General features: G+C 69.0%; 49 protein-coding genes and 1 pseudogene (2 of these 50 running past the window's edge). 25 read left to right on the top strand and 25 right to left on the bottom strand.

Annotated elements, in window-relative coordinates:
* The 8 genes from DID98_RS01965 to DID98_RS01930 all read right to left on the bottom strand — a co-directional run.
* Positions 1–1,482, bottom strand: the 5' portion of a protein-coding gene (locus DID98_RS01965) for an EAL domain-containing protein (protein ID WP_124519683.1). 1,032 nt of this gene lie to the left of the window's left edge; the window shows 1,482 of its 2,514 coding nt (coding positions 1–1,482); its start codon is at positions 1,480–1,482; its stop codon lies off the left edge, out of view.
* Between the two features lie 427 nt (positions 1,483–1,909).
* Positions 1,910–2,974 carry a 2-aminoethylphosphonate aminotransferase gene (locus DID98_RS01960; protein WP_124519682.1) on the bottom strand — a complete coding sequence of 355 codons (1,065 nt, stop codon included), beginning with the start codon at positions 2,972–2,974 and terminating at the stop codon, positions 1,910–1,912.
* Complete coding sequence (gene aepY, locus DID98_RS01955; protein ID WP_124519681.1) at positions 2,974–4,155, bottom strand: phosphonopyruvate decarboxylase; 1,182 nt, start codon at positions 4,153–4,155, stop codon at positions 2,974–2,976. Before aepY ends, DID98_RS01960 begins: the two co-directional genes overlap by 1 nt.
* Positions 4,152–5,837: a phosphoenolpyruvate mutase gene (aepX, locus tag DID98_RS01950; protein ID WP_124519680.1), complete on the bottom strand. Its 1,686-nt coding sequence runs from the start codon at positions 5,835–5,837 to the stop codon at positions 4,152–4,154. The genes aepY and aepX overlap by 4 nt, the downstream gene beginning before the upstream one ends.
* On the bottom strand, positions 5,834–6,601 hold the full coding sequence (locus DID98_RS01945; protein ID WP_044843985.1) for an NTP transferase domain-containing protein: 768 nt from the start codon (positions 6,599–6,601) through the stop codon (positions 5,834–5,836). The genes aepX and DID98_RS01945 overlap by 4 nt, the downstream gene beginning before the upstream one ends.
* Before the next feature lie 36 nt (positions 6,602–6,637).
* Positions 6,638–7,639, bottom strand: a complete 1,002-nt coding sequence (locus DID98_RS01940) for an HpnL family protein (RefSeq protein WP_044843986.1) — start codon at positions 7,637–7,639, stop codon at positions 6,638–6,640.
* Positions 7,636–8,445: a 2OG-Fe(II) oxygenase gene (locus tag DID98_RS01935; RefSeq protein WP_124485033.1), complete on the bottom strand. Its 810-nt coding sequence runs from the start codon at positions 8,443–8,445 to the stop codon at positions 7,636–7,638. Before DID98_RS01935 ends, DID98_RS01940 begins: the two co-directional genes overlap by 4 nt.
* On the bottom strand, positions 8,442–9,122 hold the full coding sequence (locus DID98_RS01930; RefSeq protein ID WP_124485032.1) for a CDP-alcohol phosphatidyltransferase family protein: 681 nt from the start codon (positions 9,120–9,122) through the stop codon (positions 8,442–8,444). The genes DID98_RS01935 and DID98_RS01930 overlap by 4 nt, the downstream gene beginning before the upstream one ends.
* Positions 9,123–9,764: 642 nt before the next feature.
* On the opposite strand from DID98_RS01930, the gene DID98_RS01925 reads away from it, so the two are divergent.
* Positions 9,765–11,279, top strand: coding sequence for an acetyl-CoA hydrolase/transferase family protein (locus tag DID98_RS01925; protein ID WP_044843989.1), 1,515 nt, complete (start codon positions 9,765–9,767; stop codon positions 11,277–11,279).
* A gap of 39 nt (positions 11,280–11,318) precedes the next feature.
* On the opposite strand, the gene DID98_RS01920 is transcribed toward DID98_RS01925, so the two are convergent.
* Positions 11,319–12,851, bottom strand: a complete 1,533-nt coding sequence (locus tag DID98_RS01920) for a DHA2 family efflux MFS transporter permease subunit (RefSeq protein ID WP_124485030.1) — start codon at positions 12,849–12,851, stop codon at positions 11,319–11,321.
* 134 nt (positions 12,852–12,985) lie between these two features.
* On the opposite strand from DID98_RS01920, the gene DID98_RS01915 reads away from it, so the two are divergent.
* Together DID98_RS01915 and DID98_RS01910 are read left to right on the top strand one after the other, a co-directional pair.
* A complete protein-coding gene (locus DID98_RS01915) occupies positions 12,986–13,426 on the top strand; it encodes a MarR family winged helix-turn-helix transcriptional regulator (RefSeq protein ID WP_124485029.1) in 441 nt (146 codons plus the stop codon).
* A 133-nt stretch (positions 13,427–13,559) separates the two neighbouring features.
* Complete coding sequence (locus DID98_RS01910; protein ID WP_044843992.1) at positions 13,560–13,985, top strand: helix-turn-helix domain-containing protein; 426 nt, start codon at positions 13,560–13,562, stop codon at positions 13,983–13,985.
* An 87-nt stretch (positions 13,986–14,072) separates the two neighbouring features.
* Here DID98_RS01910 and DID98_RS01905 read toward each other — a convergent pair whose 3' ends face one another.
* Both DID98_RS01905 and DID98_RS01900 read right to left on the bottom strand, forming a co-directional pair.
* Positions 14,073–14,951, bottom strand: coding sequence for a helix-hairpin-helix domain-containing protein (locus tag DID98_RS01905; protein WP_124519678.1), 879 nt, complete (start codon positions 14,949–14,951; stop codon positions 14,073–14,075).
* Between the two features lie 187 nt (positions 14,952–15,138).
* The gene (locus DID98_RS01900) at positions 15,139–16,701 is read right to left on the bottom strand and encodes a sigma-70 family RNA polymerase sigma factor (protein ID WP_124519677.1); all 1,563 of its coding nucleotides are present in this window, start codon (positions 16,699–16,701) and stop codon (positions 15,139–15,141) included.
* Between the two features lie 308 nt (positions 16,702–17,009).
* Here DID98_RS01900 and DID98_RS01895 point away from each other — a divergent pair, with 308 nt between their 5' ends.
* Positions 17,010–17,444, top strand: coding sequence for a hypothetical protein (locus DID98_RS01895; protein WP_124519889.1), 435 nt, complete (start codon positions 17,010–17,012; stop codon positions 17,442–17,444).
* Positions 17,445–17,477: 33 nt separating this feature from the next.
* Positions 17,478–18,272 carry an SH3 domain-containing protein gene (locus DID98_RS01890; protein ID WP_124519675.1) on the top strand — a complete coding sequence of 265 codons (795 nt, stop codon included), beginning with the start codon at positions 17,478–17,480 and terminating at the stop codon, positions 18,270–18,272.
* A gap of 211 nt (positions 18,273–18,483) precedes the next feature.
* Here the strand turns inward: DID98_RS01890 and ilvD are convergent, their stop codons facing one another.
* The 4 genes from ilvD to DID98_RS01870 form a co-directional block, all read right to left on the bottom strand.
* Complete coding sequence (ilvD, locus tag DID98_RS01885) at positions 18,484–20,343, bottom strand: dihydroxy-acid dehydratase (protein WP_044842880.1); 1,860 nt, start codon at positions 20,341–20,343, stop codon at positions 18,484–18,486.
* Positions 20,344–20,662: 319 nt separating this feature from the next.
* Positions 20,663–21,685, bottom strand: coding sequence for an Ldh family oxidoreductase (locus tag DID98_RS01880; protein ID WP_124519674.1), 1,023 nt, complete (start codon positions 21,683–21,685; stop codon positions 20,663–20,665).
* Positions 21,678–23,270, bottom strand: coding sequence for an aldehyde dehydrogenase (NADP(+)) (locus DID98_RS01875; RefSeq protein WP_124519673.1), 1,593 nt, complete (start codon positions 23,268–23,270; stop codon positions 21,678–21,680). The genes DID98_RS01880 and DID98_RS01875 overlap by 8 nt, the downstream gene beginning before the upstream one ends.
* A 71-nt stretch (positions 23,271–23,341) precedes the next feature.
* On the bottom strand, positions 23,342–24,967 hold the full coding sequence (locus DID98_RS01870) for an APC family permease (protein ID WP_044842883.1): 1,626 nt from the start codon (positions 24,965–24,967) through the stop codon (positions 23,342–23,344).
* A 613-nt stretch (positions 24,968–25,580) separates the two neighbouring features.
* Between DID98_RS01870 and DID98_RS01865 the strand changes: the two genes are divergently transcribed.
* The 4 genes from DID98_RS01865 (at position 25,581) to DID98_RS01850 (ending at position 29,266) form a co-directional block, all read left to right on the top strand.
* Entirely contained in the window at positions 25,581–26,513 is a 933-nt protein-coding gene (locus DID98_RS01865; RefSeq protein WP_124485087.1) for a 4-hydroxyproline epimerase, read from the top strand.
* Positions 26,510–27,637 carry an FAD-binding oxidoreductase gene (locus DID98_RS01860; protein WP_124519672.1) on the top strand — a complete coding sequence of 376 codons (1,128 nt, stop codon included), beginning with the start codon at positions 26,510–26,512 and terminating at the stop codon, positions 27,635–27,637. The genes DID98_RS01865 and DID98_RS01860 overlap by 4 nt, the downstream gene beginning before the upstream one ends.
* Positions 27,638–27,746: 109 nt before the next feature.
* Complete coding sequence (locus DID98_RS01855) at positions 27,747–27,980, top strand: 2Fe-2S iron-sulfur cluster-binding protein (RefSeq protein WP_011658575.1); 234 nt, start codon at positions 27,747–27,749, stop codon at positions 27,978–27,980.
* Entirely contained in the window at positions 27,977–29,266 is a 1,290-nt protein-coding gene (locus DID98_RS01850) for an FAD/NAD(P)-binding oxidoreductase (RefSeq protein ID WP_124519671.1), read from the top strand. Before DID98_RS01855 ends, DID98_RS01850 begins: the two co-directional genes overlap by 4 nt.
* Positions 29,267–29,311: 45 nt before the next feature.
* Here DID98_RS01850 and DID98_RS01845 read toward each other — a convergent pair whose 3' ends face one another.
* Positions 29,312–30,256 (bottom strand): LysR family transcriptional regulator, encoded by a 945-nt coding sequence (locus DID98_RS01845; protein WP_124485020.1) that lies wholly within the window; start codon positions 30,254–30,256, stop codon positions 29,312–29,314.
* A 164-nt stretch (positions 30,257–30,420) separates the two neighbouring features.
* Here DID98_RS01845 and gtdA point away from each other — a divergent pair, with 164 nt between their 5' ends.
* From gtdA to DID98_RS01805, 8 genes are all read left to right on the top strand, one after another.
* A complete protein-coding gene (gtdA, locus tag DID98_RS01840) occupies positions 30,421–31,467 on the top strand; it encodes a gentisate 1,2-dioxygenase (RefSeq protein ID WP_124519670.1) in 1,047 nt (348 codons plus the stop codon).
* A gap of 79 nt (positions 31,468–31,546) precedes the next feature.
* Positions 31,547–32,245, top strand: coding sequence for a fumarylacetoacetate hydrolase family protein (locus DID98_RS01835; protein WP_124485018.1), 699 nt, complete (start codon positions 31,547–31,549; stop codon positions 32,243–32,245).
* Between the two features lie 32 nt (positions 32,246–32,277).
* A complete protein-coding gene (maiA, locus tag DID98_RS01830; protein WP_124519669.1) occupies positions 32,278–32,919 on the top strand; it encodes a maleylacetoacetate isomerase in 642 nt (213 codons plus the stop codon).
* Positions 32,920–32,938: 19 nt separating this feature from the next.
* Positions 32,939–34,147, top strand: coding sequence for a 3-hydroxybenzoate 6-monooxygenase (locus DID98_RS01825; protein WP_124519668.1), 1,209 nt, complete (start codon positions 32,939–32,941; stop codon positions 34,145–34,147).
* Positions 34,148–34,223: 76 nt separating this feature from the next.
* On the top strand, positions 34,224–35,585 hold the full coding sequence (locus tag DID98_RS01820) for an aromatic acid/H+ symport family MFS transporter (RefSeq protein ID WP_124519667.1): 1,362 nt from the start codon (positions 34,224–34,226) through the stop codon (positions 35,583–35,585).
* Between the two features lie 126 nt (positions 35,586–35,711).
* Positions 35,712–36,062 (top strand): helix-turn-helix transcriptional regulator, encoded by a 351-nt coding sequence (locus DID98_RS01815; RefSeq protein WP_124519666.1) that lies wholly within the window; start codon positions 35,712–35,714, stop codon positions 36,060–36,062.
* Positions 36,052–36,486, top strand: a complete 435-nt coding sequence (locus DID98_RS01810; protein ID WP_044842894.1) for a YeeE/YedE family protein — start codon at positions 36,052–36,054, stop codon at positions 36,484–36,486. The genes DID98_RS01815 and DID98_RS01810 overlap by 11 nt, the downstream gene beginning before the upstream one ends.
* Before the next feature lies 1 nt (position 36,487).
* Entirely contained in the window at positions 36,488–36,910 is a 423-nt protein-coding gene (locus tag DID98_RS01805) for a DUF6691 family protein (RefSeq protein WP_124485013.1), read from the top strand.
* A 225-nt stretch (positions 36,911–37,135) separates the two neighbouring features.
* Here the strand turns inward: DID98_RS01805 and DID98_RS01800 are convergent, their stop codons facing one another.
* Positions 37,136–37,486, bottom strand: coding sequence for a hypothetical protein (locus DID98_RS01800; RefSeq protein ID WP_124485012.1), 351 nt, complete (start codon positions 37,484–37,486; stop codon positions 37,136–37,138).
* 194 nt (positions 37,487–37,680) lie between these two features.
* On the opposite strand from DID98_RS01800, the gene DID98_RS01795 reads away from it, so the two are divergent.
* Positions 37,681–39,174 (top strand): PLP-dependent aminotransferase family protein, encoded by a 1,494-nt coding sequence (locus DID98_RS01795; protein ID WP_124519665.1) that lies wholly within the window; start codon positions 37,681–37,683, stop codon positions 39,172–39,174.
* Positions 39,175–39,318: 144 nt separating this feature from the next.
* Here the strand turns inward: DID98_RS01795 and DID98_RS01790 are convergent, their stop codons facing one another.
* From DID98_RS01790 to DID98_RS01780, 3 genes are all read right to left on the bottom strand, one after another.
* Positions 39,319–39,594 (bottom strand): hypothetical protein, encoded by a 276-nt coding sequence (locus DID98_RS01790; protein WP_044842898.1) that lies wholly within the window; start codon positions 39,592–39,594, stop codon positions 39,319–39,321.
* A 97-nt stretch (positions 39,595–39,691) separates the two neighbouring features.
* Positions 39,692–40,996 (bottom strand): cytochrome-c peroxidase, encoded by a 1,305-nt coding sequence (locus tag DID98_RS01785; protein WP_124519664.1) that lies wholly within the window; start codon positions 40,994–40,996, stop codon positions 39,692–39,694.
* A gap of 239 nt (positions 40,997–41,235) precedes the next feature.
* Complete coding sequence (locus DID98_RS01780; protein WP_124519663.1) at positions 41,236–42,699, bottom strand: metallophosphoesterase; 1,464 nt, start codon at positions 42,697–42,699, stop codon at positions 41,236–41,238.
* A gap of 182 nt (positions 42,700–42,881) precedes the next feature.
* Between DID98_RS01780 and DID98_RS01775 the strand changes: the two genes are divergently transcribed.
* The gene (locus DID98_RS01775) at positions 42,882–43,730 is read left to right on the top strand and encodes a class I SAM-dependent methyltransferase (protein WP_124519662.1); all 849 of its coding nucleotides are present in this window, start codon (positions 42,882–42,884) and stop codon (positions 43,728–43,730) included.
* Between the two features lie 93 nt (positions 43,731–43,823).
* On the opposite strand, the gene DID98_RS01770 is transcribed toward DID98_RS01775, so the two are convergent.
* The 5 genes and pseudogenes from DID98_RS01770 to DID98_RS01750 form a co-directional block, all read right to left on the bottom strand.
* A complete protein-coding gene (locus DID98_RS01770) occupies positions 43,824–44,135 on the bottom strand; it encodes a hypothetical protein (protein WP_044843140.1) in 312 nt (103 codons plus the stop codon).
* A 5-nt stretch (positions 44,136–44,140) separates the two neighbouring features.
* Positions 44,141–44,404, bottom strand: a pseudogene (locus DID98_RS01765) (BCCT family transporter); the annotation flags it as partial.
* Between the two features lie 326 nt (positions 44,405–44,730).
* Positions 44,731–45,918 carry a porin gene (locus tag DID98_RS01760; protein WP_124519661.1) on the bottom strand — a complete coding sequence of 396 codons (1,188 nt, stop codon included), beginning with the start codon at positions 45,916–45,918 and terminating at the stop codon, positions 44,731–44,733.
* A 119-nt stretch (positions 45,919–46,037) separates the two neighbouring features.
* Positions 46,038–48,458 carry a glycoside hydrolase family 31 protein gene (locus tag DID98_RS01755; protein ID WP_124519660.1) on the bottom strand — a complete coding sequence of 807 codons (2,421 nt, stop codon included), beginning with the start codon at positions 48,456–48,458 and terminating at the stop codon, positions 46,038–46,040.
* A 27-nt stretch (positions 48,459–48,485) separates the two neighbouring features.
* On the bottom strand, positions 48,486–49,757 hold the full coding sequence (locus DID98_RS01750) for an MFS transporter (protein ID WP_124519659.1): 1,272 nt from the start codon (positions 49,755–49,757) through the stop codon (positions 48,486–48,488).
* A 449-nt stretch (positions 49,758–50,206) separates the two neighbouring features.
* Here DID98_RS01750 and DID98_RS01745 point away from each other — a divergent pair, with 449 nt between their 5' ends.
* From DID98_RS01745 to gsiD, 6 genes are all read left to right on the top strand, one after another.
* Positions 50,207–51,157, top strand: coding sequence for a MurR/RpiR family transcriptional regulator (locus tag DID98_RS01745; RefSeq protein ID WP_124485005.1), 951 nt, complete (start codon positions 50,207–50,209; stop codon positions 51,155–51,157).
* Positions 51,154–52,140, top strand: coding sequence for an isoaspartyl peptidase/L-asparaginase family protein (locus DID98_RS01740; protein WP_124485004.1), 987 nt, complete (start codon positions 51,154–51,156; stop codon positions 52,138–52,140). The genes DID98_RS01745 and DID98_RS01740 overlap by 4 nt, the downstream gene beginning before the upstream one ends.
* Positions 52,141–52,167: 27 nt before the next feature.
* Entirely contained in the window at positions 52,168–54,117 is a 1,950-nt protein-coding gene (locus DID98_RS01735; RefSeq protein ID WP_124519657.1) for a dipeptide ABC transporter ATP-binding protein, read from the top strand.
* 129 nt (positions 54,118–54,246) lie between these two features.
* Positions 54,247–55,809 carry a glutathione ABC transporter substrate-binding protein GsiB gene (gene gsiB, locus DID98_RS01730; RefSeq protein ID WP_044842908.1) on the top strand — a complete coding sequence of 521 codons (1,563 nt, stop codon included), beginning with the start codon at positions 54,247–54,249 and terminating at the stop codon, positions 55,807–55,809.
* Between the two features lie 67 nt (positions 55,810–55,876).
* Positions 55,877–56,797, top strand: a complete 921-nt coding sequence (gene gsiC, locus DID98_RS01725; protein WP_044842909.1) for a glutathione ABC transporter permease GsiC — start codon at positions 55,877–55,879, stop codon at positions 56,795–56,797.
* Between the two features lie 13 nt (positions 56,798–56,810).
* Positions 56,811–57,671 carry the 5' portion of a glutathione ABC transporter permease GsiD gene (gene gsiD, locus DID98_RS01720; RefSeq protein WP_044842910.1) on the top strand. Its footprint extends 33 nt past the window's final position, so the window shows 861 of its 894 coding nt (coding positions 1–861); the start codon lies at positions 56,811–56,813; its stop codon lies beyond the right edge, outside the window.

The raw sequence follows: 57,671 nt of genomic DNA, 5'->3' as shown, positions 1-57,671 counted from the left end.
CTCCTCCAGCACGAGCGCGAATTCGTCACCGCCCATGCGTGCCACAGTGTCGTTCGCGAGCACTTCGGCGACGATGCGTCCCGCGACGATCTTCAACACCTCGTCGCCGGCGTTGTGGCCGAGCGTATCGTTGACCAGCTTGAAGCGGTCGAGATCGAGGTACATCACCGCGACCTTGCGACCGAGCCGCTTCGCCTGGACGATCGCGTGCGCGAGCCGCTCCTCGAACAGCGCCCGGTTCGCGAGATTGGTTAGCACGTCGTGCGTGGCGAGATAGCCCAGCCGCTCTTCCGCCTGGCGCCGCTGCGTGATGTCGGAAAAGATCGCCGCGTAGTGGGAGATCCCGCCTGCGTTGTCGCGAATGCTGGTGATCGTCAGATATTCGAGAAACAGCTCGCCGGTCTTGCGGCGATTCCAGATTTCGCCTTGCCAGTGGCCATCGGTCGTTAGCGAATGCCACAGCTGCTTGTAGAACTCGGGCGTCTGGCGCCCTGAACTCAGCATGCTTGGGTTGCGCCCGATCACTTCGTCCTCGGTGTACCCGGTCAGGCGCGTGAAGGCCCGGTTGACGCGCTCGATCTTCGCGTGCCGGTCGGTCACCATGATGCCTTCGAGCGCCGATTCGAACACCCGATCCGCCATGCGCAGGTTGAAGCGGGCGAGACCCAGTGCTTCGTCGCGCTCGCGCAGGGCGCTGCGCAGCTCGTTCGCGTATTCGTGCTCTATGCTCTGCAGCACGTCCGCGAAACAGAGCAGCCCGGTGAGCCTGCCGTCCTCGTCCTGGATGCCGACGTGTCGCATATTGTGCTCGGTCATGAAGCGCTGCGCGGCATACAGACTCTGCCGGGCGGACAGCATCTGCAGCGGCTTGCTGGCGAAGGCGCCGACCGCGCCTTGGGTTCCGCCGTCCGCCAGGAGCCGGACGACGTCCCGTTCGGTCAGGATGCCGCGCTCGCCGTCGTCGTAGCCGACGAGGATCGCATCGAGCCGTTGCGCGCGCATCTGCGCGATGACTGCGTGCAGCGCGGCATGCTCGGGCACTACGACGGGCGGATGGACGGAGATCGATTCGATCGGCTTCAGGTGGAGGAAAAATTCCGGCCCCTGGTTCACGACGACGTCGGTCTGCGTCAGCACACCGATCGCGACGCCATCCCGGACCACCACGAAGTGCCGCACGCCCGACTGCGTGAACTTCATCGCAGCTTCACCCAGCGGCGTATCGGCCTCGAGCGTCAGCACCGGATGGCTCATCACCTCGCTGACCGGCCGATCGAGCCCGCGCGGATTGTCGCTGGCCGACAGTGCATCATGCTCGGTCCAGATCCCGACGACCTGGTCATCCTGCATCACGACGATCGAGCTGCAGTGCTCGGCGAACATGCGTCGCGCGACCTCCCGCACCGGTGTGGCGGGTGCGCAAGATAGAATCTGACGCGCGATCAGGCGCGCGATCGGAACATCGTAGCTGTTCGGATACATTTTCTAACCAACACGAAAAAACCTTGCCGGCGCATGGTGATCCGGCAACCTGCGGGCTCGTCTGCGGCGGCCGGCAAGACCTGATTCCGCTCGCCTCGAATGGTTGCGTACTCATCGAATTCGCAAGCGGGGTATTGCCCCGTCGCTCGAGGCATCGTGGCGGCGAGCGCGGTGCCGTGACCCCCGGCACCCCATTCGACGATCCGATGTCCAGCGCACCCAAACGCCGGAGCATCGCCTTCTCAAGAGCGGCCATCCTGCGTTAACGACAGGTTCGGAAAAGAGTTGAGTGCCATGACGGCATCGGGGCTGCGTGGCGGCAAGTCGAACGGCTGCGGGCAGGGGTGACACGTCGATGCTCACGCTACTTCCCGAACAACAAAAAAGGCCCTTGCGGGCCTCTTACGGATGAAGGGGTGAGCAACGTTCATTGCGTCAACGCGGCAAACCCCTCCAGCAACCGCTCGACATCAGCCGATTGAATCGCGCCCATCGTCGAGATCCGGAACAGTTCCTTCGACAACCCGCCTTGCCCCGCATAAATCACGAAGCCGCGCGCCTTCAGCCCGTCGTGCAGCGTCTCGTACGTGACGCCTTGCGGCAGCCGGTACGCACGCAGCACGACCGACGACGCGCCTTCCGGCAGCACGAGCGACATCCCGCGCGCCGCGAGCCCGGCCTGCGCCTGATCGGCGAGCGCCTTGTAGTGCGCATGCCGCGCACGCCAGCCGCCGGCCTCATCGAACTCGCGCAGCGCCTCGACGAGCGCGTAGTACGCGTGCACGGACGGCGTGAACGGCGTATTGCGCTGATCCTGCAGCTTCGCGAGCCGGCCGAGATCAAGGTAATACGTGCGGCTCGCCGCCTTCGCGAGCGCGCTGCGGCGCACGATCACGAACGCGGCGCCCGGCACGCCGTGCAGGCACTTGTTCGCGGTCGCGGCGACCGCGTCGATCACGCCGCCGGCGAAGTCGATCGCTTCGGCGCCGAAGCTGCTGACGCCGTCGACGAGCATCTTCACGCCGCGCGCACGGCACACGTCGGCGATCGCGCCGAGGTCGTTCAGCCGGCCCGTCGTCGTTTCGTGATGAATCACCGCGACGTGCGAATAACCGCCCGCGTCGAGACGCGCGGCGATCTGCGCGAGATCGGGCGCCTGCATCCATTCGTGCTTCACCACCTCGTGCGCGATTCCGTACTGCGTCGCGATCTGCGTGATGCGCTCGCCGTACACGCCGTTCTCGATCACGAGCAGCTTGCCGTCCTGCGGCACGAGCGCCGCGATCATGCTCTCGACGGCGGCGGTGCCCGAGCCGGTCATCAGCACGGCGGCCCACTCGGCCGGATCGAGCTCGTACGCGGCGACGAGGCGCGCACGCGCTTCATCCTGCAGATCGAAGAATTCGCTTTCGCGATGGCACAGGTCGGGTTGCAGCAGGCTGCGGCGCACGCGTTCGGTGAGCGTGACCGGGCCGGGATTCAGCAGCAGCATCAATGAGCTCCTTCGGCGTGGGCTTCAGCCTGTGCGGCGCCGATATGCCGCATCAGGCGGGTCTTGACCTCGACCGGCGTGACGGTCGGGCGGGGCAGGCCGTCGGGCACGCCCGTGCGGATCGCCACGCGCACGAACTGCGCACCGTCGGCCCGCGCGGCGAGCGTTGCATCGAGCACGTCGAGCGTGTCGCCTTCGACGGCCGACGCATAGCCGCATGCGGCCGCGACACCCGCGAACGACACATGCTGCGACACGGTCGCCTGGCCGCCCGTCGATTCGTGTGCGCCGTTGTCGAGCAGCACGTGCGTGAGGTTGGCCGGGCCGTAGGTGCCGAGCGTCGCGAACACGCCCATGCGCATCAGCGCGGCGCCGTCGCCGTCGACGGCCACCACGCGCAGGTCGGGGCGCGCGAGCGCGAGACCCAGCGCGAGCGGCGTCACGCAGCCCATCGAGCCGACCATGTACAGCTGGTTCGGGCGGTCGTCGATCGCATAGAGCTCGCGGCCGCAGAAGCCGGTCGACGCGAGCACGACGGTCGAATCGACCGGCGTGTGCGCGATCACGCGCTGCAGCGCGTCGTGGCGGGTCGGCCACGCGTCGGCCGACGCGGCACGCGACGACGCTTGCGCGGCGACATGCGCGCGCGGCGCTGCCGCCGGGTTCGCCTTCAGCTCATAAGGCGCGACGCTGCCTTTCTGCATCACGAGCGCGTACGGGCGGCCCGTCGCGTCCATGTGCGCGATCGCGCGGTCGAGCGCCGGGCCGACCTGTTCGGGGTCGGTCGGGAACGTCTCCCACGGGATCTCCATCGTGTCGAGCATCGCCGGCGTGATCGGCCCCATCAGCGCGTGCTGCGGCTCGTCGGCGACACCCGGCTGGCCGCGCCACGTGACGATCAGCAGCTGCGGCAGCCGGAACGTCCAGGTCAGCGACGTGAGCGGGCTCACCGCGTTGCCGAGCCCTGAGTTCTGCATCATCGCGATCCCGCGCTTGCCGCCGAGCGTGGCGCCCGCGATCAGCGCGACCGCGTCGCCTTCGTTCGCGGCCGACACGTAGTGCAGCGTCGGGTCCTGCAGCACGTAGTTGATGAACGGCGTCAGGTACGAGCAGGGCACGCCCGCGTACCAGTCGAAACCGCGTTCGCGCGCGACCTCGACGAACTGGGCCGCTTCGATCATTGCGCGCTCCCGTTGCCGGCGCCCGGCTCGGACAGCGGCGTCTGGCCGTGCGCGAAGTCGCCCGCGCGGCGGAAGTCTTCCAGATCGTTGACGCCGCGCCAGTGGCCGTGCACGTACTGCACCTCGATCTTCTCGCCGGCGGCGATCAGCTCGTTGAGCAGCGACGGGATGTCGAGCGTGTCGAAATCGGGGCGTGCCTGCAGCGTCGCGAGCATCGCCTTCAGGCGGTCGACGCCCGCGCCGCGCACGTTCAGGAGACCGATCCAGCGGCCGTGCGGCGTGCCGGCGGCGACGTCGCTCGACACACGTTGCAGATACGTCTTCTGGCCGAACAGGCCGCGGTCGTCCGCCGCCGAGCACAGCGCGAAGTCGCGCACGCTCTGGTTGGTTTCCGTGAGCGACGAATCGACGACGACGCTGAACTCGGCCTCGCTCTCCGCGAGGTCGCGCACGATGTAGCTGCGGAACAGCAGGTCGCCGTACGAGATCACGGTGTCGCCGGTCAGGCGTTCGGCCGCACATGCGAGCGACACGAGTTCGCCCGTCTGCGCATGGCGTTCGTTGACCACGAGCTTGATGCCCGACGTGTCGATCGCGTCGGCGCGATAGCCGCCGACCACGGTGATGTCGTTCACGCCGTGCGTCTTGAAGCCGTCGACGAGCCAGCGCAGCAACGGCTTGCCGGCGACCGGCAGCATGACCTTCGGCTTGTCTTCGGTGACGGCTTCGAGGCCCTTGCCGCGGCTCGCGGCGAGCACGATCGCGGCGTTCGACGCGCGCGACGACGACGACAGGTAGATGCGCTCGGCGGCCGAGTACTCGTCGGCGTCCTGCAGGCGGAAGATCTCGTTGACCGATGCAACGCGGTCCTCGACGTTGATCAGCGTTTCGCTCTCGTGGATCTCGCGCGCGGTCGCCTGCATCGCGGATGCCGACGCGCGGATCAGGTGGTTCGCCCAGATCACGGTGCTGATGCCGGCCTGGCGGAACACGTCGGTCGGCGTGCTGTAGTACTTGGTCGGTACGATCACGAGCGGCGCCTTGCCGCTCCATTCGCGCGCGAACTGCAGGATCTCGTCCGGGCGCGACAGCTTGCTGTGGATCAGGATTGCGTCGGCGCCGGCTTCCGCGTACGCGTTCGCGCGACGCAGCGCCTCGTCCATCCCCCAGCCTGCGATCAGCGCTTCGACACGCGCGACGATCGAGAAGTCGGGATCGGTCTGCGAATCCTTGCCGGCCTTGATCTTGCCGCAGAACTCGTCGATTTCCGCGAGCGGCTGGCGCTCGCCGCCGATGAAGCTGTTGGTCTTCGGGAACTGCTTGTCCTCGATACAGACGCCGGCGATGCCGCGCTGCTCGAGCTTCTTCACGAGGCGGCGCACGTTGTTGAAGTTGCCGTAGCCGGTGTCGCCGTCGAGCAGGATCGGCAGGTCGCTCGCGTCGGCCATGAACTCGAGCACGTCGACGACCTGCGTCCAGCTTGCCTCGTTGTTGTCGCGCACGCCGAACTGCGCGGAGATCGCGAGGCCCGATGCCCAGATCCCCTTGAAGCCCGCTTCGCGGACGATGCGCGCGGACAGGCCGTTGTGCGCTTCCATCAGGAATTCGAGTTCGCTGCTGACGAGCATGCGGCGCAGGCGTGCGCTGCGCGATTCGGAGAAGTTGGGTTCGCGTGCGTTCATCGTGCGGCTCCGGCGGTCGTGCGTTGAATCAGGGGGAGAATTTCTTGTGTCGCGCGTGCGACGTCGTTCGGGAAGTCGATCTCGATCCACGGCGAACCCGTGACGTCGGCGACGTCGAACGCGTGGCCGCCTTCGAGCAGCAGGTCGCGCACGGCTTCCTCGTGCGGCATGTTCGCGCGGCCGCTGTCGACGTAGCCCGCGACGATTTTCGCGAGGCGGCGCGCGGTGCCTTCGGTGAAGCGGAAGAAGCCGACCGACTCGCCGATCGTGTCGTAGTCGAGGTCGACCGCGAGCTGCTTGCGCAGCTCGACCGGCACGCCGTTCTTCAGGCACAGCTTGACGGGCTCGTCGCCGGCCTCGAAGTCGCGATCGATCAGCAGGCGGTCGACCGACTTGTCGGCATCGGCGACCAGCGCGTGCAGGATGTTCTCGTCGTACAGCACGTCGGCGTCCATCAGCAGCACGTCGCCGCCGCGCGTCATCGCGTCGGCGACGGTGTGCACGGTCAGCACGCTGCCGAGGTCATAGCGCTCGTTGATCACGATCTCGGCGGTGCGGCCGAGGCGCTTCAGTTCCTGCTCGACCTTCTCGTGCTGAAAGCCGAGCCCGAGCACGATTTCATCGACGCCCGCGGCGTCGAGCACACGCAGATGGCGCTCGAGCAGCGACACGTCGTCGAAGCGCAGCAGGCACTTCGGGAATTGCGCCTCGGGCGGTTGTTGCAGGCGCAAGCCGAGGCCTGCCGCAAGAATGATGGCTCGCATGGGTTCTCCAACCAAAAAGCCGGCGGATCTGAACGATCAGTCGGCGATGGGCTGCGGCGCACGGCGCCGCTGCCAGTTTCTTTCACTGAAATGCAGATAGAGCAGGCCGGGCAGGCCGAGCGCGAGTTCGCGCGCGCGCTTCGCGAGCGACAGCGCGAGCGCCGCGTCGGGCGGCAGGCCGACCAGCGGGGCGAGCAGCAGGTAACCGCCTTCCTGTGCACCGAGCGAGCCCGGGATCGCGAACGCCGCACCGCGAATCGCCTGGCCGACGCTCTCGAGCAGCAGCGCGTCGAGCCAGCTGACCGGGTGCCCGAGGAAGTGCAGCGCGAGCCACACTTCGGCGGTGCCGACGATCCAGCCGGCGAGGCTCAATGCGAAGGTCTTCGCGACCTTCGCGCGATCGCGGTACAGCGCGCCGACCGCGTCGTCGATCGCGTCCGCGCGGGTCGCGAGCGACGACCAGTCGCGCGGGCCGAGCAGCTTCGACGCGAGACGCAACCCGCGGCCGAACAGCCCGCGCCGCTGCGCCGCGTAGAACGCGACGGCCAGCGCGCCGAGCACGCCGGTGGCGATCAGCGCCGGCGTGCGCAGGTGAGCGACCGACTCGTGCGTCGCATACACGCTGAACGTGGCGATGCCGATCAGCGCGAACGCCATCTGCGCGAGCGCCTGCATCGTCGTGCTGACGGTGACCGCGGCGGCCGCATCGGCCATCCGCGTGCCGCGCTGCGCGAGGTGGCGCACCATCAGCACCGGGCCGCCGATCTGCCCGGCGGGCAGCAGGCTGTTCACCGATTCGCCGACCCAGCGCGCGCGCAGCGCGTTGCCGAGCTCGGCGCCCGGCTGGCCGCGGCGGAACATCACCGAGATCGCCAGCGCGTCGATCACGAGCGGGACGACGTGGAATGCCGCGACGAGCGCGAGGCCCCAGCCGGCCGCGAGGAACGTCGACGCGACCGCGCCGACGCCCTGCCACGCGAGCAGGGCGACGAACAGTGCCGTTCCGAGGGACAGCAGGATCAGGCCGGCGCGTGTCATGACCCGCTCGACCGGCGCGTAGCCAGCTGCTTGAACACCTGGCGGAAACCGAAATATGCGATCGCGTCCTTCATGTTCGAGATGAAGCGCTTCCACGGCCGCATGCCGGGGTTGGTCACGTATTCGAACGTGAGCGACACGCGCGTCTCGTTCTGGCCGAGCGGCGTGACGCGATGGCGCAGCTTGTCGCCGTCGAACAGCACGATGCCGCCGTCGGCGATCTGCACGGAACCCGGTTCGTCGGGCACGTCGGGATTGCGCGTATGCAGCTCGTAGTCGAGCCGGCACGACGACTCGTCGATCACGCCGATCAGCAGCGTGTAGCGGCGGCCGTCGTAATACGACGTGTCGTAGTGCCAGCCGATGTGGTCGCCCGGCTTCGTGTAGTAATACAGCGCATACGCATGCGGATCGTCGTCCGGCGACAGCATCAGCTTGTCGCCGGTGACCTTCTCGAGGAAGCCGATCAGCGCCTTCGAGCGGTACAGCTCCGCGATGTACGGCGCCTGCTCGTCGATCGTGTGCCGGCTCACGCTGCCGCCCTGCTTGTGGCCGGGCAGGTAATTGCGGTTCAGGCCGGCCTGCATCGCGCGGGCGGCGGCCGCGAGCTTCGCGTGTGCGTCGGCCGGCAGGAATGCGTCGAGGTACAGGAACGAGCCCTGGCGCGTGTAGTCGCCGCGCAGGCGGTCGAGGTCGAGACGGCCGACGCAGTCGGCCACGGTGCGATCGGGATCGGCCGCTGCCGCGCGCGCAGGCGCGGGGCGTGCCGGGCTCAGCACGGAGTCGTCGCGCGTGCTAGGAGTCATTTGGAAACCTGGATTTCGGTAGGGTTCTGCGGGAGATTGCCGCGGCGGACGATGCGCCACCAGTCGATCACGACCCACGCGGCGAACAGCGGGGCGCCGATCGATGCCGCGAGCAGGAACGGCTGCACGCCGTCGACGAGCGTCACGATCGGCAGCAGGTAGAGCACGTCTTCCGTCTCGAAGCCGCCGGCGAACGCCTGCTTGGTGCCGGCCTTGCCGGCGATCGATTCGATCCGCATGCGCAGGAAGAAGATCAGCGCGACGGCCGCGCCGGCCACCGCGCCGAGCAGCACCGGCGACGCGGCCATCTGGCCGCCCTGGGCGACGATGCCGAGGCCCATGCTGACGAACAGCGCGACCGTCACGAGCGCGTCGGCCGCGAGGTCGTAAAAGTGACCGATCTTGCTGGACTTGCCGCTGATGCGCGCGAGTTCGCCGTCGGTGTGGTCGACGAAGTTCGACAGCACGATCAGGAATGCCCCCGCGTTGATCCAGCCGAAGCCGCCTTGCGCGAGGCACCAGGCACCGGCGAGGCCGATCAGCAGACGAAGGGTAGTGAGGTGATTCGGGGTGACGGGCGTGTCGATCAGCGGGCGTACGAGCGAGCGCGCGAGCCGCGCATCCCAGGTGCGTGGCAGGGGCGGTTCGGAACGTGTGGCGGTTTTTCTTTGGTCCATCGGCGAAATATATACGGAATTGTAATTTGTTGCTTTTTATTCGATCAATGTCCTGACATACGGGAGTGTTACCGCGTATTCCGGACATCGCCCGGTTGCGAACCGGATGCGCGAAACGGCGTTCGCACAGGCGGGCCTTACCAGCTTCAGTGTGGTTCGCGTCGCGCGGCTGTCAAGGGCGGACGGGCCTTGCGCGCGGGCGCGGCGGCGCTCCGCGCGCGTCGTCGCGTTGATGTGCATCAGGCCCGCGAAAGCCGCGTCGGGCGACAATCGGCCGCGGCGGTCGCCGATCGGCCGTCGCGTGCGGATTCCCCGCGTTTACGCGATCAATCCGGGAAGATATCGATCGATTGCCGTTCAGCAGCTTGCAATCCGGGCGCGGCAAACTGGCGGTCCGCTTTCGCGTACCTTTCGAGCGGATTCGATGCGCGGCCGCGCCCTGTCACAGAACGGCCGTTCGATACCCGGCGCATTCGGCAAGTATCTTTTGCATTCAACGGACATTTCGCGGCGATGGCCTCTGCGATACTCCGACCGTGCCCGTGGTGCCGGGCCGCCCCTCGCGGCCCCAAGGGCTTCGCGTCGCCCAGGAGACACCCCCCGCGACGTCAACGACAGACCAAAAGCGTCAGATATACAGCCATGTCTTCTTCACGCATCCTCGCTCCCGCCCTGCGTTCGCTCGTCCGCACCGCCGACGAAGCCGCCGCGCTGATCCGCCCCGGCATGACCGTCGCCATGAGCGGCTTCACCGGTTCCGGCTATCCGAAGGCCGTGCCCGCCGCGCTCGCCGCCCACATCGACGCGGCCCACGCGCGCGGCGAGGACTTCCGGATCAACGTGCTGACCGGCGCATCGACCGCGCCGGAACTCGACGGCGCGCTCGCCCGCACCAACGGCATCTCGATGCGCCTGCCGTACCAGTCCGACCCGACGCTGCGCGACAAGATCAACAACGGCGAAGTCGACTACCAGGACGTCCACCTGAGCCACGTCGCGCAATACGCATGGTTCGGGCTGTACGGCGACCTCGACGTCGCGATCGTCGAAGTCGCGGGTATCCGCGAGGACGGGCTGCTGATTCCGTCCGCGTCGATCGGCAACAACAAGACGTGGCTCGAGCAGGCGAAGCACGTGATCCTCGAAGTCAACGCGCGTCAGCCGCTCGGCCTCGACGGGATGCACGACGTCTATTACGGCACCGCGCTGCCGCCGCACCGCAAGCCGATTCCGCTGACGAAAAGCGACGACCGGATCGGCGAGCCGTACCTGCGCTGCCCGGCCGAGAAGATCGTCGCGATCGTCGAGACCGACGCGCCGGACCGCAGCAACGCATTCTCTGCGCCGGACGCCACGTCGAAGCAGATCGCGCTGCAACTGATCGACTTCCTGCGCCACGAGGTGAAGCGCGGCCGCCTGCCTGAAAACCTGCTGCCGCTGCAGTCGGGCGTCGGCAACATCACGAACGCGGTGCTCGCGGAACTCAGCTCCGCCGGCTTCTCGAACCTGACCGCGTACACCGAAGTGATCCAGGACGGCATGCTCGACCTGCTCGACGACGGCACGTTGAGCTTCGCGTCGGCCACGGCGTTGTCGCTGAGCCCGGCCGCGGTGCAGCGCTTCGCGGACGAGATCGCGACGTTCCGCGAAAAGATCCTGCTGCGCCCGCAGGAGATCAGCAACCATCCGGAACTCGTGCGCCGCCTCGGCTGCATCGCGATGAACGGGATGATCGAGGCCGACATCTACGGCAACGTGAACTCGACGCACGTGATGGGCACGAAGATCCAGAACGGCATCGGCGGCTCGGGCGACTTCGCGCGCAACGGCTACCTGTCGTGCTTCATGTCGGCGAGTACCGCGAAGGGCGGCGCGATCTCGCGGATCGTGCCGATGGCGAGCCACGTGGACCATACGGAGCACGACGTCGCGGTGGTCGTCACCGAGCAGGGGCTCGCCGACCTGCGCGGCCTGTCGCCGAAGCAGCGCGCGCGCAAGATCATCGCGACCTGCGCGCATCCCGACTACCGGCCGATGCTCGAGGACTACTTCGAGCGCGCGTCGCGCGAGAGCTTCGGCAAGCACACGCCGCATCTGCTCGCCGAGGCGCTGTCGTGGCACGAGCGCTATGTGCGCACCGGGACGATGAAGGCCTGACGTCGCGGCCCGCGGCGGGCAGGTGCCCGCCGCACTGAGTCAATCCATCGCCGCGTGCGCGACGTCGACGCTCGCCGTTTTCTGCGGCGGCCGGATCAGCAGCAACAGCGGGATCATCAGCAGCGTCGCGACGAACATCAGCTTGAAGTCGTTCAGGTAGGCGATCATCGCGGCCTGCTGGTTGATCGTGCGGTCGAGCAGCGCGATGTCGACGTGGCTGCCGGCCATCGCCTGCACGGCCGGGTCGAACGGCGTGATGTGGGTCGCGAGGTCGGCATGCGCGACCTGCGTGTTGCGCGTCATCAGCGTCTGGACGATCGAGATGCCGATACTGCTGCCGATGTTGCGCATCAGGCTGTAGGTGGCCGTGCCGTCCGCGCGCAGCTCGGGCTGCAGCGTCGAGAACGACAGCGCGCTCAGCGGCACGAACACGAGCCCCAGGCCGAAGCCCTGGACCACCCCGGGCCACACGATGTCCGCCTCGGACAGCACGATCGTGTACTGCATCATCTGCCACAGCGCGAGCGCGGAAATCGCCAGCCCGGCGAGCAGCAGCGCCCGCGCGTCCACGTATTTCAGCAATCGTCCGACGAACAGCATCGCGATCATCGTGCCCGCGCCGCTCGGCGCGGTGACGAGCCCCGTCGTCGCGACCGGATAGCCCATCAGGTTCTGCAGCATCGGCGGCAGCAGCGCGCGCGTTGCGTACAGCACCGCGCCGACGACGAAGATGAACAGCGTGCCGGTCGCGAAGTTCGGGTCGCGCAGCAATTCCGACTTGAAGAACGAGGCCTTGCCGACGGTCGCCGTATGCACGAGGAAGAACGCGAAGCTCAGCGCCGCGACGAGCGCCTCGATGCGGATCTCGTACGAACCGAACCAGTCGAGCTGTTCGCCGCGGTCGAGCATCGCCTGGAACGCACCGATCGCGAGCGCGAGCGTCGCGAAGCCGAACGCGTCGAATTTCACGTGCGGGCGCGGCGCGCGCGCGGGCAGGAAGGTCAGCACGCCCGCCAGTGCGAACGCGCCGATCGGCACGTTGATGAAGAACACCCAGCGCCAGTTGTAGCTGTCGGTGAGCCAGCCGCCGAGCGTCGGACCGAGGATCGGGCCGACCATCACGCCCATCCCCCAGATCGCCATCGCCTGGCCCTGTTTCTCGCGCGGGTTGATGTCGAGCAGGATCGACTGCGACAGCGGCACCAGCGCAGCGCCGAACACGCCTTGCAGCAGCCGCGCGCCGACGATCTGCACGAGCGACTCGGACAGCCCGCACAGCGCGGACGCGATCGTGAAGCCCGCGATCGAGATCGTCAGCAGCCGTTTCATGCTGAGCCGGTCGGACAGCCAGCCGGTCAGCGGCGTCGCGATCGCCGCGGCGACGATGTAGGAAGTCAGTACCCAGGTGATTTCGTCCTGCGACGCGGACAGCGTGCCCTGCATGTGCGGCAGCGCGACGTTCGCGATCGTGCTGTCGAGCGTCTGGATCAGCGTCGCGAGCATGATCGACAGGGTCAGCATCGGCCGATTGAGGGCGGGCGGCGAGGCGGGGGCGTCGGCGGCGGGATTCAAGCGGGTGTCTCCGTGGGGCGGTCGCCGTGGGCGGCGATCCGGTATGGCTCGAATTATAAGCATGCTTATTATGTTTGTGCTCATCGCTTGATCCGAGCCGGGGGTCATTCGCGGCCTGCCCCTATAATCGCCGCATGGACAAGACCTACGAGAACCGGATCGGTTACCTGATTTCCGACGTGGCCCGCCTGCAAGGACGCCTGTTCGACCGGCGCGCGAAGCGCATCGGGCTGACGCGCGCGCAAAGCCGCGTGCTCGCGTACCTGACATGGAAGGGCGAGATGAATCAGGCGCGGCTCGCGGAATGGCTCGAGATCACGCCGATCTCGTTGACGCGGCTGCTCGACCGGATGGAAAGCTGCGGGTGGATCGAACGCATCGCGAACGACGACGATCGCCGCGCGTTCGTGATCCGGCTGACCGACAAGTCGCGCGAGATCTTTCCGCAGATGCTGGAAGTGGGCGACACCGTCACCGACGACGGGCTGCGCGGTTTCACGCGCGACGAGCGCGACACGCTCGTGCGCCTGCTCGGGCGCGTGCGTCACAACCTGATCGACAGCGGCGGCGAATGACGCGGGCGCGGGCGCGGCGCCGCCGAATCGGCCGGCAACGGCGGGGCGGCTGCGACAACGGCGGGGCGGTCCGGGCTTGTGTCGGAGGGGGCGGGCCGCTATCTTGCAACCTCAAGTTCACTTGAGATCAAGCATGAGCCGTCTGGACATCGCCGATGTCGCGCGCCGCTCGGGATTGCCCGCGTCGACGCTGCGCTACTACGAGGAAAAGGGATTGATCGTGCCGACCGGCCGTCACGGGCTGCGGCGCCAGTATGACGAATCGGTGCTGGAGCGCCTGGCGTTGATCGCGCTCGGCCGCGAGGCCGGCTTTTCGCTGGACGACATCGTCGCGATGTTCGGCGCGGACGGCCGGCTCGCGCTCGATCGCGCGAAACTCGACGACAAGGCCGACGAGCTCGACCGCACGATCCGCCGTCTCGGCGCGGTGCGCGATGCGTTGCGACATGCGGCCGTGTGCCCGGCGCCGAGTCATCTCGAGTGTCCGTCGTTCCGCAAGCTGCTGCGCATCGCCGCGCATCGTCATCCGGTGCGCCGCACGAAGACGGACGGCACGTAAGCGGTCAAGCGGTCCGGTTTGCCGGAACGGCGCGCGCGGGCGGGCGGCGGGGCGGCCGTACCGCGGCGGCCGGCGCCCCCGAGCGGATCATCCCGCGTAATACACACGACACTCCATCTCGCGTCCGCGCACGATGCGCTTGCCGACGAGCGAGCCGAGCGTTTCGGTGACGACCGTCCTCTGGTACTCGCATTGCAGCGCATCGTAGAAGTAGAGCGCGACCCAGTCGGCGGTGCGGGTGGACTCCTGCGGGCGAACGGGATACGGGCACAGCGCGGTGAAATGCCAGCCGCCTTTCGTCATGTGCATCACGGGCGGCTGAACGCTCAGGTCCGCGTTCAGCCGACGCGACACGAGCGTGGGCAGGATGCCGGCGGCGGCCTTGTTGCGGTACAGGCGGTCGATATACAGCAGCAGCTCGACCGGCGGCTCCGTGCCGAGATCGGCGTTGCGCGCGTGGCCTTGCCAGCGCCGGCGCCGGGTCAGCACGTCGTCGAGCGCCGCGCGGATGCCGGCCGCGCGACGCGGGCCGACGCCCGCGATCGCTTCGAGCTGGCCGCTGCGGGCCGCGCGTTCGAGATCCTCGAGCGTATCGATGTGCAACTGGTCGTGAATCCGCAGCGCGAGCGCGTGGCCGATGCCCGGCACGGCTTCGAATGCGGACGCGCGCTCCGCGTCGCCGCGCAGCCGGTCGAGCAGGCGCCAGCGTCCGGTCACCAGCAGTTCGGCGATCGCCTGGGCGACGCCCGTGCCGATCTCCGGCAGTGCGGCGAGCGAATCGACGCCGCCCGCGTCGAAGCGGGTGCGGATGCCGTCTTCGAGCGAGGCGATCGTGTCGGCCGACGCGCGGTAGGCGGCAACCCGATAAGGATTCGCCCCCTGTTCGGCAAGCAACTGCGCGGCTTCGCGCAGGCAGGCCGCGATTTGCCGGTTTTCCTCGTGTGTCTGGCCGATGGTCGTTTGCATGTGCGGAGCCCGGGGATGTGCAAACGGAATGGACACGGCGGATAACGCGCCGGTCGCATTTTTTTATTTCAACACATTGTCAGGGCCGGCGACGAACAAAACTTGATGTGCATCAATAGCAAACGTTGCACAGGCGGAAGCGGGCCGCGCACGTTCGTGCCGGGTCGCGGCACGAACGTGCGATGCGTCACGCTTCGAGGAACGTCTGCGCGCCTTCCGCCTCCGCGGCCGTGCGCAGCGCGGCGAGCGCGCGCTTCTCGATCTGCCGCACGCGTTCGCGCGACATGCCCGCGTCCTGCGCGATCGCGTCGTAGGTGTCGGGCTCGGCGCCGCCGAGGCCGAACCGGCGGCGCAGCACGTCGGCCTCGGCCGGCGTGACCGAGCGCAGCAGCGACGTCACGCATTCGCGCATCCGCGTGTCGGCCAGCTGCTCGAACGGGCTCGCCGATGCCTGGTCCTCTATCAGGTCGACGAGGCCGGCGTCCGCGTCGGGCAGCGGCGTGTCGAGCGACACCGGCTCGGCAGGGAGCGTGAGCACCGCGCGCAGCTTGTCCTCGGCGAGCCCGGTTTCGGCCGCGAGTTCGGCCGGCGTCGCGCGCCGGCCGGTGCGCTGGCGGAAGCGCAGTGCGTGCCGATGCACGCGCTGGTACTGGTCGCCGACGTGCACCGGTACGCGGATCGTGCGCGCGCGATCGGCCACCGCGCGCGCGACCGCCTGCCGGATCCACCAGGTCGCGTAGGTCGAGAACTTGAAGCCGCGCCGGTATTCGAACTTCTCGATCGCGCGCATCAGGCCGAGGCAGCCGTCCTGCACGAGGTCGGGCAGGTCGACGCCGCGGTTCATGTACTTGCGCGCGATCGACAGCACGAGCCGCAGGTTCGCCTCGAGCATCGCGCGCGTACCGTCGCGCACCTTCTGCTGGCCGTCGCTCAGCGCGGCGCCGAGCGCACGCCGCGCGACCGTGTCGAAGCACGCGGCGTCGGTGCCCGCGGCGGCGTCCGTCGCGGCGTCGACCGGCGCGGCGGCCAGTGCGCGCACGACGCGGCTTGCGTCGTCGACGGCCGGTGCCACCCACGCGAGCGAACCGAGCAGCGCGGCCAGGCGGTTGCGCGCGTCGCGGTATTCGGCCGAGCGGCAGCCCTGCGCGTGCAATGCGCGGCGCACGGCCGTCACCGCGTCCTGCAGCGTGTCGTAGCGTGCAGGCACCGGTGCGTTGCCTTCGCCGTCGCCGATGTCATCGCCTTCGTTGGCGGCCGCGCCGGTTGCGCCCGTCGCGCCGTGGCGCGCGAGCAGCGCCTCGACGGCCGCCGGACAGCCGGCGAGCGCGTGCAGGATCTGATGGCGGCCCGTTTCGATCTCGCGGGCCAGCACGATTTCGTCCTCGCGCTTGAGCAGGGGCACCGCATGGATGCGCCGCATGTAGAGCGCGAGCGGATCGGTCGATGCGCTCGTGCCGCGGGCCAGATCGCCGAGCAGCGCACGGCCCTCGTCGAGCGCGTCGCGATCGACGTCGACCGGCGCCGCGCCCGCGAACGGCACCGGCGCGGCCGGCTCGTCGAGCACGGCGATGCCGATGTCTGCGAGCGCGGCGCGCACGACGTCCAGCGCGTCGGGGCTGTCGCTTTCCGGCGGCAGCGCGTCGACGAGGTCGGCGTGCGTCAGATAACCCTGTTCGCCGGCGAGCGCCAGCAGCTGGATGATCGGATCGAGGGGCGTGTCCGCCCGAAGCGTGGGGCGTGGCGTAGTCATGTCGATGACGGCGTGAGCCGCGTTCCTGTCTGGGCGGGCCGAAGTCCGCGGGTTTCAGGCTCCCGGAGGCCGCGAACGCCCGTCCGCGCCGGCCAGCCTGACTCGATATTCAAGTTGAGGGCATTTGCGTCAACTTCAACGTCGGCGCGGCTGACGCGCGAGCATGCGGCATGCCCGCCCGGTTGCGACCCGGATTCGACCCGTGGAAACAAAAAGTAACGGATCAAACCCGCAGAAATATGCGGGGGACGTAAGCTAGAGTCAGGCGCGCGCCACGCAGCGACGCGCGGATTCCTTCGGAGCATGAAATGAACCCGATTTCCGCCGCGAGGCCTGCCGTCATGGCACTGGCCATGCTCGCGCTGAGCGGTTGTTATTACACGAGCCCGTACGGCTATGCGCCGTATTACGCACCCGCGCCTGCCACGGTTTCGCAGCGCGAACTCCCGGCAGCGCCGGCAAATGCCGGGCCGGTTGCCCCGTCGACACCCGCGGTGCCGGCCGTGCCGCCGCCGGCGGACGATTACGCCGACGCGCCGGCTCCGGTATATGCCGCGCCGGTCTATGTGCCTTACCCGGCCTACTATCCCGCGTATTACCCGGGCTGGTACGGGCCGCCCGTCACGATCGGCCTCGGCTTCTGGGGGCATTGGGGCGGCGGCTACCGCGGCGGGTACTGGCGCCGTCCCTGGGGCGGCGGCCACTGGGGAGGCGGGCATTGGGGCGGGGGCCATCGACATTGACCGACGCGCGGCGGCACCGCGCGGGAGAGCAACATGAGCAACACGATCATCCGAAGACTGTGCGTCGTCCTGTTCGGTCTCGCCGCGATACCGGGCCTCGCCGACGCGCAAAGCAGCGCCTATACGAATTCCGGGGCCGAAATCTATGCGGGGCCGGCGCCCGATTATCCGGTCGTCGCGGAGGTCCCGCCCGGCACCGCGCTGGACGTGTTCGGCTGCCTGAGCGATTACTCATGGTGCGACGTCGCGCTGCCGGGCGTGCGCGGCTGGATCGACGCGGAGCAGCTCGACTATCCGTATCAGGGCAATTACGTGCCGTTGCTCGAATACGGCGCGATCATCGGCGTGCCGGTGACCGGGTTCGCGATCGGCGCGTACTGGGATCGCTACTACCGCCACCGGCCGTGGTTTCACGATCGCGACCGCTGGGAGCATCGTGCCGAGCCGCGCATCGGCCCCGGCGGGATGCCGCCGGCCTACGGGCGCCCGCAGCCGGGCGGGCCGGTTCAGCGCGCGCCGGGCGGCGAGCCGCCCGAGCGGCATGATGCACGGCCGTCGGCCACGCGCGGCGGCTGGAACGGCCCGAACCGCGCGCCGGCGCCGCAGGCCGCGCCCGCGCAGATGCCTGGCGCGGCTGCCCGTCAGCCGGCGCCACCGCCGCCATCGTCACCGCCCGCACCGGGCGGTGGCGCGGCCCGGATGATGGTGCCGCCGACGCATCAGGGTGGTGGGGGTTACGGCGGCGCACGGCCGCAGGGCGGCGGAAACGGCGGCGGGAACCACGGCGGTGGCGGCGGTGGGGGGAGCAGCGACGAGTTTCGCCGTTGACCGGCCGACGGCAGCGGTGCCGCGGCCCTTGGCCTGCGCCGGACGAAAAACGGATCGGCCGGCCCGCTCACCACGCCCCTGCAAGCCTGTTCCTGGAAAAACGAAACCCCACGCTCCGAAAAACGTGGGGTTCGTCAGCAGTCCGATGCCGCTCCGGAGAGCGGCTCCCGATCGAGGCGGGCGGGCCCGTCGTGCGGCCCGCCGCCGCGCGTCAGTCGTCGAGCAGCGACAGGTCGCGCACGGCGCCCTTGTCGGCCGACATCACCAGCTTCGCATAGGCCTTCAGCGCGGCGGACACCTTGCGCGGGCGCGGTTGCGCCGGTTTCCAGCCCTTCGCGTTCTGCTCCTCGCGGCGCCGTGCGAGCTCCTCGTCCGAAACGAGCACGTCGATCGTGCGGTTCGGGATGTCGATGCGGATCTTGTCGCCGTCGCGCACGAGGCCGATCGCGCCGCCCGCCGCCGCTTCCGGCGAGCAGTGACCGATCGACAGGCCCGACGTGCCGCCCGAGAAGCGGCCGTCGGTCAGCAGCGCGCATGCCTTGCCGAGGCCCTTCGACTTGATGTAGCTCGTCGGGTACAGCATTTCCTGCATGCCGGGGCCGCCCTTCGGGCCTTCGTAGCGGACAATCACGACGTCGCCGGCCTTGACCTTGTCGTTCAGGATGTTCTCGACCGCTTCGTCCTGCGACTCGGTCACGTGGGCCGAGCCCTCGAACACGAGGATGCTTTCATCGACGCCGGCCGTCTTCACCACGCAGCCGTCGAGCGCGATGTTGCCGGTCAGCACGGCGAGGCCGCCTTCCTTCGAGAACGCATGCTCGTACGAGCGGATGCAGCCTTCGGCGCGGTCGAGGTCGAGGCTCGGCCAGCGCGTGTCCTGGCTGAACGCGACCTGCGTCGGGATCCCGGCCGGGCCGGCCAGGTAGAACGTGCGGACCGCTTCGTCTTCGGTGCGGACGATGTCCCACTGGTCGAGCGCGTCCTTCAGCGACGGCGCGTGCACGGTCGGCACGTCGGTGTGCAGCTTGCCGGCGCGGTCGAGCTCGCCGAGGATCGCCATGATGCCGCCGGCACGGTGCACGTCCTCGATGTGGTACTTGTTCGTGTTCGGCGCGACCTTGCACAGCTGCGGCACGCTGCGCGACAGGCGATCGATGTCCTTCATCGTGAAGTCGATGCCGGCTTCCTGCGCGATCGCCAGCAGGTGCAGGATCGTGTTGGTCGAACCACCCATCGCGATGTCGAGCGTCATCGCGTTCTCGAACGCCTTGAAGCCGACCGAGCGCGGCAGCACGCGCAGGTCGTCCTGCTCGTAGTGCTGGCGGGTCAGCTCGACGATGCGGCGGCCGGCGCGCTTGAACAGCTGCTCGCGATCGGCGTGCGTCGCGACGACCGTGCCGTTGCCGGGCAGCGACAGGCCGAGCGCTTCGGTCAGGCAGTTCATCGAGTTCGCGGTGAACATGCCCGAGCACGAACCGCAGGTCGGGCACGCCGAACGTTCGACTTCGGCGACGTCGGCATCCGAATACGACTGGTCGGCCGCGATCACCATCGCGTCGACGAGGTCGAGCTTCTTCAGTTCGATGGCCTTGGTGACCGGGTTCGCGAGTCGCGTCTTGCCGGCTTCCATCGGGCCGCCCGACACGAAGATCACCGGGATGTTCAGGCGCATCGCGGCCATCAGCATCCCCGGCGTGATCTTGTCGCAGTTCGAGATGCAGACCATCGCGTCCGCGCAGTGCGCGTTCACCATGTACTCGACCGAGTCGGCGATGATGTCGCGGCTCGGCAGCGAGTAGAGCATGCCGTCATGGCCCATCGCGATGCCGTCGTCGACCGCGATCGTGTTGAATTCCTTCGCGACGCCGCCGGCGGCCTCGATCTCGCGCGCGACGAGCTGGCCGAGATCCTTCAGGTGCACGTGCCCGGGCACGAACTGCGTGAACGAGTTGACGACCGCGATGATCGGCTTCGAGAAATCGTCGTCTTTCATGCCGGTGGCGCGCCACAGCGAGCGCGCACCTGCCATGTTGCGGCCGGCGGTGGAAGTTTTGGAACGGTATGTGGGCATGGTATGGCTGAAGAAATATCGCGGAAAAGGGTGGAGGCACGGGAATAAAGGCCTCTCGCGCGCCCGTGCGAACAACCTCTTGAGCTGCGCCCTGGGCAAACTCGGCGATTATCCCACAGCCGCCGGGCGTGCGGCGCCCGCGGGCGAGGGCGCGGGTGGCGTGGTGCGCCGGACAGCGCTTCGGTGCGCCGAGCGTGAAGGCGAACCGGGCGCACCAGGCACGAAGGCGGACGCCGGCCATCGCCGGCGGAGCCGGGCGGCGGCGTCATCGCCCGTTCTGCCGACGATGAAGCCGTGCGCCGTACCCGCCGATCGCGCGTCAGTCGAGCAGCGTCAGGATTTCGTCGTACAGCGCCTGCGGAATCCGCACGCCGTGCGCGATGCTGCGCGCGCGGGCATCGAAGCGCCGTTGCGACGGCAGCCGCGCGCCTTGCCCGGTGATCGACGCGAACATCCGCTCTCCGCGCGCGAGGCCCGCGTCGAGCTCGTCGCCGAGGAACACCTTCGGGTCGAACGCGATCACGAGTTCGCCGTGGCACGGCGTCGCGCCGACGCCTTCGTCGAAATCCATCGACTCCTGGCTCGTCATGTCGCCGATCAGCGCGCCGCCGAGCAGTTCGACCATCGCCGCGAGCGCCGAACCCTTGTGCCCGCCGAAGGTGCGCATCGCACCCTGCAGCGCGGCCTTCGGGTCGGTGGTCGGCTGGCCATCGGCGTCGATCGCCCAGTGCGGCGGGATCGCCTTCCCCTGTTTCGCATGCAGCTCGATGTCGCCGCGCGCGATCGCGCTGGTCGCGAAATCGAACACGAACGGCACGCCGTCCGGGCGCGGCCACGCGAATGCGATCGGGTTGGTGCCGAACACCGGTTCGCGGCCGCCTTCCGGCGCGACCCAGCTGTGGCTCGGGTTCATCGCGATGCCGGCCAGCCCCTCGGCGGCGATCGCCTCGACCTCGGGCCACAGCGCCGAGAAGTGGTAGCAGCGGTTGATCGTCATCGCGGCGATCCCGTGCTGCTTCGCCATCTCGACGAGCACCGGCAGGCCGGTCTCGAAGCTCAGCAACGAGAAGCCGCGATGCGCGTCGACCGAGACGATCGACGACGACAGCCGGCGCAGCGTCGGCACCGCCTGCGGATCGACCTTGCCTTTCTTCAGCGAGCGCACGCACACGAGCAGCCGGTACACGCCGTGCGAGTGGCACTCGTCGCGCTGGCCCTGCGTGATCACGCTGGCGATCGCCTGCGCGTGCGCAGCGGACATCCCGTGGTGCGTCAGCACCCGTAGCGCGAGTGCGTACACCTCGTCGAGCGACAGGACGACTTCGGCGAGCGGCTCAGACATCGCGCGCTTCCCGCGGCGCGGGCACGCCGTCGATGCGTTGCGGCACGTTCAGCGGGTTGCCGTTGCGGATGGCGTCCGGCAGCAGCGCGTCCGGCACGTCCTGGTACGACACGGGGCGCAGGAACCGCTCGATCGCGCGTGCGCCGACCGACGTCGTGCGCGTGTCGGACGTGGCCGGGAACGGGCCGCCGTGCACCATCGCATGACCGACCTCGACGCCCGTGCCGAAGCCGTTGACGAGAATGCGGCCGGCCTTGCGCTCGAGCGTCGGGCGCAGCGCGGCGAACAGCGCGGCGTCGCCGTCGGCGAGATGCGCGGCGATGGTCAGCTGGCCTTCGAGCGACTTCAGCACGTGATGCAGCGTGTCGGCATCCGGGCAGCGCACGATCAGCGACGCGGGGCCGAACACTTCGTCGCGCAGTTCGGGGTGGGCGATGAACGCGTCCGCCGACGTCGCGAACAGCGCCGCGCGCGCCTGGTAGCGGCCGCCTTCCACGCCTTCCGCGAGCAACTCGACCGCGTCGTGCGCGCGCAGGGTGGCCACGCCTTGCGCATAGCTCGCGTGGATGTGCGGCGTCAGCATCGTCTGCGCGGCGGTCGCCTGCACGGCGGTGGCCGCCGCGGCTTCGAACGCGCGCAGCGCGGGGCCGTCGACCGCGAGCACGAGGCCCGGGTTCGTGCAGAACTGGCCGGCGCCGAGGGCGAGCGACGCGACGAACTGCGGCGCGATCGTGTCGTGGCGCGCGTCGAGCGCGGCCGGGAACAGCAGCACCGGGTTGATCGAGCTCATTTCCGCATAGACCGGAATCGGCTCGTGGCGCGCGGCCGCGATGTTCATCAGCGCGACGCCGCCGCGGCGCGAGCCGGTGAAACCGACGGCCTTGATGCGCGGATCGGCGACGAGCGCCTGGCCGATTTCACGCGACGCATCGAACAGCAGCGAGAACACGCCGGCCGGCAGCCCGCATTCGCGCACGGCCTGCTGGATCGCACGGCCGACGAGCTCGGACGTGCCCGGGTGCGCGGAGTGCGCCTTGACAATCACCGGGCAGCCGGCCGCGAGTGCCGATGCCGTATCGCCGCCCGCGACCGAGAACGCGAGCGGGAAGTTCGACGCGCCGAACACGGCGACCGGCCCGATCGCGACGTTGCGCAGGCGCAGGTCGACGCGCGGCAGCGGCTTGCGGTCGGGGCGGGCCGGGTCGATGCGCGCATCGACGTAGCCGCCGTCGCGCACGAGCGACGCGAACAGCGCGAGCTGGCCAACCGTGCGGCCGCGTTCGCCTTCGATGCGTGCGCGCGGCAGCCCCGTTTCGGTGACGCAGCGCTCGATCAGGTCGTCGCCGAGCGCCATGATGTTGCGGCCGATCGCGTCGAGAAACGCGGCGCGTTGCTCGGGGCCCGTTTCGCGATACGTGTCGAAGGCTTCGTCTGCGAGCGCGCAGGCCGTCTCCAGGTCGTGCAGGCTCGCGCCGCCGAACGCGGGCTCGAGCGGTTCGCCGGTCGCGGCGGCGATCGCGTGAAGGGTGCCGTTCTGTCCGGCGACGGCCGACTGGCCGATCAGGAGCTGACCTGTGAGTTGCATGGTTCTTCCTCGGAAAATGCGGGGCCGGACGTGATGCGCCCGGCCGGAGTGGAAAGGGGAAAGCGGGTGCGTCAGTCTTCGTCGTCTTCGAGCTGCAGCTTGTCGGAACGGATGCCGGTGTTGGCGCCCCAGTAGAAGATCACGAGCGCGACGGCCGCGACGACGACCGTGTCGTACGGATGCGCGAGCTGGCCCGTGCCGCCGAAGCCGCCGAAGTACGACAGCACGATCATGGCCGCGTAGAACGCGATCAGCCACGCGGACGAGCGCACCTGTTCGGCGATGCTCAGGTGCGCGGTCGGCACCCAGCGGCGGCACGCGAGATAGATCACGAACATCACGATCTGCAGGCCGAGCAGCCAGGACACCGTGCTCCAGCCCGACCAGTAGACGATCAGCGCGGCGATCACGAACGACGCGGGGCCGGTGATGCCGAACGCCACCGCGCGGAACGGCCGCGGCAGGCCGGGCGCGGTGCGGCGCAGCGCGGCGACCGACACGGGCGCGACCGCGTAGCTCAGCACGAGCGCGGCCGACACGATGTTGATCAGCGCTTCCCACGACGGGAACGGCATGGTCCAGAAGATCGCGAGGCCGAACGTGAGCCACAGGCCCGCGCGCGGGATGCCCGACGCTTCGTCGACACGCGTGAACACCTTGAAGAACGTGCCCGTCTTCGCCCAGCCGTAGACGACGCGCGGCGTCGCGTTCATGTAGATGTTGCCGCAGCCGCTCGGCGAGATCATCGCGTCGGCCACCACCATCACCGCGAGCCAGCCCACGCCGAGTGCGAGCGCGATGTCGCGGTACGGCAGCGAGAAGGCCTTGCTCACGTCGTGCCAGCCGGCGGCGAGCATGTCGGTCGGGATGCTGCCGATGAAGGCGAGCTGCAGCAGCACGTAGATCAGCGTGGACAGCAGGATCGACAGGATCAGCGCGATCGGGATCGTGCGCTGCGGATTGCGCACTTCGCTCGCGACCGACACGATCGGCGTGAGGCCGAGGTACGCGAAGATGATGCCGCCGGCCGACACGGCCATCTCGATGCCCGGCATGCCGAACGGCGCGAAGCCGTGCATGGTCAGGTTGGCGGGCTTGAAGAACGTGAACAGCACCGCGATCACCGACAGCGGCACGATGAACTTGAAGATGCTGATGATGTTGTTCGCCTTCGCGAACGTCTTCACGCTCGAATAGTTCAGGTAAAAGAACAAGCACAGCAGCGCGGCCTGCACGAGCCAGCCGAGCGTGGTCGGGTCGCTCGAGCCGGCCTTGGTGAGACCGGGAAACCACGCGGCCGCATATTGGCGCGCGGCGACCACTTCGATCGCGATCAGGCTCGAGAACGCGATCAGCGTGATGAAGCCCATCAGGTAGCCGAGCAGCGGGCCGTGCGAGAACACCGGGTAGCGGACCACGCCGCCCGCGCGCGGCAGCGCGGCGCCGAGCTCGCAGTAGACGATACCGAGCAGCAGCACCGCGAAGCCGCCGAGCAGCCACGAGAAGATGCCGGCCGGGCCGGCGATCGTCGACACGTGACTCGCGGCGAACAGCCACCCCGAACCGAAAATCGCGCCGAGGCCGATGAACGTCAGGTCGGTCAGCGACAACTGCTTCTTGAATTTGCCGTGACCGCCGTCGGCGGGCACGGAACGGGAAAGCGGGACGGACGGGTGTGTGTTGCCTTGGCCTGGCATGGGTTTGTCTCCTGGGAAATATCGGTGCAGGTGTGGCTTGCGCTGCGCTCCGACGGGGCAGCGGCGCAACACCTGCCGGCCGGCGTGCGACCGGTTCGAGCGACCGGCGCGGGCCGGGGGCCGTTCATGCGCGGCGCGGGTTGGCGCCGCAGCGAACGGCCCGCGCGAGCCATGCCGGACCGGAAGCGGCGATGCGACGGGGGATGCCGTTGCACCGCCGGGGGGGAAATCGGTCGGCGCGGTCAGCGGTTCGCCCGATTCCGATCGGCGCGGCGCGCGGCGTCGAAAGCGATGGAAGCGCCCGGTGCGAACCGGTTGCTGAGGGCGGGGAAAACTCCGGTCCGCTGGATGGCGTTTCGGCTCACTGCAATCTCCTGCTTCGTATCGGTCGACGACAGGCGTGTCGACGTGCAACCAGTATCGCCGTGCAAACACCCATCACGCTTGAGCCGGATCGCGGAGCAAAATGACGAAATCGGCATAGTGGCCGGAAGGGCCGCGAAGGGTGCTTCGCACTATGCCGATTTCGTCGCCGTCCTTATCGAAAAGCCACAAGCGGACGGACGCGCGACGGAGGAAGCTATGCTCTTTTCCCCACATCGGACGGCTCATGATGAAGCGCATCCAGATCATCGATTCGCACACGGGCGGCGAACCCACGCGGCTCGTCGTGTCCGGTTTCCCCTCGCTCGGCAACGGCACGATGGCCGAGCGCCGCGACGTGCTCGCGCGCGAGCATGATCGCTATCGCACCGCGTGCATTCTCGAGCCGCGCGGCAGCGACGTGCTGGTCGGCGCGCTGCTGTGCGAGCCCGTGTCGCCGGAGGCGGCGGCCGGCGTGATCTTCTTCAACAACAGCGGCTATCTCGGAATGTGCGGGCACGGCACGATCGGCGTCGTGCGCACGCTGCATCACATGGGCCGCATCGAGCCGGGTGTGCACCGGATCGAAACGCCGGTCGGCACCGTCGAGGCGACGCTGCACGACGACCTGTCGGTCAGCGTGCGCAACGTGCTCGCGTATCGCCATGCGAAGGCCGTCGATGTCGACGTGCCGGGCTACGGCCCCGTGAAGGGCGACATCGCGTGGGGCGGCAACTGGTTCTTCCTGATCAGCGATCACGGCCAGCGCGTGGCCGGCGACAACGTTGCGGCGCTTACCGCCTATTCGTCCGCGGTGCGCGCGGGGCTCGAGCGCGCGGGCATCACCGGCGCGAACGGCGGCGAGATCGACCATATCGAACTGTTCGCTGACGATCCCGAGCACGACAGCCGCAGCTTCGTGCTGTGCCCGGGCCACGCGTACGACCGTTCGCCGTGCGGCACCGGCACGAGCGCGAAGCTCGCGTGCCTCGCGGCCGACGGCAAGCTCGAGCCGGGCGTCGTGTGGCGGCAGGCGAGCGTGATCGGCAGCGTGTTCCAGGCGAGCTATGCGCAGGCCGACGGCGGCATCGTGCCGACGATCCGCGGCAGCGCGCACCTCAGCGCGGAAGCGACGCTGCTGATCGAGGAAGACGATCCGTTCGGCTGGGGCATCGTGTCGTGAGCGAAATCAGGACCGACGTCGTCGTGATCGGCGCCGGCATCGTCGGCGCGGCGTGTGCGCACGAACTCGCGCAGCGCGGGCTGCGCGTGCTCGTCGTCGATGACGCGAGCGGCGGCGCAACCGGCGCCGGCATGGGGCACCTCGTCGCGATGGACGACAACGCGGCGGAGCTCGCGCTGAGCCATTACTCGATCGAGCTGTGGCGCGCGCTCGCCGGCGAGATGCCGGAAGGCTGCGCGTACCGCAACTGCGGCACGCTGTGGCTCGCGGCCGATTCCAGCGAGATGGACCTCGCGCGCACCAAGCAGGCGACGCTCGCCGCACATGGCGTCGCGGGCGAACTGATCGATGCGGCGACGCTCGCGCAACTCGAGCCGATGCTGCGCGCGGGCCTCGGCGGCGCGCTGAAGATCCCCGGCGACGCGATTCTCTATGCGCCCGTCGCCGCGAGCTGGCTGCTGCAGCGCGCGCCGGGCATCACGTTGCGGCGCGAGCGCGCGGTGGCGGTCGATGGTCCGAGCGTGACGCTCGCGAGCGGTGACACGCTGCACGCGGAACGCGTGGTCGTCGCGAACGGCGTCGCCGCGCGCACGCTGTTGCCCGAGTTGCCGCTGCGCCCGAAGAAGGGGCATCTGCTGATCACCGATCGTTATCCGGGCCGGGTGTCGCATCAGCTCGTCGAACTAGGCTATGCGGCGAGCGCGCATGCGAGCGACGGCACGTCGGTCGCGTTCAACGTGCAGCCGCGGCCGACCGGCCAGCTGCTGATCGGCTCGTCGCGCCAGTTCGATACCGAGGACGCGCGCATCGAGCCGCCGGTGCTCGCGCGGATGCTGCGCCGCGCGGCCGGCTATTTGCCCGACCTGGCCGATCTGAACGGGATTCGCGCATGGACGGGTTTCCGTTCCGCGAGCCCCGACGGCCTGCCGCTGCTCGGCGAACATCCGGCGCGGCCGGGCGTATGGCTCGCGGTCGGGCACGAAGGGCTGGGCGTGACGACCGCGCCGGGCAGCGCGCGGCTCGTCGCCGCATTGATGACCGGCGAGCGGCCGCCCATCGACATCGAACCGTATTTGCCGGGACGTTTCCTGACGACGTCCCCCGTAGCTGGAGCGCTGACATGAAACGACCCCCACGCACACTTCGTTCGCCATCGACCGGAGTTGGCGCTTCAGCGCTTGCCCCGGTCCCATGCAAGGCGCCCCCCGCGGGGGCGGCCCGCCGGAGGCTCACATGATCATTCATCTGGACGGCCGCGCGCTGACGGTGGCCGACGGTGCGACCGTCGCGGCCGCCGTCGCGGCGAGCGGTGACGACACGACGCGCGTGTCGTGCACGGGTGCGGCGCGCGCGCCGTTTTGCGGTATGGGCATCTGCCAGGAGTGCAGGATGACGATCGACGGCCGCCGCCGCCTGGCCTGCCAGACGCTGTGCCGCGACGGGATGCGGGTGGAGCGCACGCGATGAGCACGGCGAAACAGGAAAGACTGAGCGTCGACGTCGCGATCGTCGGCGCGGGCCCGGCCGGGCTGTCGGCGGCGCAGGCCGCCGCACGAAGCGGTGCGACGGTCGCGATCGTCGACGACAATCCGCGCGCGGGCGGGCAGATCTGGCGCCAGGCGGCGGCCGCGATGCCGGTGCCGGCCGCGGCGGAACGCCTGGCCGTGCTGCGTCAGCCGAACGTCACGCATCTTGCGGCCACGCGCATCGTGGCCGAAACGCAGCCGGGCACGCTGCTGCTCGAGGACGACGAGCGCGGCTTCCTGCTCGAATTCCACACGCTGATCGTGTGTTGCGGTGCGCGCGAGCTGCTGCTGCCGTTCCCGGGCTGGACGCTGCCGGGCGTGACCGGCGCGGGCGGCCTGCAGGCCCTGATCAAGTACGGCCTCGACGTGCGCGGGCAGCGCACGGTGATCGCCGGCAGCGGCCCGCTGCTGCTCGCGAGCGCGGCGACGGCCCGTCAGGCCGGCGCGCAGGTGTCGCACGTGCTCGAACAGGCGGCGTGGAGCGACGTGGCCGGTTTCGGCGCGGGGCTTTGGCGCTGGCCGTCGAAACTCACGCAGGCGGCGAAGCTCGTCACGGCAGCCTACCGGCCCAATGCCTACGTCGTCGAGGCGTTCGGCGACAAGCGGCTCGAACGCGTGCGGATCCGGCAGGGCGAGCGAGAGTTCGAGGTCGACTGCGACAGGCTCGCGTGCGGCTTCGGCCTCGTGCCGAACACCGTGCTGCCGAGCCACCTCGGCTGCCGGATAGAAAACGGCGCGGTGGTGGTCGACGCGCATCAGCGCACGAGCCGCGACGGCTGTTTCGCGGCGGGCGAGTGCACGGGTGTCGGCGGCAGCGAACTGGCGATCGTCGAAGGCGAGATCGCCGGCTATGCGGCCACCGGACAGACGGCGCCGCTGGCCGCGCTGGTTGCGCGGCGTGCGCACTGGCAGGCGTTCGCGGATGCGGTGCGCGAGCGCTTCGCGATACGCGAGCCGATCCGCAAGCTCGCGCGGCCCGACACGCTGCTGTGCCGTTGCGAGGACGTGCGCTTCGACGCGGTCGCAGACGCGGCCGCGCCTGCGCCGGGCTGGACGGCCGCGAAGCTGCAGACGCGCTGCGGGATGGGCGCATGCCAGGGCCGCGTGTGCGGCGCGGCCGCGCAGGCGCTGTTCGGCTGGACGCCGCCGGTGCCGCGCACGCCGCTCGTGCCCGCGCGAGTCGGCACGCTGATGCTGGACGACATCGCGTCCTGCGACGGCGGCTGATGCGCCACGGCGCAGCGCCCGGTTCGCGCCGGGTCGCTGCGTCGCTCACTCCGCCTTCACTTTCTCCCATCCGCCCACCTGCGGCGCCGCACAGGCACGCAGGCACTCGATCGCGGCGGCCACGGCCGCGCGCTTCGCGCTGTCCGGATGCCAGTAGATCGACACCGCGCCCTGGCCCTCGAGCCGCATCGGCAGGATGCGGATCGCGTTCAATTGCTCGAAGCGCCGCGCGGCACGATGCGATGCGACGCCGAGCAGGTCGGTGTTGTTCAGCAGCGTGAGGTTCAGGATCGACGAATTCGATTCGACGCAATGCGGCGGCTGCACGCGCCCGGCGGCCGTCAGCGCGACCTGTAGCGCGTTGTGCACGGGGGTGCCGGGCGGCCAGACGATCCACGAGCAGGCCAGCACCTCGTCCCAGCCGACGGATGCCGTGCCGACGAGCGGGTGATCGGGCCGCGCGACGAACACCACCGGATCGACGTACAGCGCTTCTGCGTGAAGGTGCGGATCGACGGATGCGGACCCGGAACGGCCGACGACGATGTCCAGCTCGCCGCGCGCGAGCTGCGGCATCAGCTGGTTCATCGTGCTCTCCGCGAGCCGCACCTGCGCGCGCGGCATCCGCTTCAGCAACTGCGATACCGCGAGCGGCACCGTATCGGCGGCCGCGACGCCCGACGTGCCGATCGTGACCAGGCCGCTGCCGCCTTCGCGCAGCGCGGCCATGTCGTCGCGCGCGACGTCGAGCTGCGCCTCCACGCGGCGCGCATGCTCGATCAGCGCGTCGCCGTAGGCCGTCGGCCGCAAGCCGCGCGCATGCCGCTCGAACAGCGGCAGGCCGACATCCTCCTCGAGTTCCTTCAGCCATTTCGACAGCGCCGGCTGGGTGGTCGCGAGCGCAGCCGCCGACTGGCTCAGGTTGCCCGTGCTGGCCAGGCTCAGCAGGACCTGCAGGTGCCGCAAGCGCAGCCGGTGGGTCCAGTCCATCGCACGCTCCGTATCGGAAGGTATATCCGAATCAATATGGATTAGATGATTTCACCATTTTACCGGGTATGTCTGCGTCGAATATAAATGCGCTAACGGACTGCGGCACGCGGTCCCCGACCCGACACAGCGCCGACCGCGATCGGCCGCCCCAAGGAGACATCATGACCAGCCGACACCCGGATACGTCGCGCGCTGATTACTACGCCCGGATCGCCGAGCAGCGCCTCGCCCCGTTGTGGGAATCGCTGCACAACCTCGTGCCGAAGACGCCGCAGCCGGCCGCGCAGGCCGCGATCTGGAAGTACGCACGGGTGCGCGACCTGGTGATGCAGGCCGGCAGCGTGATCAGCGCGGAAGAAGCCGTGCGCCGCGTGCTGGTGCTGGAGAACCCGGGCCTGCCCGGCAAGTCGAGCATGACGCCGACCCTGTACGCAGGCATGCAGCTGATCCTGCCCGGCGAGATCGCGCCGAGCCACCGGCATACGCAGTCGGCGCTGCGCTTCATCGTCGAAGGCAAGGGCGCATGGACCGCGGTGAACGGCGAGCGCACGACGATGCATCCGGGCGACTTCATCATCACGCCGTCTTGGGCGTGGCACGACCACGGCAATCCGGCGGTGGAAGACGGCGGCGAGCCGGTCGTGTGGCTCGACGGGCTCGACATTCCGCTCGTCGCGAACCTCGACGCGGGTTTCGCCGAAAACCATCCGATGGCCGAGCAGCCGGTGAGCCGCGCGGAAGGCGACAGCTTCGCGCGCTTCGGCCACAACATGGCGCCGGTGCGGCATCGCGCGAGCGATCCGACGTCGCCGGTGTTCAGCTATCCGTATGCGCGCACCCGCGACGCGCTCGACGCGCTGTACCGCAACGGCGAACTCGACGCGTGGGACGGCGTGAAGCTGCGCTACGTGAACCCCGCGACGGGCGGCTGGCCGATGCCGACGATCGCGACCTTCATGCAGTTCCTGCCGGCCGGCTTCGACGGCCGCACGTATCGCAGCACCGACGCGACGATCTACTGCGTCGTCGAAGGCAGCGGCACCGCGCACATCGGCGGCGACGCGTTCGCGTTCGAGCCGCACGACATCTTCGTCGCGCCGTCGTGGGCGCCGGTGCGGCTGTCTGCGTCGTCCGACAGCGTGCTGTTCAGCTATTCCGACCGGCCGGTGCTGTCCGCGCTGAACCTGCTGCGCGAAGCGCGCGACTGACGCCCGTTTTCCCCGCTTCGTTGCGTGCGTCGCCGACGCGGCGCGCGTTCCTTCCTTCATGCCTACGCTGGAGCCGTTCATGACTTATGTTTTCCCGCCCGAAGCGCCGGTGGCGCTTCCCGTCGCCGGCAGCGACGCCCGCTTCGCGGTGCGCCGCGTGTACTGCGTCGGCCGCAACTACGCGGCGCATGCGCGCGAAATGGGCTTCGATCCCGATCGCGAACCGCCGTTCTTCTTCTGCAAGCCGGCCGATTCGGTCGTGCCGGTCGCCTACGGCGAAACGCTCGATCTCGCGTATCCGTCGCAGACGCAGAACTATCACTACGAAGCCGAGCTCGTCGCGGTGATCGGCAAGGGCGGCGCCGACATTCCGCTCGAGCGTGCGCTCGAGCACGTGTGGGGTTATGCGGTCGGCCTCGACATGACGCGCCGCGACCTGCAGATGAAGATGCGCGAGATGGGCCGGCCGTGGGAAATCGGCAAGGCGTTCGACCGTTCCGCGCCGATCGGCCCCGTGCATCCGGCGAGCGAGGTCGGTCATTTCGAGCAGGCCGGCCTGTGGCTGACGGTCAACGGCGCGACGAAGCAGAAGAGCGACGTGTCGCACCTGATCTGGTCGGTCGCGGAAACGGTCGCCGACCTGTCGAAATTCTTCCGCCTCGAACCGGGCGACGTGATCTTCACCGGCACGCCGGAAGGCGTCGGCGCGGTGGTCAAGGGCGACGTGATGCAGGTCGGCGTCGAGCGGCTCGGCGAACTGGCCGTGCACGTGGTCTGACGCGCGCCTCGCTTTCCTCGAAAGGTCACATCGTGCAACTGCATAGCTTCTTCAACAGTTCGACGTCCTATCGGGTGCGCATCGCGCTCGCGCTGAAAGGACTGTCGTACGACACGCTGCCCGTGAACATCCGCACGGGCGAGCACCGCGAGGCCGGCTACGTCGCGCAGGTGAATCCGTCGGCGTCGGTGCCGGCGCTCGTCGACGGCGATTTCCGTCTCGGCCAGTCGCTCGCGATCATCGACTACCTCGACCGGATTCGTCCGGCGCCGCGGCTGATTCCGCTCGAACCGCGGCAGCGCGCACGCGTGCTGGAACTCGCGACGCTGATCGCATGCGACATCCACCCGGTCAACAACCTGCGGGTGCTGCGCTACCTCGACAGCGAACTGCAGGTCACGCCGCAGCAGAAGAGCGCGTGGTACCGGCACTGGGTCGCGGAAGGGATGGCCGGCGTCGAGCGTCTGCTCGCGCGTGCGGACACGGGTCCGTGGTGTTTCGGCGAGGCGCCGACACTCGCCGACGTATGCCTCGTGCCGCAGGTCGCGAACGCGCTGCGGATGGATTGCGACCTGAGCGCGTATCCGCGCAGCCTGGCGATTCACGAACACGCGCGGCGCGAGCCGGCATTCGACGCAGCGCAGCCGCAGCGGCAACCGGACTACATCGCGTAACACGAAGCAGGAGACAGACATGGGCGAGACACACAACACAGGCCGACGCGTACTCGTGATCGGCGGCGGCATCGGCGGGCTCGCGACGGCGCTGGCGCTCGCGCGCCAGGGCATTCGCGTGACGCTGCTCGAGCAGGCCGCGCAAATCGGCGAGATCGGCGCGGGCATCCAGCTCGCCGCGAACGCGTTCAACGCGCTCGACGCGCTGGGCGTCGGCGAGGCCGCGCGCGGCCGGGCGGTGTTTACCGACCGGCTGCAACTGATGGATGCGGTCGATGCGCGGGAAGTCGCGTGCGTCGACACGGGCGCCGCGTATCGCGAACGCTTCGGTAACCCGTATGCGGTGATCCATCGCGCGGACATCCACCTGTCGATCTACGAGGCGGTCAAGGATCATCCGCTGATCGAGTTCCGGACCAGCACGCAGGTGTGCGGGTTCGAGCAGGATGACCACGGCGTGACCGTGATCGATCAGCACGGCGAGCGTTATCGCGCCGATGCGGTGATCGGCTGCGACGGCGTGAAGTCCGCGATCCGTCACGCGTTGATCGGCGACGCGCATCGCGTGACGGGGCACGTCGTGTATCGCGCGGTCGTCGACGTCGACAACATGCCGAAGGATCTGCAGATCAATGCGCCGGTCGTCTGGGCCGGCCCGCATTGCCATCTCGTCCACTATCCGCTGCGCGGCGGCCGGCAGTACAACCTCGTCGTCACGTTCCACAGCCGCGAGCAGGAAACCTGGGGCGTGCGCGACGGCAGCAAGGAGGAAGTGCTGTCGTACTTCGACGGCATCCATCCGCTGCCGAAGCAGATGCTCGACCGGCCGACGTCGTGGAAGCGCTGGGCGACCGCCGACCGCGACCCGGTCGAGCGCTGGAGTGCGGGCCGCGCGACGGTGCTCGGCGACGCTGCCCATCCGATGACGCAATACCTCGCGCAGGGCGCGTGCCAGGCGCTCGAGGATGCGGTGACGCTCGGCGCGGCCGTCGCGCAGACCGACGGCGACTTCGAGGCCGCGTTTGCGCTGTACGAGCGCGTGCGGATTCCGCGCACCGCACGCGTGCTGTATTCGGCGCGCGAGATGGGGCGGATCTATCACGCGAAGGGCGTCGAGCGGCAGGTGCGCAACGCGCTGTGGGTCGGACGCACGCAGGCGCAGTTCTACGACGCGCTCGACTGGCTGCACGGCTGGCGCGCGGAGAACTGCCTGAAGTCCGTTGCCTGACGCCTTTCGGTTTGCATCCGGCGGCGCGCATTTCAACGACATCGCGCGCGACCGCCTTCATGGAGGAGACATCATCATGGCCGATACGCTGTCCATCGACGTCAGCGAATGGATCGACCGACATCGCGTTGCGCCGTTTCAGGCCGCGATCGTCGTGTTGTGCTTCCTGATCGTCGCGATCGACGGTTTCGACACGGCATCGATCGGGTTCATCGCCCCCGTCATTCGTGCGGAATGGGGCCTGTCGCCCGCGCAGCTCGCGCCGGTGTTCGGCGCCGGGCTCGCCGGGCTGATGGCCGGCGCGCTCGTGTTCGGGCCGTTCGGCGACCGGTTCGGCCGCAAGCGCCTGCTGCTCGCCTGTGTCGCGTGTTTCGGCATCGCGAGTGCGGCGTCGGCGAGCGCGGGCGGTTTGACCGAACTGATCGCGTGGCGCTTCGTGACGGGCCTCGGGCTCGGCGGCGCGATGCCGAACGCGATCACGCTGACGTCCGAGTATTGCCCCGCGCGGCGGCGCTCGCTGCTCGTGACGACGATGTTCTGCGGCTTCACGATCGGCTCCGCGCTCGGCGGACTCGCGGCCGCGTCGCTGATCGAACGCGACGGCTGGCGCGCGGTGCTCGTCGTCGGCGGTGCCGCGCCGCTGCTGCTTCTGCCGGTGCTCGCATGGCGCTTGCCCGAATCGGTGCGCTACCTCGTCAACACCGGCGCGGCGCGTGAACGGATCGCGGCGATGCTCGCACGCATCGCACCGGACCCGCATCTCGCGCACGCGTCGTTCATCGCACCGCGCGGCAAGCCGGCCGCTTCGCCGCTCGGCCGCCTGTTCGGCGCCGACCTGCTGCGCGGCACGCTGCTGCTGTGGCTCACGTTCTTCATGAGCCTGCTCGTCATCTACCTGTTGTCGAGCTGGCTGCCGACGCTGTTGCGCACGACCGGCGCGACGTTGCAGACGGCCGCGCGCGTGACCGCGATGTTCCAGGTCGGCGGCACGCTCGGCGCGATCGTGCTCGGCGGGCTGATGGACCGCTTCGATCCGCATCGCGTGTTGGCATGCAGCTATGCGGCGGCCGGCGTGTTCGTCGCGGCGATCGGCGTGCTGGCCGCGTCGCCGGCGGGCGCCGCGCTGGTCGTGTTCGCCGCGGGCTTTTGCGTGTCGGGCTCGCAGGTCGGCGCGAACGCGCTGTCGGCCGCGTTCTACCCGACCGAGTGCCGGACCACGGGCGTGAGCTGGGCGAACGGAATCGGCCGCGGCGGGTCGGTCGTCGGTTCGATGGCGGGCGGGGCGATGCTCGCGATGGGGCTGCCGTTGCCGATCGCCTTCGCATTCGTCGCGGTGCCGTGCGTGATCGCCGGGATCGCGGTGCTGGTGCTGGGCGCGGTACGGGCCGGCGAGAAGCGCGCGGCGGCAGCCGATGCGCTTGCCGGCGAGCAGGCGTAGCGGAGGCAGGGGTGGGCGTCGCAGACGGCGCTTTCCTTTTTCTTCCGATGGCGCCGACCGAAAGTACGAATCAACGATATATAAATATATATAATATTGATTCGTTAATCGAATGCGATCGCTCTCATGAACGCCGACCCTTCCACCGGGCTGCCCGAGCCCGATCAGATGCGCGCCGCCGCCGAATCGGCGTGCGCGCTGCTCAAGGTGCTGTCCAATCCCGACCGGTTGCTGCTGCTGTGCGAACTGTCGCAGGGCGAACGCTGCGTGAGCGATCTCGAGGCGCGGCTGGATATTCGCCAGCCGACACTGTCGCAGCAGCTGGGTGTGTTGCGGGACAACGCGCTCGTCCGCACGCGCCGCGAAGGCAAGAACATCCACTACTCGCTCGACAGCCTGGCTGCGATCGCGGTGATGGGCGTGCTGTACGAACAGTTCTGCGGCCCGGCCGCGAAGGGGACGCGCGATGCAGCTTGATGCGCTTCATTTCACGCCGTGGCTGTCGCTTGCCGGCGGCGTGCTGATCGGGCTTGCGGCCGCGTGGCTCATGGCGTTCAACGGGCGGATCGCCGGAATCAGCGGTATCGTCGGCAGCCTGTTTACGGCCGGTGCGGCGGAGCGCGGCTGGCGTGCCGCGTTCGTCGCCGGGCTGATCGCCGCGCCGCTGCTGATGCGTGTCGCCGGTGCCGCCGTGACGCCGCAGGTCGATGCAGGCTGGGGCGAGTTGCTGGCGGCCGGCCTGCTGGTCGGGATCGGCACGCGCTATGCGGGCGGATGCACGAGCGGTCACGGCGTCTGCGGGCTGTCGCGCGGCGCGACGCGCTCGATCGTCGCGACGGCGGTCTTCATGGTCGCGGGCTTCGCGACCGTATTCGTGCAACGGCACGTGCTCGGGGGCTGACATGCAGGCAGGATTCGCGTTTCTGGCGGGGCTGATGTTCGGCGTCGGCCTCATCGTGTCGGGGATGGCCAACCCGCAGAAGGTGCTCGGTTTTCTCGACCTGGCCGGCCGCTGGGATCCGTCGCTCGCATTCGTGATGGCCGGCGCGATCGGCGTCGCCGTGTTCGCGTTCGCATGGGCGAAGCACCGGTCGCGGTCGTTGCTCGGCCTGCCGATCCAGTGGCCGGCCGTGCGGACGATTACCGTGCGCCTCGTCGCCGGCAGCGCCGTGTTCGGCATCGGCTGGGGGCTTGCCGGGTTCTGCCCGGGGCCGGCGATCGTGTCGATCGGGCTCGGGTCGGTGAAGGGCATCGCGTTCGTCGGCGCGATGCTGGCCGGGATGGCATTGTTCGAATGGATCGAGCGCGCGCGGAAGGTGCGGTAGCAACGCGCGGCTGCTGCGGCCGAGGTTGTCGGCGTGGCCGAAGCGGCCCGGCCCGGCGAGGGCGACGGACGGGCTCGAATTCGTCGCCGGGGGAGCGACACGGTGATCGTGCGGCGACAACGGCGACGGTGTGTAGGCGTCGCGCGGCCGGGCTCGAATTCGTCGCCGGATGGAGCGACACGGTGATCGCGTGGCGACACCGGCGACGGTGTTGTAGCCGTCGCGTCAGGACTGCTCGCGCACATGCCGCTCGCCGAGCAGCCGCGCGGACGCCCGCTGCAGCCACGCACGCCACACCGCGAATACGCCGGGCCTGGCCACGGGCGCCGCGACGGTCGCGGCAACCGGCCCGGCGCCGCCGGCGGACAATGCCACGTGACCGGCCGTCTCGATCGTCAGGCATTCGCCTTCGTCGAGCACGCGGCGAACGTATTGCGGCGCATCGGGCAGCCAGTCGAGCCCGCCGTGACGTAACGTGACCGCGAGCGCGCCGTCGAGCACGATGACGCGGCTGCCCTTGTCGAACCACGCAAAGTGGCTTTGCCCGGCGTCGAGCCGGATGTCGTGCGTCCGCATGGCGTGTCCTTTTCCCGGTTGCGCGGCCCGGCGATGGCAGGGCGACAGCGTGCAATCAGGTTAAGGAAACGCGTGCGGACAGGACAGATTCAGGGGACGGGTATCTGTTACGGTGCAGACGGCGATTTCATGTTGCTGTATCGGTGAGTTTCCCCGGAATCTGTATCTGGCGTGCGCCCGGGCGCGCGGGCAGGATGACCCGCATGACGCCCATCACCGATCCATCCCGCATGACTTTGCCGATGGCCGGCGAGCCGCTTTACGAACGGCTCGCCGAGCATTACCGCCGCATCATCGCGGCCGGCACGCTGTCGCCCGGCGACCGGATGCCGTCCGTGCGTGCGTTCATGGCGCAGCACGGCGTGAGCCTGTCTACCGCGACCCAGGCCTTCCGGCGGCTCGAGGATACGGGCTGGTGCGAAGCCAGACCGCGCTCGGGCTACTTCGTGCGCCGGCGCGCGGTGGCCGCGCTCGACACGCTGCCGGAAAGCGACGGGCAGCCGCTGAGCGTCGAGCCGCCGTTCGCGGGGCTGCACGAACGCGTGTCGCGCGTGATCGATCGTGCGAACGCGAGGCCCGACGCGCTGAATCTCGGTGGCGCATCCGCGCTGGCGACGCTGTACCCGGCCGAGCGCCTGCAGGCGCTGGCGATCCGGCTGCTACGGCGCAAGCCGACGCTGCTGACCGACGCGGGGCCGGTTGGCGGCTCGGCCGAATTCCGGCAGACGATGGCCAAACGCGCGCTGTCGTACGGCGTGACCGTGTCGCCGGACGACGTGATGTCGACGAGCGGCGGCGTCGATGCCGTGAATCTCGCGTTGCGCGCGGTGGCACGCCCCGGCGACACGATCGCGATCGAATCGCCGGCCTTTTTCGGCTTGATCCAGCTGCTCGAAAGCCTCGGCCTGCGTGCACTCGAGATTCCGGCCAGCCCGACGACCGGGTTGTCGATCGAAGCGCTCGACGTGGCGCTGACCGCGTACCCGGATATTCGGGCCGTGGTCGTCGTGCCGAATCTGCAGAACCCGCTCGGCAGCGTGATGCCCGACGAACGCAAGGCTGCGCTGGTCGCGCTGTGCTCGCGTCGCGGCGTGGCCGTGATCGAGGACGAGCCGTATCGCGAACTCGTGGAAGCGCCGCACGCGGTGAAACCCGTGAAGGCATGGGACCGCGACGGCACGGTGATCTATTGCCCGTCGCTCAACAAGGTGCTGGCGCCCGGAATGCGGCTCGGCTGGATGAGCGCGGGCCGCTGGCACGCGCGCGTGAAGATGCTCAAGTTCGCGCAAAGCCGGCACAACGCCGCGTTGCTGCAGGCCGTCGCGGCCGAATTCGTCGGCTCGGGTGCGTTCGACCGCCACCTGCACCGGTTTCGCGAACAGCTTCGCGTGCAGCGCGATGTGACGATCGATGCGATCGCGCGCCATTTTCCCGCCGGCACGCGGATGAACCGGCCGCCCGGCGGCATGCTGCTGTGGATCGCGCTGCCCGACGGCGTGCGTTCCGAAGCCTTGTTCGATGCCGCGCTCGCACGCGGGGTAAGGATCGCGCCAGGCGCGATCTTCTCGAATTCCGACCGCTTTGACGCGTATATCCGGCTTGCCTGCACGCGGGTGTTCGACACGGCACATGAAGCGGCAATCGAAACGCTCGGCCAGTTGATACGCGACGCGGCGGCCGCTGCGTGAGCAGGGCGGGTGTCGGCCGGGCTGGCGCGTTGGCTACCGGGCTCGGCGGTCGTGACGAGAGCACGGGCCGGCCGATCCGGCTCGCCGCATTCTCCGCGGCCGGCCGCCGCGCGGCGACGCGCCGACGATACGATTTCGGCGATTTCATCGGCTGACCGCATGCGCGGCGAGGTGCTGACGGATCAGCGACAGATAGCGATCTCCGACCGAGAAGTCGCGTGCGGCACGCGGCCGCTCCGCCGGGCGCAGCGTGGCCGGCGCGCTCATGCCCAGATACCGGCATACCGCCGACGGAAAGGGCTTTCGCGTATGCCCGAGCTGGCGCGCCGCACGCTCGACGCGGGCGTCGCCGACCTGCGCACGCAGCCATGCCAGCACTTGGCGATCGGTGTCGTTGACGATACGGACCAGATGTTCCATCGCGCACCTCACTGTTCATAAATACAGTACTGTAAATATAACCAGTGTTTGCGGCGACCGCAAGCGGATGCGCACGCGCCTGGCCGTTCGGCCAGGGTCAACGCGCCGGCGCGGCGGCGCGGGCGATGCGGGCGGCGGCCGGGACGGGATTCGCGTAGCGTGCGTCGGTCAGCGTGCCGAGGAACGCGACGATGTCGTCGATTTCCGCGTCGGTCAGCGCGGGCGGCGTGCCGGGCCGGCGGTTCATCGGCGTCGAATTGACGTTGATGTTGCCGCGATAGGCGGCCGGCACGTCGTCGAACGTCCGGGCGCCGTGATACCAGCGGCCAGGGTCGGTCGAGCGGGTGTTGTAGAACGCGACCGCGTCGCGCAGCGTCGTGAACACGCCGTTGTGCATGAACGTCTGCTTGACCGCGACGTTGCGCAGTCCCGGCGTGCGCAGGTAGCCGCACCATTGCGTCGGCTCGGGCCAGCGCAGCCGCGCAGCCGTATCGCACAGACCGTTGTCGAAATGGCGCGGATCGCGGTTCGCGGGCAGTGCGTGGTTGCGCGGCACCGCGATCGCGTCGTAGCCGAAATCGGTGAAGAGCGAGCGCTCCGGCCGGCTCGACGTTTCCGACAGCGTATGGCAGCTCATGCAATTGCCCTTGTCGGGATTGCGGAACAGCGCCAGGCCGCGCATCTCGGCCGGCGCGAGCGGCTTGCGCGTGCGCAGGAATGCGTCGAAGCGCGACGTGAACGGCGCCATCTCGTCGCTCTGCAGATAGGCCTCGACGGCCGAGCCGAGCGCCCGCACCAGTTGCTCGGGATCGCGCCGCGCCGACGTGCCGAAGCGCGCGGCGAGATCGCCCGCCAGTTCGGTGCCGTCGACCTTGCGCAGCAGCGCGGCCGGCGACCGGTTGTTCATCTCGTTCGGGTCGAACAGCGGCCCGCGGATCTGTTCGGCGAGCGTGTCCGCGCGGCCGTCGCTGAACAGGCCGCCGAACGGCGACGGCGCGGGCGCGTCGTCGTCCTGGTAGAAGTGGCGGCGCGGCACGTAGCGCACGTAGAGCAGCGATGGCGCGTTGCGCTGGCTGAAGCGCCCGTGGCGGCTGCCTTCCGGCACGCCCGGCCCCGCGAGCGAAGCGGCCGACAAGGTCGGCGCGAACGCGCGCCCCGGATCGTGGCAGCCCGCGCACGACATGCCGCGCGGCTCGGACAGCCGCGGATCGAAGAAGATCCGGCGGCCCAGCGCGACGAGCGTCGGGTCGGGCGCGAAACGGGCGGTGGCCGCGTCGACCTTGTCGGTCACCTGCGGCGTGCCGTTGCCGATCGTACCGACGACGCGCGCCGGCGGCGCGCCGGGGAGCAGGGTCGTTTCGGCAGGTGCGCCGTGGGCCGCGAGCGCCGCTCCGGCGAGCACGGCGGCGGCAAGGGCGCGTACCGCCCGTCCGCCGGCGGCCGGAACCGCGGCGGACGCCGGACGCCCGGCGAGGGCGACCGAAGGAATCGGCCGCCTTCGCGATCCAGCCATTCCTTCCCGGCAGCCGGCCGCATCCGCCGAACACGCCGAACACGCCGCATCCGCCGAATCCGCCGAATCCGCCGAATCCGCCGAATCCGCAGAATCCATCAAACCGCCATGCAATCGAACTTCGTCCCTCACGGCGCGATGAACCCCGTCTTGTCGCATGCGAGCGTGTTGCCCGACTGGTCGCACGACGCGAGCAGCTTGCCCGCCGCCGAATACGCATGGAACACCCAGCCCGTCGCCGGCGCCCCGCGTCGCTCCATGATCAGGAACCCGAAGCTGTTGTTGTGCGACAGCCGTTCGATCACGGCGCCCGGCGCCGGCGTCAGGCCGGCGGGGAACGGGTCGGGCAGCGCGACGTCGAGGTTGTCGCCGCCGTTGCCGGACACGATCGTCGCCGGATGCCCGGACGAGAAGTTGATCGCCTGGAAGTCGTGCACGTGCCCGTGCAGCGCGACGTGGATGCCGGGCGGGTAGTACGCCTGCGCGTTCAGGCTCGCCATCACCGACTGCAGCGCGAGGTTGCCCGGCGCGGGCGTGCTGCCGGCGATCGGCGCGAACGCGAGGATCGGATGGTGGTTCGTGAAGATCGTCGTCGACATGCCGGCCTTCGACGCGAGCGACGCGACCGTCTGGAACTGCTTCTGGTAGATGCGGAATTGCGCGTCGGTCGTCTTCAGCGGATTGCGGCCGACCTTCGCGGTGTCGAACACGATCACCTGCGTGCCGCCGCCGAGCGACACCGCATAGGGATCCGAGTAGTTCGCGTCGTCGTCGTTGGCCGGATCGTCGCACGAACGGGCCGCCGAATACGGGCGCGGATCGAGGAAGCGGTACCAGCCCTGGCCGGCCCGTGCGCATTCCTCGTGGTTGCCGCGCACGACGACCCACGGCGCCTTCGCGAACAGCGGCGCGGCCGGGCGGAACAGGTCGGCCTGCCACGCATCCCAGCCATAGCCCCACGGGCTGTCCTTGCAGCCGGCGATGTCGGGCGGGCACGCGTTTTCGCGGTAGTGATAGTCGCCGACGTGCAGCACGAGGTCCGGCGACAGCTTCGCGACGCTCGCCGCGATCGTGTCGAACGGCCAGACCGTCGCGTCGTTGCACGCCTGCCATGCGTTGTCGGCCTTCTTCATCCGGCAGCCGGTGTCGGCGATGATCGCGATGCGCTGCGGCTGCGCTTTCGGCAGCGGCAGTGCGCGGCCCGCGACGCTCGCCGTTTGCGCATCGGCCGGCAGCGCCGCTTCGCAGACGGACACCGGGAAGCTCGACGGTTTCGAGTCGGCCGCGGCGCTCGCCGTCGGACGCTGCGCAACGGTCGCGGCGCCGGCGCGCAGCGTCATGCGCGACAGCTTGCCGTCGACGGACAGTTGCGGGCACAGCGGATCGCTCGCGGATGCAGGGCTGTAGCTCGTGATCACGCGTGCGATCGCCTGGTTCGCGTCGCCGATCTCGACCCACGCGGCCTGGAGGTTGATCGCGGCACTGGCCGGATCGGCGGGCGTATCGATGTGATTCGAACACGCGGACAGCGCCGCGAGGGCAACAAGCGGAGCGCAGCGCGCGAGCAGTGCGCGCGGGAGGAGTCGTCGCATGAGAGGCACCGTAGGAAAGTCGTCAACGATACGCAGCGCGAGTGTAAGAAATGTGAAGGGCGGAGTCCGACGGCCGGCCGGCGCGCGAGTCGTGCCGCGGTCGCTGCCTTGACCTCAAGCCGGCTTGAAGCAGCATAGTCCGGATCACGGTCAACGATACGGACGAAAAAGGAGAATCGACGATGAAAGACAGCCGGGCAAACGAAGCGCAGTCTGCGCTGTGGAATGGTCCGTCGGGGCTGGCATGGGTCGACGCGCAGCGCTCGCTCGACCGGATGTTCGAGCCGTTCGAGACGCTGCTCGCGGACGCGGCGGCCGCGGCATCCGCGCGCTGCGTGCTCGACGTCGGCTGCGGCACCGGCGCGGTGACGCTCGCGATCGCACGGCGGCTTGGTGCGCACGCGCACTGTACCGGCGTCGATATTTCGGCGCGGATGATTGCCGCCGCACGGGCGCGTGCCGAACGCGCCGGCCTGGGCGCCGGCTTCGTGCATGCCGATGCGCAGACGCATGCATTCGCGCCGGGTCGGTTCGACCTGATCGTGTCGCGCTTCGGCGTGATGTTCTTCGACGATCCGGTGCGCGCCTTCGCGAACCTGCGGCACGCGGCGCGCGCGAACGCGCAACTGCGATTCGTTGCATGGCGCGGCGCCGCCGACAATCCGTTCATGACGACGGCCGAGCGTGTCGCGGCAACGTTGCTGCCGGACCTGCCGGCGCGGCAGCCGGGGGCGCCGGGGCAATTCGCGTTCGGCGACCGGCAGCGGATCGCGTCGGTGCTGTCGGACAGCGGCTGGGCCGACATCGCGATCGAGCCGATCGACCAGGCGTGCGCGTTGCCCGAGGCGGCGTTGAACGACTACATCGCGCGGCTGGGCCCGGTCGGGCTCGCGCTTCAGGACGCGGACGACGCGACGCGGCGGCGCGTGGTCGAAACGGTGCGCGCTGCGTTCGAGCCTTACGTGCAGGGCGCTGACGTGCGGTTCGACGCGGCGTGCTGGCTCGTCACGGCGCGGGCGCCGTCTGCATGACGCGTGAGGCTACGAGGACGACCGACGTTCGGCATGCACGCTGCCGTTCGCGCATGACAAGGCAAGGCTGCGCCGCCGCGCAAGCGACAGATATCAGCCGCGCCTCGCACGCAACATCAGCCACGCGCAGCCCGCCGCGACGAGCGCGAGCCCGAGCAGCACCGCCTCGACGCCGAGCGCGAAACCGGGCGGCATCTCGCCGCTGTTCGGCACGGGCGACAGGTTGGCGGTGATCGCGATCGCACCGCCGGCCAGCAACGCGATGCAGACGATCCAGTAGACCTTGCCGCGCGGCGCGGCGGTGCGGATTCGCCACAGCGCGAGGCCGACGCCACCGAGGTAAAGCACCGCGAGCGTCGCGAGCGCGATGAAGTCGCCGGTGCGATCGTGCAGCAGGCCGCTCATCGTGCGACTCCGTCGGAGGCCACGCGTCCGCACGATGCGATGAACGCGTCGACCGCGTGGCCGATCCGGCCGTTCACGCGCTCCCGCAGCATCGGATACAGCCCGGACCGCAGCGTCAGCGGCAGGTTGTAGCGGAAACCGAAGTGCGCGAGCACGAGCCCCGTCAGCCCGTAGATCGCCCACGCATGGAAGCCCCAGTGGAAGAAGGGCATCAGCATGGCCTCGCGCGCGGTGGCGGGCGTGCTGGGGGCGACGGCCTGCGGCTCTAACGCCGTGCGGGTCGAGGGACGGGAACCTGGCATGGCTGGCATCCAGTTGTGGGCGCAACGAGGCGCGACGCCGCCCGGCGCGCGCGTCGCACGTCGGACCCTGATACGGCGTGCGTCGAGTGTAGCGCGGTGTCGGGACTGCAAGAAGGGGCAAGCAGCAGGGGTTAACCTGACGAATTGTAGGGTATCGGGCCGATCGCGAACACCCTCGCACTGAGCCGGCGCGTGCGACGGAGCCCAGACCGAGCGCAGACGAGGCGCGGAATCCGGCGCCCCGGATGATGCGGACCGTCCGGGGCGCCGGCGGGCGATGCGCTGCCGCGATTTCAGAACGTCACGGCGATCCCGGCCATGCCGACGAACTGGCCGTGCGTCGTCGACGGCATGAGCTGCTGCGAGTCGCCGACGATCGGCGCCGCGTCGACGATATGGCCGGCACCTTGCGCGCCGAGCGTGCGCCCGCTCGAATGCGTGTACGCCTGCAGCGCATAGAGCGTCGTGCGCTTCGACAGGCTGTACGACTCCTTCAGCGAATACTGCTGGTAGCGGGCCGCGTTCGACACGCCGTTCGCCTTCGACGCGAGCGTGTACGCGAACGCGCCGGCCACCGAGAAGGTCGGCGTGAAGCGGTACGCGGCGAGCGCGCCGTAGGTGTTGAACACGGCCGTGTTCGCGAACGCGGAGCCGTTGCCGGGCAGGTACTTCACGTTCGAGTAGTTGAGGCCCATCGTCAGGTTGCCGAGCGTGTAGTTGCCGGCCGTCGCGACCTGCTCGACAGCCTTCGCGGTCAGGTAGCCCTGGTTCAGCACGGACACGGCGAAGCTGCCCGACGCCGCGGTCGCCGGATTCAGGAACCCCGCCGACGAACCCGAGCTGTTGATGCGCAGGTAGCCGGCCGCGATCCCGACCGGCCCGTTCGCATAGCGCAGCGCGGCGCTGAACGTATTGCCCTTGCCGGTCGCGCCGGCGATGCCGCCGAACGCGTACATCGCGCTCGCGGTCAGCCCGGACAAGGTCGGCGACGTATAGGTGACCGAGTTGTTCACGCGGATGGTCGTGTCGAGGCCGTCGATGTCGCCCGGATGCGCGCCGGTCGCACCGGTCAGCCAGCTGCTCGACGCGTAGGGGCCGACCAGCAGGAAGTACGGCGTGTACTGGCGGCCGGCCGTCACCGTGCCGTAATGGTCGTTGCGCAGCCCGACGAAGGCCTGGCGGTTGAAAATCGTGCCGGCGGCGGCTTGCGCGCCGGTGTTCAGGTTGAAGCCGGATTGCAGGTCGAAGATCGCGTGCGTGCCGCCGCCGAGATCCTCGTCGCCGCGCAGCCCGAACTTCGACGCATACAGGTTGCCGTCGCGCATGTACACGTTCGAGTGGCCTTGCTGGTTGTTCACGTACGCGAGCGAATCGTCGACCACGCCGTACAGCGTCACGCTGCTCTGCGCATGGGCGGTGGAAGCGCCGAGCGACGCGGCGGATAAAATCAGGATTGCATAATGATGATGCGGTGCCTTCATTGTCGATCTCCAGGTCTCTTCAGGGGGCGGGAGGCTGGACGGCCTCCTCTTGGATGGCGGGGCGGGCCGCGTGCGCGGTCCGCCCGAACATGGCTCGGCGCTTGCCCGAGCGTGCGCGGTCAGTCGTCGAGCGCCACGACGAGGCGACGCCACGCGCCGTCCCGCGCATCGTGCTCGACGCGCGCGCCGTGCACCGCAAGCGCGCCTTGCAGCGACGCCGGCAGCAGGATCTCGAGGCGCTCGGCGGGGCGATGCATGCGGCCGTCCCAGCGGACCGACACGCCGAGTTCGCCCGACGCCTGGCGGCCGGTCTCGATGCGCCACAGCCCGTATTCGCCGTCGCGCCACGCTTCCGTTTCGCCGTCGTCCTCGACGCATTCGCCGTATGCGACACCGTCCTCGATGCGTGGCGCGACGAGGAAGCCGCGCGTGTCCGCGCACGCGCCGAAGCGTTGCTCGGCGACGTTCAGCGGCAGCACACGGCCTTCGCGCAACAGCATCACCGGCGTGTCGAGCGGCGCGGGCAGCGTCACGCTCGCGCCGCCGTCGAACGATCGCGCGCTCGCGCAGCACAGCCAGCGCGCGCCCGACGGCAGGTAGACCGTGCGTTCCGTGCGGCCCGGGTCGACCACCGGCGCGACGAGCAGCGCGTCGCCGAGCATCATGTCGTCGCATTCGTCGTAGCAGCGCGGGTCGCGGGGGAAGTCGCCGAAGGTCGGCCGCAGCACGGGCTCGTAGCGCGTGGTCGACAGCCACAACAGGTGATAGAGATAAGGCAGCAGCCGGTAGCGCTGCTTGATCAGCGACGCGATCCGCGCGGTGATCTCCGGATACATCCACGGTTCATTGACGGTGCCGTCGTCATTCCACGAATGGATGCTGAAGCGCGGCATGAAGATGCCGAACTGGACCCAGCGCAGCAGCAGCTCGGGCGACGGTGCGGGACCGGAGAAGCCGCCGATGTCGTGACCGATGTTCGACACGCCCGACAGCGCGAGCCCGAGGCCCATCTTCAGGTTGTAGCGCAGCGTTTCCCATGACGTGTAGTTGTCGCCGGACCAGGTCTGCACATAACGCTGCATGCCGGCGCCGCCGGAGCGTGACACGAGGAACGGCCGCTGCGCCGGCGCATGCGCGCGCTGCGCGTCGCGCGACGCACGCATCATCAGCATCGTCTGCAGCACTTTCGCCTCGCGCGCGGGAAATGGCTGGCCGAAGCCGTGCGCGATCGCGTCGGGCGACCAGATCTCGTATTCGTTGTTGTCGTTCCAGGTCGACTCGATCCCGTAGTCGAGCAGCGCCGACGTGACCTGCTCGCGCCACCAGCGGCAAGCGTCCGGTTGCGTGAAGTCGATATATGCGCCGACCTCGTCCCAGAACTGCACCCACGCCGGCTCGCCGGACGCCGAGCGGATCAGCAGCCCGCGCCGTGCAGCGTCGTCGAACGCGGGATGATCGCGCAGCAGGCACGGCTTGATGTTCGCGCACAGGCGGATGCCGTGGTCGCGGTAGTGCTTCACGAATCCCTTCGCGTCGGGAAACTTCTCGCGGTTCCAGTTGAACACGTAGCGCTTCGCGCCGATCGACGTATAGCCCGACGACAGGTGGAACGAATCGCACAGGATGTCGTGCGATTCACACTGCTCGACGAACTGGCTCATCTGACGCTGCGCGTCCGGCGCGTCGGTGTAGCTCATCGTCGAGCCCGAATAGCCGAGCCCCCATTTCGGCGTGCGCGCCGGGCGCCCGGTGAGCCACGTGAAGCGCCGTGCGGCCGTGAGCGGCGTGTCGGGCGATGCGATGAAGTAGTAGTCGAGATCGCCGTGCTCGGCGACGAAGTAGCGGTACAGACCGTGGTAGTTGTCGAGCTCGCGGCCCATGTCGAACGCGCAATCCGACAGCGTGTCGTAGAACAGCCCGAAGCCCTGGCACGCGTCGGGCGACCAGGTGACGTAGAACGGGATGTGCTTGTAGAGCGGGTCCGTGTGCTTCGCGCTGTAGCCCATCGCGTCGATGTTGCGCATCTCGAAGCGCGCGCCGGTACGGTCGAGGTCGCCCGCGCGTTCGCCGAGGCCGAACACCTTGTCGCCGCGCTCGCGGGCGACGTAGTGATAGGCGCGGTCGTCCCACCAGCCGAAGTTGTACGCCTGCGTCGCGCGGTCGGCGAGCACGACGCGCCACGCGCCGTCGGCACCACGCATCGACCACGTGCAATGGCCGCCCTGCCGGCTTACCGTGAGACGGACCTGCGCGGTTTCGATGCGCACGCCGCCGTCGTCCTCGCCGAAGTCGTAGTCGGGCAGCGCGAACCCGCCGAGGTCGAGACGGTCGCGGCCCTCGAGCGGCACGTCGTCGAGGCCCGGTGCGATCGTCCAGGTGCGCGGGTTGCGCGCCGTTGCGTCGGGCAGCACGCGCACGCGCACGATGTCGTCCTCGAGCACGAAGATCTCGAGGGTCGCGCCCGCGTCGGACGCGAGCAGCACACGGTTCGCCTGCCGGGCGGCGACGCGGAACACGGGCGGATGAAGAAGCGAAGTCATGAAGGCGATTCCTGATGAAAACGAAGGTCAGGCGTGTTGCGCGAGCAGGCGTTCCTGCTTCGACTGCCCGCGGATCAGCACCGCGAGCAGCGTGACGCCGATGATGTCGAACAGGCCGAGGCACGCGAACAGCGGCGCGTAGCCGATCTTGTCGGCGAGCGCGCCGACCAGCAGCGAGAAGCCGAGCCCGCCGATCCACGCGGCCATGCCCGCGAAGCCGCTGGCGGTGCCGACTTCCTCGGGATCGAACACGTCGGCCGACAGCGTGTTGACGAGTGCGGAGATCATCTGGTGCGCGAAGCCGCCGACGCAGAACAGGGCAATGGCCGTATACGGCGACGACACGAGCCCGATCATCGCCGGCCCGAGCATCAGCACCGAACCGAGCGCGACGCCGGCGACGCGGGACCACACGAGCGGCAGTTTGAACCGGTTCGCGAGGTAGGGCGACAGGTAGCCGCCCGCGATGCCGCCGAGGTCGGCCGCGAGAAACGGCATCCACGCGAAGACGGCGATCTGCGTGAGCGCCATGTGGCGCTCGGTGGCGAGGTACAGCGGAATCCAGAAGCTGAAGGTCTGCCATGCGGGTTCCGCGAAGAAGCGCGGCAGCGCGATGGCCCAGAAGCGGCGCGCGGTGACGACGTCGCGAATCCGGCGCTTCGACACGGCCGGCATCGTGGCCTGGCCGTCGCGGATCAGCGTGCGCTCCTGCGACGTGAGGCGCGGATGATAGGCCGGCGAGCGGTACTGCGTGTACCAGAGCGCGGCCCACAGGAAGCCGAGGGCGCCGGTGACCATGAACGCGGATTGCCAGCCGAACCGCATCGACAGGAACACGACGAGCGGCGGCGCGATCGCGGCGCCGAGCGACGTGCCGGCGTTGAAGTAGCCGACCGCGACGGATTTCTCGCGATCGGGAAACCATTCGGCGACGGCCTTCATCCCCGACGGAATCGCGGCGGCCTCGAACAGCCCGAGCAAGCCGCGCAGGATGCCGAGCGACAGCCAGCCCGACGCGAAGCCGTGCGCGACGCCGACCACCGACCAAAGCATCGCGAAAAGCGCGAACCCGAGCCGCAGCCCGATCAGGTCGACGATGAACCCGCACACCGGCTGCATGATCGTGTAGCCGATCTGGAATGCGCCGACGATATACGAGTACTGCTGCGTCGAGATCGCGAACACCTGCTTCAGTTCCGGTGCGAGCACCGCGAGGGAGTTTCGAGCGAGGTAGTTGAGGATCGTGCCGAGGCATACCAGCACGATGATCCACCAGCGCAACGCCTTGACTGTTTTCACTGCTGTCTCCTGATCCATGCAAGTCGCCCGGCTAGGGCGTCTCGTTCAGTCTTATTTGTACGATGTCCGATCTTGGTGGGCGCCGATTCGCCCGGTTTTTCTCGAAATGACCACATTCAATCGAACATTTCGATGTTGTCGAAAGCTGATGTTATCGGACGACTGATCATTTTCGAGCATCCTATGTTCGAATTCGAATCAGGTCAACGTGAATCTGCATTCGAACGAACATGCTTGGGGTATTCCCGATAGGCGTGCAGATCGGGTGTCCGGCGCGTTGCGTGACGACCGAGCGCCGAACGCCCGCTTGCCGGGGCCGAGCGGCCGTCGACGGGCCGACTGCATCAGCCGGGCCCGGCAATGGGCGTGACAACCCTGATGAAAATTTATTTTTTTCCTGTCGGCAGATTGTGTAAATTGATTTTCATCCACCTTGCAAAACCATTCGCATGACGCCGCTCCTTCCGCACGATGTCAGTCACGAGGAATCCGCGATCGCGGAGCGCATCGCCTCGGCCATGCCGCGGATGACGCCGATCCACCGCCGGATGGGCGAGTTCGTGCTCGCGAATCCGTTCCGCGCGGCGACGATGCGGATCGACGAGCTGGCGCAGGCCGTGAACGCATCGATCGCGACCGCGAACCGCTTCGCGAAGGCGCTCGGCTTCGACGGCTATCCGGCGATGCGCGCGGCGCTCGTGCGCGGCTTCGAGGCGACGCTCGGCCCGGTCGAACGGCTGCGTTCCGCGCAGGAGCAAGAGCAGGAGCAGGGCGTGCGCGGCGCCGCGTGGATCGACGCGGTGTTCGACCAGGCCGTCACGAACATCGAGAACACGCGCGCGCAGCTGGATGCGGCCGACGTCGAAGCGGCCGTCGAGGCGATCGTCGGCGCGCGGCGCGTGCTGATCCTCGGCGCCGGTTCGAGCGCGTTTCTGACCGGGCTGATGGAACACGGCCTGTCGGTGTGTCACGACAACGTGCAGTCGCTCGCGCTGCTCGGCGGCCCGTCGCATGCGGCGCGGCGCCTGTACACGGCCGACTCGCGCGATCTCGTGATCGCGCTCGCGTTTCCCCGCTACGTGAAGGACACGATCGAGCTGGCCCGCCGCGCGGCGGCGCGCGGCGCGCGCGTGCTCGGCATTTCCGACGGGCCCGGTTCGCCGCTGGCACCGATCGCGTCGCTGAACCTGTACGTGAAGGCCGAGCGGCGTTTCGCGGCCACGTCGGAAGCGGCCGTGCTGACGATGATCGAGGCACTGATCGACGCGGTCGCGCTGCGCACGCACCGCTCCGCGAAGTCCGCCGCCGAAATGACCGAATTCCTGTTGCCGTGGCTGGTCCAGCCGCAAGCGGCGCTGCCGGCCGCCAACCCTTCTTCTTCCGGTCCGAAAAAATCATGACTTCATCCGCGATCGTCGCGATTCATGGCGGTGCAGGCACGATCCTGCGCGAGGCGATGGACACCGACACCGAACGCCGTTACCGCGCCGAACTCACCGCGATCCTGCAGGCCGCGCAGAAGGTGCTCGCCGACGGCGGCAGCGCGCTCGACGCCGTCACCGTCGCCGTGCGGATGCTCGAGGACTGTCCGTTGTTCAACGCCGGGCGCGGCGCCGTCTATACGGCCGAAGGCAAGCACGAGCTCGACGCGGCGGTGATGGACGGCACGACGCTCGCGGCCGGCGCGATCTGCTGCGCGACCCGCGTGCGCAATCCGGTCCTCGCCGCGCGGCGCGTGATGGAGGCAAGCGAGCACGTGCTGTTCGCGGGCGCGGGCGCCGATGCGTTCGCGGCCGCACAGGGCCTCGAACTCGCCGAGCCCGGTTACTTCGACACGGAAGCGCGTCGTGCGCAGTGGCTCAAGGCGCGCGAGGCGGCCGGCATGATGCTCGACCACGACGCGGCGACCTTCGCGTTCGGCGCCGGGCAGCCGGCCGAGCCGCTCGATCCCGACCGCAAGCACGGCACGGTCGGCGCGGTCGCGTGCGACCTGCGCGGCCATATCGCGGCGGCGACGTCGACCGGCGGCATCACCAACAAGCAGCCCGGACGCGTCGGCGATTCGCCGATCATCGGTGCCGGCTGCTACGCGGACGACGCGACCTGCGCGGTCTCCGCGACGGGCACCGGCGAGATGTTCATCCGGCTCGCGACCGCGCACGACGTGGCCGCGCAGATGGCCTATCGCGGCGCGTCGCTTGCCGACGCCGCGCACGACGTCGTGATGAACAAGCTGCCGCGCCTGGCCGGGCGCGGCGGGATCGTCGCGGTCGACGCGCACGGCAACGTCGCGATGCCGTTCAACACGGAAGGGATGTATCGCGGCTACGCACGCGTCGGCGAGACGCCCGTGGTCGGCATCTATCGCGACGATGCGGCCTGATTCCGGATCGTACGAGGAGACCTTCGCATGACTTCGAGCCGAACCCCGTCCGCGCTGGTGCTGCCGGAACAGCGCGTGGTCGCCGTCGACGACCTGTCGGTGATGTTCCGACGAGAGAACGCGACGTTCGATGCGGTACGCAACGTGTCGTTTCACGTCGATCGCGGCGAGACGCTCGCGATCGTCGGCGAATCGGGCTCCGGCAAGTCGGTCACGTCGCTCGCGCTGATGCGGCTCGTCGAGCACGGCGGCGGCGAGATCACGAGCGGCCGGATCGCGTTGCGGCGCCGCGGCGGCGCGCTCGTCGACCTCGCGCAGGCGAGTGCGGCGACGATGCGCGGGATCCGCGGCGCCGACATCGCGATGATCTTCCAGGAGCCGATGACGTCGCTGAACCCGGTGTTTACGGTCGGCGACCAGATCAGCGAGGCGATCGCGCTGCACCAGTCGAAGAGCGCGACCGAAGCGCGCGCGGAAGCGTTGCGGCTGCTCGATCTCGTGCGCATTCCGGAGGCGCGCCGCGTGTTCGCGCGCTATCCGCACCAGTTGTCCGGCGGGATGCGGCAGCGCGTGATGATCGCGATGGCGCTGTCGTGTCGGCCCGCGCTCCTGATCGCCGACGAACCGACGACCGCGCTCGACGTGACGATCCAGGCGCAGATCCTGCAACTGATCCGCGGCCTGCAGGACGAAATGAACATGGGCGTGATCTTCATCACGCACGACATGGGCGTGGTGGCCGAAGTGGCCGATCGTGTGCTGGTGATGTATCGCGGCGAGAAGGTCGAGGAGGGCGAGTCCGAGCGCATTTTCGCGACGCCCGCGCATCGCTACACGCGTGCGCTGCTCGCGGCCGTGCCGCGGCTCGGCTCGATGCACGGCACCGATATCCCCGAGAAATTTCCGCTGCTGAAGGTGGACGGCGCGAGCGCGGCCGCGCCGGCGCCTGCCGCGAACGACGTGAATGATGCGGCCGATGCGAACGATGCGAACGATGCCGCCGCGGTCCCCGCCGCCGGGCAGCCGCGCGTCGATCCGGCCGCGCCGCCGATCCTGCGCGTGCGCGATCTCGTCACGCGGTTTCCGGTGAAGAGCGGCGTGTTCGGCCGCGTGTCGCAGTACGTGCATGCGGTCGAGCGCGTGAGCTTCGAGCTGCGCGCGGGCGAGACGCTGGCGCTCGTCGGCGAATCGGGCTGCGGCAAGTCGACCACCGGCCGCTCGCTGCTGCGCCTCGTCGAATCGCAGAGCGGCTCGATCGAATTCGACGGCCGCGACATCAGCGCGCTGAAGGGCCAGGACCTGCAGGCGCTGCGCCGGAACATCCAGTTCATCTTCCAGGATCCGTTCGCGTCGCTGAACCCGCGCCTGACGGTCGGTTTCTCGATCATGGAGCCGCTGCTCGTGCACGGTGTCGCGAGCGGCCGCGAAGCGCAGGCGCGCGTCGACTGGCTGCTCGACAAGGTCGGCCTGCCGCCGGAGGCCGCGCGCCGCTATCCGCACGAATTCTCGGGCGGCCAGCGCCAGCGGATCGCCATCGCGCGCGCGCTCGCGCTGAATCCGAAGGTCGTGATCGCCGACGAATCGGTGTCCGCGCTCGACGTGTCGGTGCAGGCGCAGATCGTGAACCTGATGCTCGACCTGCAGCGCGAGCTCGGCGTCGCGTATCTGTTCATCTCGCACGACATGGCCGTCGTCGAGCGCGTCAGCCATCGGGTCGCGGTGATGTATCTCGGCCAGATCGTCGAGATCGGCCCGCGCCGCGCGGTGTTCGAGGCGCCGCAGCATCCGTACACGAGGAAGCTGATGAGCGCGGTGCCGGTGGCCGACCCGGCACGCCGGCATGCGCCGCGCCAGCTCGCGGCGGACGAGATTCCGAGCCCGATCCGCGCGGTCGGCGACGAGCCGATCGTCGCACCGCTCGTCGCGGTCGGCCCCGATCACTACGTCGCGACGCATCGCGTCGGCGGCGCGTATTGATTGCGCGGCGAGGCGCATATGGACCGTAGCTGCGCACGCGCCAGGCAACGGCGTCACTTCCCGGAGCGGATGCAGTCACGCCGCGATTTCCACCACGCGTTACCGAATCATCCACAGGAGCCAGACAAAATGAACAAGCCGCATTCGTTCCCGATGTTCCGCCCGCGCGCGCTGTTCGCCGCGGGGGCAGGCGCGCTCGCGCTGTCGGTCGCCGCGCCCGCGTTCGCGCAGCAGAACGTCGTGGTCGCCGTGTACTCGACGTTCACGACGATGGACCCGTACGACGCGAACGACACGGTGTCGCAGGCCGTCGTGAAGTCGTTCTACGAAGGGCTGTTCGGCTTCGACAAGGACATGAAGCTCGTGAACGTGCTCGCGACGAGCTACCAGGCGTCGCCCGATGCGAAGGTCTACACGGTCAAGCTGCGCCCGGGCGTGAAGTTCCACGACGGCACCGACTTCAACGCCGACGCGGTGAAGGCGAACTTCGACCGCGTGACCGATCCGGCGAACAAGCTGAAGCGCTACGGGCTGTTCCGCGTGATCGAGAAGACCGAGGTGGTCGATCCGATGACGGTGCGCTTCACGCTGCGCGAGCCGTTCTCCGCGTTCATCAACACGCTCGCGCACCCGTCGGCGGTGATGATCTCGCCGGCCGCGCTGAAGAAGTGGGGGCGCGACGTGTCGCTGCATCCGGTCGGCACGGGCCCGTTCGAGTTCGTCGAATGGAAGCAGACCGACGACATGAAGGTGAAGAAGTTTGCCGGTTACTGGAAGAAGGGCTATCCGAAGGTCGATTCGATCGACTGGAAGCCGGTGGTCGACAACAACACGCGCGCCGCGCTGCTCAAGACCGGCGAGGCGGATTTCGCGTTCACGATTCCGTTCGAGCAGGCGGCCGACCTGAAGAGCAATCCGAAGGTCGAGCTGATCGAGCGGCCGTCGATCATCCAGCGCTACATCTCGCTGAACACGCAGAAGAAGCCGTTCGACAATCCGAAGGTGCGTGAAGCGCTGAACTACGCGGTCAACAAGGAGGCGCTCGCGAAGGTCGTGTTCGCCGGCTACGCGACCCCGCAGACGGGCGTCGCCCCGGTCGGCGTCGAATACGCGACCAAGCTCGGGCCCTGGCCGTACGATCCGGCGAAGGCGCGCGCGCTGCTGAAGGAGGCCGGTTATCCGAACGGCTTCGAGTCGACGCTCTGGTCCGCGTACAACCATTCGACGGCGCAGAAGCTGATCCAGTTCGTCCAGCAGCAGCTCGCGCAGGTCGGCGTGAAGGTGCAGGTGCAGGCGCTCGAGGCCGGCGAGCGGGTCGCGAAGGTCGAGAGCGCGCAGGATCCGGCGGCGGCGCCGGTGCGGATGTACTACAGCGGCTGGTCGGCCTCGACGGGCGAGGCGAACTGGGCGCTGTCGCCGCTGCTCGCGTCCACGTCGGCGCCGCCGAAGCTCTACAACACCGCGTACTACAAGAACGGTGCCGTCGACGACGATCTCGCGAAGGCGCTCGAGACGACCGACAACGCGAAGAAGGCCGCGCTGTACGCCGACGCGCAGAAGCTGGTGTGGGCCGACGCGCCGTGGATCTTCCTGGTGCAGGAGAAGATCGTCTACGCGCGCAGCAAGCGCCTGCACGGCATGTACGTAATGCCGGACGGTTCGTTCAACTTCGACGAAATCTCGGTGAAATGACGGCAGCTCGCCCGCTGTCCGGCGCCGGCGGCGCAAGCTGCCGGCGCGCTGATTCGATCGGTGCCCCATGCTGAATTTTCTCGTCAAACGCCTGTTCGGCCTGCTGCCCACGCTCGCGATCGTCGCGGTGCTGGTGTTCCTGTTCGTGCACCTGCTGCCGGGCGACCCGGCGCGGCTCGCGGCCGGGCCCGAAGCCGACGACGCGACGGTCGCGCTGGTGCGCGCCGATCTCGGGCTCGACCGGCCGCTGCCCGCGCAGTTCGCGAACTTCTTCGTGAAGATCGCGCACGGCGATTTCGGCACGTCGACGCGCAGCAAGCGGCCGGTGTCGACCGAGATCGGCGAGCGCTTCATGCCGACGCTGCTGCTCACGCTCGTCAGCATGGTGTGGGCGACGGCGTTCGGGATGGCGATCGGGATCGCGTCGGCGGTATGGCGCAACCGCTGGCCCGACCGCCTCGGGATGACGATCGCGGTGTCGGGCATCTCGTTTCCGGCGTTCGCGCTCGGCATGCTGCTGATGGAGATCTTCTCGGTGAAGCTCGGCTGGCTGCCGGTCGTGCCGGACGGCACGTGGAAGAGCTACGTGCTGCCGTCGCTGACGCTCGGCGCCGCGGTCGCGGCCGTGATGGCGCGCTTCACGCGCGCGTCGTTCGTCGAGGTGCTCAACGAGGACTACGTGCGCACCGCGCGCGCGAAGGGCGTGCACGAGCCGCTGGTGGTGCTCAAGCATTGCCTGCGCAACGCGATGATCCCGGTCGTCACGATGATGGGGCTGCAGTTCGGCTTCCTGCTCGGCGGCTCGATCGTCGTCGAGGCCGTGTTCAACTGGCCGGGGCTCGGGCGCCTGCTGGTCGATGCGGTCACGATGCGCGATTACCCGGTGATCCAGGCGATCGTGCTGCTGTTCTCGCTCGAATTCATCCTGATCAACCTGACCGTCGACGTGCTGTACGCGGTCATCAACCCGACCATCCGGTTCAAGTGAGCGTGAGGCCAGCATGAACGCGACTGTCCAGCCCGCGGCGCCGGCCGCATCGAACACGATCCGCACGCCGTGGCGTGAATTCTGGCGCAAGTTCCGCAAGCAGACTGTCGCGCTGGTCGCCGGCGGCTTCGTGCTCGCGCTCGTCGTGCTGGCCTTCGTCGGCCCGCACATCGTGCCGTTCGATCCGGAGAACTACTTCGACTACGACGCGCTGAATGCGGGGCCGTCGGCCGTGCACTGGTTCGGCGTCGACTCGCTTGGCCGCGACATCTTCAGCCGGATCGTCACCGGCACGCGCATCTCGCTCGCGGCCGGCTTCTTCTCGGTCGCGCTCGGCGCGCTCATCGGCACGTTCTTCGGGCTGCTCGCCGGCTACTACGAAGGCTGGTGGGACCGCATCACGATGCGCGTGGCCGACGTGCTGTTCGCGTTCCCGGGGATCCTGCTCGCGATCGGCGTGGTCGCGATCCTCGGCAACGGGATGGTCAACGTGATCTGCGCGGTCGCGATCTTCAGCATTCCGGCGTTCGCGCGGCTCGTGCGCGGCAACACGCTGATGCTCAAGCACATGACCTACGTGGAAGCCGCGCGCAGCATCGGCGCGTCCGACTGGACGATCATCATGCGGCACATCCTCCCGGGCACCGTGTCGTCGGTCGTCGTCTACTTCACGATGCGGATCGGCACGTCGATCATCACGGCCGCGAGCCTGTCGTTCCTCGGGCTCGGCGCGCAGCCGCCGACGCCGGAGTGGGGCGCGATGCTCAACGAGGCGCGCGCGGACATGGTGACCGCGCCGCACGTCGCGATCTTCCCGAGCCTCGCGATCTTCCTGACCGTGCTCGCGTTCAACCTGCTCGGCGACGGGCTGCGC

Source organism: Burkholderia sp. Bp8984, assembly GCF_003853755.1.
In the GTDB taxonomy this organism is placed as follows: domain Bacteria; phylum Pseudomonadota; class Gammaproteobacteria; order Burkholderiales; family Burkholderiaceae; genus Burkholderia.
The sequence above is the reverse complement of the archived record's forward strand: the minus strand, read 5'-3'. Positions and strand labels throughout refer to the sequence as shown.

Coding starts and splice junctions, on each gene's coding strand:
- DID98_RS01890 (WP_124519675.1), top strand. CDS start 17,478: ATGAGCAACACGATCATCCGAAGACTGTGCGTCGTCCTGTTCGGTCTC.
- aepX (WP_124519680.1), bottom strand. CDS start 5,837: ATGAACGCACGCGAACCCAACTTCTCCGAATCGCGCAGCGCACGCCTG.
- DID98_RS01740 (WP_124485004.1), top strand. CDS start 51,154: ATGACTTCATCCGCGATCGTCGCGATTCATGGCGGTGCAGGCACGATC.
- DID98_RS01865 (WP_124485087.1), top strand. CDS start 25,581: ATGAAGCGCATCCAGATCATCGATTCGCACACGGGCGGCGAACCCACG.
- DID98_RS01775 (WP_124519662.1), top strand. CDS start 42,882: ATGAAAGACAGCCGGGCAAACGAAGCGCAGTCTGCGCTGTGGAATGGT.
- ilvD (WP_044842880.1), bottom strand. CDS start 20,343: ATGCCCACATACCGTTCCAAAACTTCCACCGCCGGCCGCAACATGGCA.
- DID98_RS01940 (WP_044843986.1), bottom strand. CDS start 7,639: ATGACACGCGCCGGCCTGATCCTGCTGTCCCTCGGAACGGCACTGTTC.
- DID98_RS01905 (WP_124519678.1), bottom strand. CDS start 14,951: ATGCAAACGACCATCGGCCAGACACACGAGGAAAACCGGCAAATCGCG.
- gsiC (WP_044842909.1), top strand. CDS start 55,877: ATGCTGAATTTTCTCGTCAAACGCCTGTTCGGCCTGCTGCCCACGCTC.
- DID98_RS01795 (WP_124519665.1), top strand. CDS start 37,681: ATGACCCGCATGACGCCCATCACCGATCCATCCCGCATGACTTTGCCG.
- DID98_RS01895 (WP_124519889.1), top strand. CDS start 17,010: ATGAACCCGATTTCCGCCGCGAGGCCTGCCGTCATGGCACTGGCCATG.
- DID98_RS01770 (WP_044843140.1), bottom strand. CDS start 44,135: ATGAGCGGCCTGCTGCACGATCGCACCGGCGACTTCATCGCGCTCGCG.
- DID98_RS01815 (WP_124519666.1), top strand. CDS start 35,712: ATGAACGCCGACCCTTCCACCGGGCTGCCCGAGCCCGATCAGATGCGC.
- DID98_RS01935 (WP_124485033.1), bottom strand. CDS start 8,445: ATGACTCCTAGCACGCGCGACGACTCCGTGCTGAGCCCGGCACGCCCC.
- DID98_RS01790 (WP_044842898.1), bottom strand. CDS start 39,594: ATGGAACATCTGGTCCGTATCGTCAACGACACCGATCGCCAAGTGCTG.
- gtdA (WP_124519670.1), top strand. CDS start 30,421: ATGACCAGCCGACACCCGGATACGTCGCGCGCTGATTACTACGCCCGG.
- DID98_RS01745 (WP_124485005.1), top strand. CDS start 50,207: ATGACGCCGCTCCTTCCGCACGATGTCAGTCACGAGGAATCCGCGATC.
- DID98_RS01825 (WP_124519668.1), top strand. CDS start 32,939: ATGGGCGAGACACACAACACAGGCCGACGCGTACTCGTGATCGGCGGC.
- DID98_RS01835 (WP_124485018.1), top strand. CDS start 31,547: ATGACTTATGTTTTCCCGCCCGAAGCGCCGGTGGCGCTTCCCGTCGCC.
- DID98_RS01810 (WP_044842894.1), top strand. CDS start 36,052: ATGCAGCTTGATGCGCTTCATTTCACGCCGTGGCTGTCGCTTGCCGGC.
- DID98_RS01735 (WP_124519657.1), top strand. CDS start 52,168: ATGACTTCGAGCCGAACCCCGTCCGCGCTGGTGCTGCCGGAACAGCGC.
- DID98_RS01780 (WP_124519663.1), bottom strand. CDS start 42,699: ATGCGACGACTCCTCCCGCGCGCACTGCTCGCGCGCTGCGCTCCGCTT.
- DID98_RS01930 (WP_124485032.1), bottom strand. CDS start 9,122: ATGGACCAAAGAAAAACCGCCACACGTTCCGAACCGCCCCTGCCACGC.
- DID98_RS01845 (WP_124485020.1), bottom strand. CDS start 30,256: ATGGACTGGACCCACCGGCTGCGCTTGCGGCACCTGCAGGTCCTGCTG.
- DID98_RS01960 (WP_124519682.1), bottom strand. CDS start 2,974: ATGCTGCTGCTGAATCCCGGCCCGGTCACGCTCACCGAACGCGTGCGC.
- DID98_RS01760 (WP_124519661.1), bottom strand. CDS start 45,918: ATGAAGGCACCGCATCATCATTATGCAATCCTGATTTTATCCGCCGCG.
- aepY (WP_124519681.1), bottom strand. CDS start 4,155: ATGATCGAAGCGGCCCAGTTCGTCGAGGTCGCGCGCGAACGCGGTTTC.
- DID98_RS01910 (WP_044843992.1), top strand. CDS start 13,560: ATGAGCCGTCTGGACATCGCCGATGTCGCGCGCCGCTCGGGATTGCCC.
- DID98_RS01800 (WP_124485012.1), bottom strand. CDS start 37,486: ATGCGGACGCACGACATCCGGCTCGACGCCGGGCAAAGCCACTTTGCG.
- DID98_RS01855 (WP_011658575.1), top strand. CDS start 27,747: ATGATCATTCATCTGGACGGCCGCGCGCTGACGGTGGCCGACGGTGCG.
- DID98_RS01875 (WP_124519673.1), bottom strand. CDS start 23,270: ATGCAACTCACAGGTCAGCTCCTGATCGGCCAGTCGGCCGTCGCCGGA.
- DID98_RS01880 (WP_124519674.1), bottom strand. CDS start 21,685: ATGTCTGAGCCGCTCGCCGAAGTCGTCCTGTCGCTCGACGAGGTGTAC.
- DID98_RS01915 (WP_124485029.1), top strand. CDS start 12,986: ATGGACAAGACCTACGAGAACCGGATCGGTTACCTGATTTCCGACGTG.
- DID98_RS01820 (WP_124519667.1), top strand. CDS start 34,224: ATGGCCGATACGCTGTCCATCGACGTCAGCGAATGGATCGACCGACAT.
- gsiB (WP_044842908.1), top strand. CDS start 54,247: ATGAACAAGCCGCATTCGTTCCCGATGTTCCGCCCGCGCGCGCTGTTC.
- DID98_RS01900 (WP_124519677.1), bottom strand. CDS start 16,701: ATGACTACGCCACGCCCCACGCTTCGGGCGGACACGCCCCTCGATCCG.
- DID98_RS01945 (WP_044843985.1), bottom strand. CDS start 6,601: ATGCGAGCCATCATTCTTGCGGCAGGCCTCGGCTTGCGCCTGCAACAA.
- DID98_RS01805 (WP_124485013.1), top strand. CDS start 36,488: ATGCAGGCAGGATTCGCGTTTCTGGCGGGGCTGATGTTCGGCGTCGGC.
- DID98_RS01755 (WP_124519660.1), bottom strand. CDS start 48,458: ATGACTTCGCTTCTTCATCCGCCCGTGTTCCGCGTCGCCGCCCGGCAG.
- DID98_RS01870 (WP_044842883.1), bottom strand. CDS start 24,967: ATGCCAGGCCAAGGCAACACACACCCGTCCGTCCCGCTTTCCCGTTCC.
- DID98_RS01850 (WP_124519671.1), top strand. CDS start 27,977: ATGAGCACGGCGAAACAGGAAAGACTGAGCGTCGACGTCGCGATCGTC.
- DID98_RS01925 (WP_044843989.1), top strand. CDS start 9,765: ATGTCTTCTTCACGCATCCTCGCTCCCGCCCTGCGTTCGCTCGTCCGC.